A 57,671-nucleotide genomic window follows, 5' to 3' on the forward strand; every position below is an offset into this window, starting at 1 on the left:
TAATCTTAGATAAATATCGGTTTTATTGTAACTATTTTACCATAAGAGAGAACAACTAGTAGTTAATTCCCGGCGATACTGTTTGTCACCCACCACAGAATGAGTTCTGGGGCTTGAGAGCAGATCAGCTTTTTTATCAGATTCCTTTTTTCTTCTCCAATATGTTGATAGATGCATTCCAATCTCGTATATGATGCGTTTTGCATATCGAACAAGTCCATTCACGATCTTTTAGTCCGAGCTTAGGATAGCCGTTTTTACCCATGAGCATCCAGACCTTAAGAAGCAAAAATGCTGGGGCGGTCATTTATGGTCGCCTTCTTACTATTTTGGCAGTGTTGGAAACATGTCAAAAAAAATTGTAGAAAAGTACATTAACGATCAAGTCTACAATGCGATTAAGGACGGCAGGCCCTATCCATCCCCCACATTAAAATGAGGAGATTTCCGGCCACAATTCATTAAACTTTAACACAAACAAAAAGACATAGTCATCCGATAAGGACTTCTATGTCTTTTGCTATCTGTGAATAACACCAAAGTTTCATCCAGATATTTTTTATTGGTAACAAAGCAAAGGAGCTAATTTAGAAAATGATGTTAAAAATTGTAATGTTAAACGTTAGTCATTAGAAGGGACATTCATATACTAAAAATCAAATACTAATGGTCAAAAAAATCAAAAATCAAAAGGAGAATTAAATGCATCAAAAAATTTAAATAGCTCTTTGAATGATAGTAAGCTATTTGCGTTTTGGCAGTTATTTAAAAATTTTAGAATTTTTGTTTTTAGATTTGATTTACATTAGCAAGAAAACATTGCTTTGATACTATGGAAATAATAGCACGCTGACAACAACAGGATGTAATTGTTAAAACTTTAAATATTCCATTGGATCTTACTTCTAGATAAAGGAATCGTTGAATTAAGAGGATGAATAAAATCAGTAAAAATATAGCTATCAGAAGGTTTAAGTACATCCCAAAGAAGCGGATTTTTAATATACCCTAAGGGGATGAAACGTGGCAAATTATACATCCCTTGTGGCCATCTTTTCAAAAGATGTGAGTATAAATCGAACGGGATTTCATCTAATCGCAACTGACTAGCAAAATCCTCAGCATTATCGAAGTCTAAAGCTAACTGATGTAAGACACTATAAGGGCGTGGTAAATCTTCACTAGGAAGTAGTAATTTGAAAATGTGAGAAGAATATTTCACGTTGTTATTGGCAGCGGCTTTGTTGATTGATCCTTTTCTAAAGTAATTAAAGATATCTTTACAGTATTGAATGGTAAGAAGACGCAATTCATACATCAAGGAGATATCTGAATAAGTACGAGGTTGAAAATAATAGGGTAGTACAGGAACAAAAAAATCTAGATATGAATATTTTTTACTATATTCCGGTAATGAAATTGCCGTAAAGTAACTGGTACGGTAGCTAAAGAGATTGAAAAAAGAAAAGTTATTTTTCTCAGAATAAAGACGATAAGTAGCAGCAATACTATCTAAACTGTGCTCCTGACAAAATAAAACCGCTTGAGAGTTAGAAACAGTTCCTTGTTTAAAGGATAAATCCCCAATGTAATTATTATTCGTAATAGAAGAAGGCATGAAGCGATAAATGCCCTTGCTCTCTCTATTAGAAACAGACTTACGGATATCAAGTTCAGAAAGAAACATAAGCTCAGGATCACTCTGGAGAGCCTTAAAAGATTCATTCGGTTTGAACTGTACTTTCCATTCTGTATGAGTATTCAATTGGGAGACTATCGTATTTAAGGAAAGAAGATTAGAAGAGGTAAAGTTGCTACCGAGTAAAGCTTGGGATATATCAAGATAACTTTCTGACACGCCAGATAGATATATCTTTAAGTTAGTAGCTTTATTATGGAGAGACAGCAAATATATCTTTTTATCATTGGCATCCCTTATATAAGAATGGATAAACTTAGAAGCAAGATTGCCTAGTTTACGACCTATATTTGTATAATTTTCAACTCTTTTAGAAGAGAGAGACCCATCCGTTATTGAAATAATCATACTAATATCTTTTTTGGGATGATCTAGTGCATACCAAATATAATTTAATATTTTTTGGATTTGTGTTGAATTACCCTCAGTCCGATTGTCTAATTCTACAAAAATTTCATGTTTCCTTTGGTTTATATTTCCGTAAAACGATAACATCATATCAGCTATAAAAGGTAAACTCTTTACATCCCCGAATGAATACCCAAATTGACGGTTGAAACTGCGTAAGTCTATATCTTTAAAATTGAATCTGGAGTTATATAAGATTTCTTTCGAAAAGATATCAAGCTTATTAATACGTTGATTATCGATAATGTTACTTTCTTGTGGCTGATAGAGGGGAGAGGAATTATCATATACCTTATTAATGCACGCATTGATTAAACCAGCTATTAACAAAATGCACTTTTGATCTACTGACAAAGAAGAGTATGGAGTATCAAGAGAAACACCAAAAAGGGATGTGTTATTAGCAAGCTTAATATCTATAATAAAAGACCAGTGCTGATAACTATATCGCACCCATGTATCTAAATTAACGTTAAATAAGCTTTGTGAAGAAGGTGCATTATTTATCGTATTTGAAGAACTAACTTCATAGTTGCTTAAAGGCTCTTTATTAGAGCCTTTTTCTGTAAGCAAAGAATCAAGATTATCCTGATAGTTGATTAAATCATCGTTCAAAGAGATATCAGAACGATTTAAATAATACTTCAAGTAAATATCAAACATATTTGAAGCATAGTTCCGCCCCCGGCCAGCGGAGCGAATACGGTGCTTCAATATATACGGTGAGCGTGCTTTTAACTTACTTAAAGGGTAGGAAGTAAGAACATTACCTTTAAGTAAATAGATTGATGAAAGTGATTTAAAAGATCTATTGAAAGAATATTGAACTATAGTTGAAAGCATATTGAAATCATTTTGAATCATACATGAAATCATTTTGATAGCTAACGGAGAATATGCAATAAAGGAATTAGGTAGCAAAGTAGAGTGAACCAATAATAGGTGCCAGTAATATGGGTTACTTGAAAGAATATTCTTACCTACGGTATCAGCAACAAGCTTACTAAAAGTATTTCTATGCAAGGAAGATCTGGATAAGCTTTCTTTGTCGTCTTTACCTTTTGTAGTGGAAGAAGAAAAAATAAAAGAATCAATATTCGTTAGTTGTGAAGTGTTGTTAAGATGAATCGAAGTTCCATTTTTAGAGAGCTTTATAGAAAAATAGCCAAGTAAGGTATTAATATCATCTTTGTTTAGTATGCCCTCCACAAGTAAAAGAGGAATGAGGTAGGAATACAATGCAATAGAAGTATTAATAGTTACATTGGAGAGATGGGATATCTCTACGTAAGAATCAATACTAGAAAGAAGATTAGATACGCTTTGTGGCAATACTTTTCGCCCATTATTGGCACCTATTTCTACACTCATCTTTGGCACTTCAGATTTACGCTCAGTAAGTGGCACCTTTGTTCGCCCAATTATTTGGCACCTATTAATAACTGAACTGATGTAATCAAAAGCTATATTAGAATGGTCAACAAAAGATTGATAAATAGCATGGGAAGAACCTAATTCTCTAAACTTAAATGCTGCTGCATACACTCCTTGTACAACTGTTTCTATAGCTTGTTCATTATGAGAATTAATGTGGGGAATATCATCTGAATGGTCTATAAAACCATTAGCAGCAAGCCATTTCTTACCAGAAGGGGTTAAAACATAAACAGACCTTTTGACGCTGGAAAGAGATTTAGCTTTTGATTTGGGGACACATTTAAGTAAACCATCATAAGAAGTCCAAGAAGATAGGGTGGACTTTGAGAAAATAGATGGAGATTTGAGGATAACAGACCAAATCATGTTTAACTGGTTATAATTTAAGAAACCAAGACTATCAATAGATCTTAAAAGAAGAATATGAGATTCAGATAATTTGATTGGTGTCTTGTGTCGCTTAGTAGAATATAAATACACTAAAATCACTCCTATATAAATTTAATATGAGATAAGAGTAATACTTTGCCGAAAAAAATAGCTACATTGCTAAAAAGTGCATTAAACCAACAAAAACAGCTCATAATAACGATGAAAAATGGAGTATATAGAAGTTTGAAAAATAAAAAAGAGAAAGAAAAGATAAATGGATAAAAATAATAGCAAAAAAGCAGCATTTTCTTACTTTATTTACCGGTTGTTACACTATACTAATTACCATTCGTATAAGCAGGCTTTAAAAAGGTTAAGAGCGTATTTAGTCTTGATAATAGTAATCGCATTGTCGACAATTTTAATGCCACTACAGTTAAGTTCAAAAATCGTCAATTTAACTTTTGTTTTGATGATGGGATATTTTATCCTTTACTATGTAGTTACTTCAAAGTCTAACTTGATAAAAAGAGATTCTAAATCAATAATGAAAAAAATAGCTTTGAATGGATATATTTCTAAAGCATGGCATATCTATGACGGAGTTTATAGAATTAACGAAACAGATATGTCATTAGAATTAGTCTTTACAGAAGATAAAGGACTTTTAATAGACCTATGGGAAATATTTGGATCAAAGAAAGAGCCAAATCTACCATTGACAGAAAATGACCTTAAAACACTTAAAAAATATATATCGAATTTAGCGCTAGTAGAAAAACAAATAGATAAACAAATTATTGTATATGCTACACTGGACAATAAGTTATATAGTCAACTTTCAGAATTGGGAATAGATCTTGAATTAATTCCTCAGAAATATAGATCTGTACCCAGCAGATTGGAATATAAGGCAGCTTATAAAAATAAAAAAATATATTCAAAATATAGACGATCTGCATTTAAAGCTTATCGTTTAACAATTAAAAGTGAGCATGAATAATAAAATAATTCAGATATAAAAACTAACGTGAGCAGAAGAAATCTTGCTCACGTTAGTTTGGTTGAATCTTAATCTAATAAGAATAAAAATGTCGGTGCATTTTAGTTTTAGCCTATCAATTTTTGATATTCTTTTCTTAGAAAAGAAAGGAAAAAAATATGATTAAATATTCGACATTAGTAGGAGAATATTATGATATAAACCTACAAAGTAAAGAGGACGCTATAGTAATATTGAATTATCTTGATACAAACGATTATATTGAAGTTGAGAATATATTCGGACAAAAAGAAAACATAGAAGTAGGGAGTATTGTAAAAGTGAGTATGAATAATAAACAAAACGATAAAAAGCAAACTAAGAAAAAAATTCATCGTATTTTGGATGAAATGCCACCTTATGATGGAATGGAAGATAATCATTTACCAAATGAATACACCATTGTGGATAGAGAAGGTAATGTTATAGACACTGGGAAACATCCAGAGCTTTCAGTAATGCCCGATGAATACTCTAGTAATGAGATATCAGAAGAAGATGCTATTAGAATGTTTGAGGAATATCCCTTGAATGATCCTAATGATGTTCCAACTGGGTATATTATCGTTGATTCCAAAGGAAATAAATACGACCCTAAAAAGTTCCCTGAATTAGCAGTGCTTATTGATGATTTGAATGGAACTTCAAGTAAGAAGTCGGAAAATAGTTTAGAAAAGCAAAAAGATGATGATATATTTCGAAGTTTGGATGAGATGAAAAAAGCATTTGAAGATGATTTAAATCCAAAAGATAAATAGTCTACTTGTTTGAAAAATGGTAAAATACTAGTGATAAAACATTTCATTTATCATTTTGATTTTTAAGTAATTCGTCTTACTTATTTGTTTTGAACTCACTTGTTTTGAGTTTTGATAATGTATTGTTTATTTTTTATTGTTATGTTGTATGGTTATTTATGTAGTAAATAACCAGTTATTAGAAAGGGACTTAAATTAATATTTAAGTCTCTTTTTGTGTTTTATAAGGAGAAAAAATAATGAAACAAAATATTAAATATGTAGCTATTAATGCGGATACTAAAGAAGGTAAACAAATTTTAGAGAGTAGTAAAAAGGCTGTTTATGAATTAGACCCAGAACTATTTACTTTTGGTGGTGCAGGTTTTCAAGATTATTTAAAAGCTGATTTTGCAGGTGAACTAGCTGACGATCCTATCTTTTTTTATAACAAGAAAGATGGTAAAAAGCTGACTAAACAAAATGTGGATCCTGTTTTTGATGATGCATGTTACGCACAGATAAATGTAATCTCAACAGTTAAAGCATATTATGATGCTAACGGTGAATTTCATAAAAGAAGTTCTCGATATCGTTTAGTATTAAAAGATGCCGCTTCAAAAAAATCAGTTTCTCGCTTACATAAGGGTGACAGAGTTTCGGGCTCTGGTACTATTATTAGCTTTTCTCAACGAAACCCCAATAATCCTTCAAAAGGAATGGGATTTTGGTACATTGAAGTAGATGCAATTACAGTTAACCCTTACAAGACAATATCTCGTGGAGCACAAGAAGCATTTGCTGAAGCGAGTCAAATTAAACATCAATATAAGGATGCAAATGAAATTATGGCTGATTATACTTTATCTAAAGAAGAAAAATATGAACTACTAAGTCAATTGTATGATTCTAAAAATGAGAACCAATCTGAACAGATAGTTCAACAGTCAAAAAGTACAATTTCTTCTGAACCTATAGAACCGGATTATCCAGCTCCGGAAAATCCTCAAAATCACTTTGTAGGCTTTGAGAATAAAAATCAACCTAAGGAAGAAACTATTGTTTCTAATGATACTTTAAAAAAGGCTTTTAATAGTAGTTTATAGTTTCTTAACAACGAACAATTTTGTTCGTTGTTTTTTTGTGTGAAAAAAATCTATGTTGAGCAAATTATCTATGCTTACCTTTATAACGCTAAGATAAGTACATCATATTAAAGAAGGTAGGCTCTTATGATCGCTGGAAAAAAATTTACTAATTCTGAAATTGCTGAAAAAGAAGCTAAGTTTCTTGAAGATTACTATCACAATAATGATCCTAGACTTTCTGATAGTGTCGAATATTATTCAATTTTATTTCAATCTTTTCTTCGTAATGAAGATAATCAGGATGATTCATTTAAAAAGTTAGAGAACAAACAAAAAGAAGATATTTTTAAATCTGAAGATGATTTATTTAGAAATGCCATGCACTATGCCTTTAATAAAGGTCATCAAACTGCTTTTTTAATTCTTCTAATGAATAGTCGAAATTCACAAACGTTTGATGAGTCTATTTTTGCTGAAAAAAGTGCTAAGGATGTGTTTCTATTTAAGCTAGATAATCTCATTTCTGAGGATGTTTACAATGAAAATCTGAGAAGAAGTCAAGTTGAGCTTTTAATTAATTACACTAGAGATAATTTTGAAAATGGATTATTTAAAATTATGGATCTTGCAAAGATTTTCTTTAAAAAGGGATGCGAGATTGCATATGAACAAATCACTGAACAGATTGTCCAAGTGCAAAAAAAAGATCTTGCTGTTTCAAGAATTACTAGCGTTGATTTAAATGATAGTTTTCAAATTACTCCTGCTTTTTCTGCTACTTTTGTGATGGAAAGTCCTAGGTTCGAAGAGTGGGATATTCATTGGGATAGTACCTATGGACACGACGTTTCTAAAAAATTAATTGGTACTTTTTTGATACATCAATTGACTATCAAAGAAATAAAAAATTATGCAGAAGTAGGTGCTATTGTTTATCAGCAAATGCTGGAAAACTTATCTAGTTTTGAAGATGATGAAATAGTATATTTGGGTGAAATTCGCTTCTCTCTAATTGAACCTCCTCTTGATGGTCTTAGAACTATTGAGAAAAACGAAATCTCGGCTATTCAATATGCTTTAACTCTAACTTTAAAAAGAAAACTCGGAGTTCCAGCTAAAAACATTCTTATTATTACTTAAAGGGTTAATACCAAAAGAGGGGGTGAGAAATAAATATGTTTACATTACTGTTAGGGATGGATGATGTAACAGCAAATTTATATCGACATACACTTATGAGTAATTCTCAGCGATTATCAGTTATGGATAAATCAGTTCCTTTATTTCATAATTTGATACAAGCTTTAGAAAGATACCAACCTGACATATTTTACTTAAATATTCGTGCAACACGATTTGATGGCTCTACTATGAAAGAAAAAGAAAATGAAATAGTAGATATGATTTACAAAATAAAAGAGAATGTACGCCTAAATCAAATACGTATTGCAGTTCAAGCAACAAGTCAAAATTCCTCAGTTTTTTAAATCAACTAGCTGTATTAAATGTTTGGGATATATTTTACTCACCGAATGGAAATACTGATTTGACTCTTGTAGCGAAACAGTTATCCAAACCATCTAGTATTTCTAATGTTGCACCGTATTTATCTACAAAAGAAAATACACGAATTAATATTGCAGAAAAAAATAAAGATGATGAAAAAAAGAAAAACAATGCGTTACAAACTGTTTCTAAAAACCAAGAGAGAAAAAAACTTAATCCTGATCCTGCGAAAGAAAAAGTAATTGCCAAAAAGAAAATAGATTCCGACAAGAAAAAGACTGCTTATAAGAAAGTCAAAAAAAGTCAAAAGCCACCAATAAAGAAAAAAAAGAAACTCAATCTTAAGCCATTTGTTTTGATTGGACTCATAATGCTTTTACTCATAGGAGCATTTCGAACTTTTTATAGTACAAATACAGATAGAGCGGCTACTAATCAATCTACAACTTCTTATCAAGATTTATTATCTAAAAAGCAGTATGTAAAAGCTGTCAAATTATATCCTGATAGGGGAGTAGAGATAGAAAATAAAGTTTTGTCTGATACAGAGATTAAGGATAAAGCAAAAATAGTAAAAAAAATAATGGAATATAATACTTCAGATCCTATTCGATTTGATAATTATTATTTTGAACAAAAATATGATAAAGCAGCTTATATTTATAACACTTCTGACAATTCTAACTTGGTAGAATTGAATACACCACGAAGGATTATGGTTGCTTATTCATTAATGAAAAATGGTCAAGAAGATAAGGCTTTAAAAGTGGCTGAACCATTAAATAATTCAGCTTTGACCAAAAGGATAAAGGTCTATAAGGACTTCTTCGATGCTAATACTATTTTGGAACAAAAAATTAAAAAAGGAGAGTTAAAAGGAGACGATTTAGAAAAAGCAAAAGAACAAATAGCAGAAAATAAACGTCATATGGATAGACTTTAAGGGGGAAAAAAGATGAAACCAGTTAACAAAGAAAAATATTTAAGATCTCAAGGTAAAAATGATTTAGAAAATAAATCTAGCAATATAAAAGTACATAAACCTCAAACAAATAAAACAAAGAAAAATAATAAAAATCCTAAAAAGAATAAATCAAAAAATGATGCTAATACTAAAGTCATTAAAGGAGGAGCTGCAGCTGCGGCTGGCTTAGCATTAATTGGATCAGCAGGATATATAATGACCCATAATGGAACAACAGAACCACTAAATTCAGAAAAAGCAAAAGACTCTTCCGAAAACAATGATTTTGAGTCAAATAACAATTCAAAATCAACTAAGTCACAACATAAGAAAGATAAGAAAAAAAATAAAGAAGACAAAGGGTCTAAAACTTTAAATTCATTATTAACATCCATGAATGATAAAAATAATGAAAGCAACAATAAAAAGTCTCAAAATAATTCGTTGGATGATTTAATTAATGTTTCAAATAAGAATAATGCTAAAAAGGTCTCTGATAATTCATTAGATGACTTATCAAAGTTAGCAGATAAGAGCAAAAACTTCGCTGAAAAAATTGGAAATTCAAAAGATGAAGAGGAACCAAAGATAACAAAAGACGATAATCAACCTAAGCCTATTCCACTGGTTGATAAAACTAATGACAAAAATCCTAATTCCGATAAGCCAACAAATTCCAATCAGCCGGTAACACCTATTACACCAGACAAGCCAGTAAATCCAGACAAGCTAGTAAATCCGGATAACCCAGATAAGCCAGTAAATCCGGATAACCCAGATAAGCCAGTGAATCCGGATAATCCAGACAAGCCAGTAAACCCGGATAACCCAGATAAGCCAGTGAATCCGGATAATCCAGACAAGCCAGTAAACCCGGATAACCCAGACAAGCCAGTAAACCCGGATAACCCAGATAAGCCAGTGAATCCGGATAATCCAGACAAGCCAGTAAGCCCGGATAACCCAGACAAGCCAGTAAATCCAGATAATCCAGACAAGCCAGTAAACCCGGATAACCCAGATAAGCCAGTAAATCCGGATAACCCAACAGAAGTACCAGCAGATAAAATACCTAATGGTTCCAGCAAGACAGTAAATTTAGTTACTAAATACGGTCAAGAAGTAGGAACAGCAACTTTAACTAAAAATAATAATCAAGTAAGCATTAGTAATATCCCTAGCGGCTATGAAGTAAAAGATACGAGTCAACTATTACAATGGCCAGATAAAGTAGTTGTAGAAAGTAATGGCACATCAAATCCAGAAGTGTCAGCAGATAAAATACCTAATGGTTCAAGTAAGACAGTAAACTTAGTTACTAAAGACGGCCAAGAAGTAGGAACAGCAACTTTAACAAAGACTAATAACCAAGTAAATATTAGTAATATCCCTAGTGGCTATGAAGTAAAGGATACGAGCCAACTATTACAATGGCCAGATAAAGTAGTTGTAGAAAGTAATGGTACGTCAAATCCAGAAGTGCCAGCGGATAAAATACCTAATGGTTCAAGTAAGACAGTAAATTTAGTTACTAAAGACGGCCAAGAAGTAGGAACAGCAACTTTAACTAAAAATAATAACCAAGTAAGTATTAGTAATATTCCTAGCGGCTATGAAGTAAAAGATACGAGTCAACTATTACAATGGCCAGATAAAGTAGTAGTAGAAAGTAATGGTACGTCAAATACTGAGGTACCAGTAAATAAAATACCTAATGGTTCAAGTAAGACAGTAAATTTAGTTACTAAAGACGGCCAAGAAGTAGGAACAGCAACTTTAACTAAAAATAATAACCAAGTAAGTATTAGTAATATTCCTAGCGGCTATGAAGTAAAAGATACGAGTCAACTATTACAATGGCCAGATAAAGTAGTAGTAGAAAGTAATGGTACGTCAAATACTGAGGTACCAGTAAATAAAATACCTAATGGTTCAAGTAAGACAGTAAATTTAGTTACTAAAGACGGCCAAGAAGTAGGAACAGCAACTTTAACAAAGACTAATAACCAAGTAAATATTAGTAATATTCCTAGCGACTATGAAGTAGTAGATACGACTCAATTATTACAATGGCCAGAAAGAGTAGTTGTAGTTAAGATTACTCAAGTATGATTTCAAAGATTAAATACGTAATTAAGACAGAAGATAAGTTTAAATCAGTATAATAAAAATTCCTCAGTTGATTATTAATCATTTGAGGAATTTTTAGAAAGGTAAAAAATGACGACACTAATATTAGCGGAAAAACCGGATCAAGCAAGATCATATATGAATGCGTTTGGAATAAAACACTCATCAAAAGATTTCATTGCAAAAGGACAAACTCCTTTAGATTCAAATACCGTTATCGTTGGAGCTAGAGGACACCTATTAGAATTGTGTGAACCGGAAGCTTATGATGAAAAATATAAAGATAGAAGAGATTTAAGTACATTGCCAATTTTTCCAAAACAATACAAATATGAAATTCCGAAAGATAAACAGTATGTATATCACGTTATTAGACAAGAAATAGAAAAAGCTAACAGAATAATTGTCGCTACAGATCCAGATAATGAGGGAGGGGCAATTGCTTTCAACATTCTTAGATTTTGTGGTGCGTTAAATAAACGTGTAGAAAGAGCTTTCCCACTAGCTTTAGATGAAAAGGCTGTCCAAAGACAATTTAAAAATATCCAGTCAATTGATTCTACTTGGAAGCAAGCACAAGCAGCCATTGCAAGAGGTCGATCAGATTGGTTGATAGGTATGAACTTGAGCCGTTTATATAGCGGTAAACTTGCTCAGATGGGTATTTTTGGCAATTATGCAGTTGGACGGGCTTTGAATGCAACTCTAGGTATGATTTGTAAATGGAATGAAAAAATTGAAAATTTTAAGGAAGAACCTATATTTCAATTAAAAGCTAAAGCAAGTATTAATAATAATACTTTTGATTTAACCTCTGACATTAGAGAGGTAGGTATGGATGCTAAAGCTACATACCTAAAAAAAATAAAAGACGCTAATCTAACGCAAAAGAATCAAATTGGTCAAGTAATTGATGTTGGAAAAGATATAAAAGAGCAATATCCTCCTGTTTTGTTAACTAAAGGAGGACTCTATAAGGCTATGCATAAAGCATATGGATGGTCTGAAGCAAAGTCCAAAAAAATAATGCAATTAAACTACGATGAACACTATCAGACATATCCTAGAACCGATGCTGGGCAGATAACAAAATATCAATATATGTACTTAGGAGAAAATATGAATGCGTATTTAAGCGCAATTGGAGAAGAGAAAAAACTAGAATCCTATGATATTCCGAAAAATAAATTAAAGAAATATATTGTTTCAGATGATGCCGATCCAGCGCACCTAGGTATAATTCCAACAGAACAGATAATGGATGAGAATGCCGATGTGACAGAAGACCAGAGAAAAATGTACGAGGTTGTTGTGCGATATGCATTGACTGTAAGAATGCCACCTTATAAATACATATCTAACACAATCAAAGTACAAAGTGGAAAAGCTATATTTAAGTCTTCAAATAGTGGAGTACTGGACTTAGGATGGAAAAATATACTTCCAGTAGATAAAAAAAAGAAGAAAAAAATAGATAAAGAAGAAAAAACAATAGATTTTACTCACTATGTACAAAATGGTGATGAAATAAAATTAGCATTCCATACCGATGTCTCAAAAACTCATCCATTGAAGCCACTAAAAATTATCGATATATATGATGCAGGAGGCTTAATGGAACAAGCCTATAAATTTGTGGAGAATAAAGACTTTATTAAAATACTAAAAGATGTTAAAGGAATTGGGACATCTGCAACTAGAGATACAATCGTTGAAAGCTTGATTAATAAAAAATACATAACAATTAATTCTAACGAAGAAATATCAGTTACAGCCAATGGTTTGTTAATCAACTATCTATTAAGAGATACAGAACTAAGCAGCCCAGTATTGACTGCAAAGTGGGAACAAGAATATGACAAAATAAAACAAGGTGAAGGAAATGCGCAAAAACTGATTTCTAGTACAGAAAGATTGGTAATAAACGATATAAAAAGAGTGGAGAACGAATGGTCAAGTAATGAAATAAAAGATTACTTTAAACGAGTTCAAAGTAATTTTTACTCACAAGAATCACTTGGATTATGTCCACAATGTAATTCGGATGTAGTATTTATTAAAGATAATAAATCTAAGAGAAAATGGGATAGATATAGTTGTGTTAATGAGGATTGTGATTTTGTAATTTGGAAGCATTTTATGAATAAAAAGCTAACTGATAAAGATGTCGAAAATCTATTAGCTGAACAAAGTACTCGTGTTATAAAGGGACTATATGGTAAAGATGCAACAAAAAAATTTAATGCTTCACTTAAATTAAAATATGATGCTGATAAAAAACGAATGATAGTCAAAATAGATGAGATAAAATTTCTAAATGATACTCATCCACGACCTTCTAGACGTTCAAAAAAATAAAGAAAAAACTGTTAACTCAAGGAAAAAGAATCCTGATTTAACAGTTTTTTTGTTTAAATTAATTAATTTGGAAGGTTGAAAGGCTTTAAACTAATATAATTCATCAATTGAGATTTATAATACAGAAGAGAGCGATCATCGATATTTAGAATATCCTTTTGTTCCCTATCGGTTAAATCAGAATTAGATAAATTGGTATATATAAAACTTAGACGTAAATAGGATAAAGATAGCGGCATTTGTAAAAACTGAGAATCGTTACGAATAGCAGTTTGTATACTGGATTCATATTTATAGGGATTATTAAATTTTGAAGTGATAAAAAATGAATCTCTAGAAAAATCAAAAGTTGAGGTATTTTCAAAATAGGATTTAAGTAATCTATTATCTAATTTATCCTCAATATCAGAATTTTTTAGCTTCAAAATATCTTTTGGAAGAAATCCTAAAGAAATAGCCGTCAAAATTCTAACTGTAAGAGGATTAATAGAATCAATTTTTGCTATTTCTTCAAGTGAATCTGTCCAATTGATAATGTATTCTCTTTTTCTACTAGTAAATCTTCCATCAAGAGCAAGTGTTGGAGGATTATCAATGAAATTTTGTAGAGAAAGAAATTTAAAGTAATTTTTTATGTAGCTAAGATACTTATTAATAGTTGAGGATTTTAGATTTTGATTAGTTTCTAAATTCGTCAAAAAATATCTAACATCAGCTTCTTTAATATCTTTAATATCAACAGATTGTTCTGCATTGACTAGATGATAATTCCAAAAGGCATTCACAGCCAATGACATTTGTTCGACAGTTTGGGGTGCAAGGTGTTTCCCATTATATGCCCAAGATTCGAATTGTTTGCTGTAGGGATACATGTTTTAACCTCCTGAAAAACATATTCAAAGAAAGTATAACAAAATATTAAATTCTATAACTAATAAATATGCAGAAGTTACAAAAGAATATTATAAGACAAAAGTGATTATATTTTTGACCATAGATAAAAAGTTAAAGAAGGAATTGAAAATGCAAAGTAGTGTAGACACAAAGGAAATTTCAAAGAAACAACTTATTAATATACAGGAAGAGTTAAAACTAGATCAAAGACAGCTTGAAACTGCATTAAAGAAAATACCTCAATGGCTCCATGCAGTGGGAGTAAATAAGAATCTTGAAAAAATTATGGTAGAAGTCATAAGATTGAATAGACGATATTCTCCATATAATGAAGTATCTCCTCGATTGGAAAAACTACTAAAACAAGAATTTGAAGCTACAAAAGATTTTGTATCAGTAGAAAGTATTAGGGCAGAAAATCATCTTCCTAAGAATAAAATGACAAAATTTATGTTGGAGAATAAAAAAGATTCTATTGCAGACTTTTTAGGTGTTAATATTTTTCTTGATTCTAATCAATCTTATATTCGAAAGAGAAAGATTAAGGCTTTTGTAAATAGATTTTTTGTTTGGCTTTTGTCAAATAATGCTGCAATGGTTGGCATCGTAGTTAATGAAGAATATGGAATTCTCGATAAATTCTATTGCCTTGAAGAGATTAAAGTAGGAAATTCAAAAAAAGGAAGAATTTTAGGATTTTATAAAAATGATGAAGGAGTTAATTGTGCAATTGTAGGTTTTTACAATGGACAAATCAAATTTTTAAAAGCCGTTAGAAGAAGCCAAGAGGGATTGGTTGCACCAAAATTTAAACAATATGATTACAAAACACCTCCAGTAACTTTTAATTTTACGTTAGAAACAGTCTTAGATAAAAATAATAGAACACTCTTCAATCTCTTATTACGTGGAAAAGAAAACGCTGCTACGAAAGTCATATGGGGGGGGGCGCCGGGTACGCTATATAACCGATACTTCAGCTATTCATCTTGAGGAGTTTATGCCTAAAAATGGAATGACAAAAGCAAAATCAAATTTATTGATAAACACATATGGCAATTTAAATAGTGACGATTTAGTTACCTTTTATAATAAAAATTTAACTGAAAAAAGTTTCTGCTATTTGAAAAATAATACATTATATTTCAGTTCAAAAATTGAACCTATAACATTTTGGATTGATCCTAATGTGAAATCTAATTTCGTTAAATTCGGTGTTGCAGCTAATATAGATCCAACTATTCTATTTGAACAAATCTTCTCCCTATACGAAAACGTATTAGGAACAGACGGACCTTCAGATTTTCTAAATAAATTAGATAGTATTTACACTCGCCAAGATACAGAACTTAAAGAAAAGATACCAGTATGGGAAAAAATACTAAACACTGACAATTTTCAAGATACGATTACAAAAATAGATGGGATTCTAAAAGGTAGAATAAAATATGATGAAAATACCCGGTCATTTGATTCGAACTATTTAGAAGATTAAAAAACTGTAGCAATCAAAAATTTCGCAATCAAACTATCTTAGTTTCTAAGTATGTTTGATTGTTTTTTTATCCTAAGAAAAAACAAATGACACAAAATGGAACAAATGGTACAATATAGAAAACGAAAAGGTAAGAAAAGAAATGAAAGCAACGGAAATAATTAAAGAACTATCTATTCCCAGAACTACATTTTATAGGTATGTTGATAAAGGCTTAATAAAAGCCAAAAAATTGCCAAATGGTCGGTATGTTTACGATAATAATAGTGTACAAAAATTAAAAAAGAAATTATTTACTTTTGAAAAAGATCCAAAAAAAATAGTTCTTTACCAGACGGGAGAATATCTGAAAAGTATCCAATCTGGAAGTAAAACAGATCAAAATAAAAGCGATGTAAAAATCGATTTGACATTCACTGACTACTCTTCAAATTTAAAATTTGAAAATAAAACTGATTTGAATAATTTAATCAATTCAATTCTTGAGGATAGAATAGATACAGTATATCTTCCAAACAAGGAAATACTGGGATCGCCAGATATATACGCAATGTTTAGCTTGATTTGTCATAAGAAAAAAGTAAATCTAAAGTTACTGAACAGTGAGGGAAAAAATAGTGGATGAAAACGAGTTAGTACTTGAAAATAACAGATTTTTAAATAAGTGGGTTTTACGTTTAGCAGCAGAATTGCAAAGCAGATATAGTGAGTATATTACCGAAATGATGCTCTATACTCCGTTTGAATTGACCTTAAGCCAATGGAGACAATTGCTTATTTACGATATTCAGACTAAATATGAGGTAAATATGATTCACCAAGTTCTTTTTGATCCAGAATATTATGGAAAAGAAATTTATTTAGATTTTGAAGCCGTAAGTGCAAAAAAAGAAAAAAAAGTTAAATTAGAAACTTTTGAATGGTTTAAAAAGATGCCTTCAGACATATTAATGAAGTATGGAGTACGTCAAGATATAGATGCATTTGGAGACTTATTAAGCGATGATTATGCGCAACAGCAGGCTTTAGATATTCCTCCAATACCTCAAGAATTTATTAAGTCGGCAAAAGAGTATGTGTATAAAGTTTTTTTAAATATGCCATTAGCGTATCTATCAGACAACCAAGTTACAAAAACAGAAGAAGATTTTAAGAAATTATTAGAGATGGATCTTATTAGCTTTGAATTGCTATCTTCATTAAAACTTTCAACAATTAATTGGTAAACTTTACGATCAAAAGCTGCTTCTTTTAGCTAATTTCTCTATGAATTTAACAACTGTAAATCTTTTTAAAAAAATCAGTATTATATATTTAGTAAAAAAAGAAAAGAGAGAATTATGTCAAAATATATAATGCTAAATACAACGAATAAAGACATTCTGTCGCCTGCAACTGATAGTATTATGGCGATTTTAAAAGATGCTAATAATGCACTTCTTGTTGCTAACATTGTGAAGTTCATTCTAGAAGAAATTGCTACAGATAAAACTATAAGAATTCCAGTTTATGAAGAAAAACAAGAAATCATCGTATTTAACCAAGCTATAGAAGTTCCCTATATCAAAGAGAAAGCGCTACTCTGCAGTACTATTGCATATGTTCTTTATTTGAGCAAAAGTATTGAAAAAATTGAGTCTATTAATGGATTAGGATTAGCTATTAAGCAAAAGATAAGACTTAACGAGGTCTAATTGCTACTAGAATGTGATTTTTCACCGATGTTCCTACATAAATAACATAAGAAAAAGTGTTAGTTCTGAAAGTAAGATCTTTCTTTGCTTAGAATTTCAAAACAGATAAAAAACCAACCTGTAAAAAGGTTGGTTTTTTTATTAATTCTATTTGTACGATATTAACGTAATGTTCCAACAAATTGTGGTGTATATGAATAGATACTACCGACTGATACATTTTGTCCAAATGTAGGTGCTTGAACGTATTTACCATCCCCAATATAAATTGCAACATGGTAAGAAGCGCCTTGCCCGCCCCAAAATAGTAAATCACCAGGCTTAGCTGTAGCAGCAATGCTGGAAGCAGAAGGAGTACTAATCCTATTCACATAAGCTTCTTGAGCAACAGTGTTGTGCGGTAAAGAATAACCAAGTTGACCATATACATATTTAACAAGTCCAGAACAATCCATTCCAGAAGTAGATTCGCCACCCCAAACATATGGAATGTTGTGTTGAGTTAGTTGTAATGCGAGATTAGCGGCTTTAGATGAAACATCAGAACCAACTGCACGGATAGGAGCAGAAACAGTATTAGAGGATTGTGCACTTTGTGAACTAGCACTGTTTTGAGTCTGAACCTGAGCAGTTTGTTGTTGACTAGTAGATTGATTTTCTACGTTTTGCTTAGTGTTGGTGTTAGGAGTATCAGTAGGAGTTTCTTTAAGTTTTAGAACCTGGCCAACGTAGATAGTCGAATTTTCCCATGATAAATTATTGAGTTTCAATACATCATCAGTTTTTAAATTCTTATCTCTAGCGATTTCTGAAACAGTATCACCTTGTTTAACAGTATAAGTAGTTTCCTGTGCATCTGGAACTTTAAGCTTTTGATCCGGATGAATCATTGAATTAGGAGTCAATTTGTTATATTCAGCTAAAGTTTTGACATCAATCTTATTATCTTGAGCGATGCTATTTAAAGATTGTCCAGCTTTTACTTGAACAATAGTATCTGCATGAGCAGTAGTAGAAAGCCCGGCTACGGTAGTAGCACCTGCTGTTAAAGCTAGCCCAAGATTAAACACACCTTTAGTTTTTAAATTAGAGGATTTAATTGTTCTCATTCCTTTCAAAAAAATTAACAGTATAAAGACAATAAAATCTAACACAATACATAGCAGTGAAAATATATACGTATCATGTTTAAGGAAAATAGACATAATAGTTAAAAATGAAGACAGAACATCCCTAAACTCAATCATTTGAAAAAGATATTGTTTTGCTATAGGGGGAAGCGTATTGAGATAAGTAGATTACAGAATAATGTAATTAAAAACTCAAAAATAATAATCTTATTTCAAAATCAAGACTAGACGAGAATAGTTTGAAAACATTGAACATATATATCTAAAAAAGAGATAGCGGATAAAGATAGAGGTCTACTTGTGTGAATGACGACGATACAGTTATTTAAAAATCATAAATATAAAAGAGTAGACGTACTCTTCCTATATCCGCTTATATTATCTCTAAACTTAAGCAGAAAAATGTAAATGTAAATTTTGTTCATTTTTTTAAAAATATTAGCTATCAAAAAATAATATCAATATTTAATAAACTTAGGATAGATTTTTGAATTAAGGAGAGTAAATATGAATGAGCAACAAACCCTTTATGCTGATACAAGTATTGAATTAGTAGATGGGTTAATACAATATGGTCAATACTTAAAAAATGATTTTGGAGATAATGTAAGTCCTGCATTAACGATTTATTCAATACTAGACAAAATTGGTAAGAATAGTCTTGATACTCAAGAAATACTAAAGATAAGAAAGCAGATGCAAACACTTCCCTTATATTATCATCATCAATGTTTACGACTGTTTATAGAGCGGTTTAGTAGTGAAGTGAACATAGATATAAAAATAGGCGACCAAACACTAGACAGCCTAAATGAAGTAGATAACTTGGAAAAAATAGCCAAAACATATAACGAATATACAAAACGAATTCCATCAATTTTTGAAGTAATTTACTTATATATTGATGAAGGACTTAAAGATAGTTCATCACAAGAAAGAATTAGTAAATTTATCTCTGATGCTTCATTTCAAAGTAGAGTAGGACTGGACTATTGTTATAAATTTCAAAAGACTTATGGGGAAGATTTAAAGACAGGAGTATTAACTAATGAAAAGTAAAAATCTAAAATTAGTGTTTTTGTTGGCACTAATACTGAGTATTTTTACAGGATGCACTAATACCAAGCTTATATCTAAGGAAAGTTTAAATAGAGAGATAAATGAAACAACAAAAATACTAGTTACAACTCAAGAAGTAATAAGTAAACAAAAAAGCCAAAAAAATAAAGCGTTCAATTTAACAAGCAGTGAGAAGTCCGATTTAAAAGAACAACTAAAGAAACTAAACGAATCTGAAAATAAAATCAAAAAGGTGACTACAAACGCTGCTGCATATCCAAAAGATGCTTATAAGTATAACCAATTAGTAACAGAGTATATTAACGACATTATACAAAGTAAAAAGAGTACAGATGTAAAGCAAAGCTATCATAAGGCAGTTGAAGAAGCCTACAATATCCAGACTAAATACAATGGGAAAGAAAATAAGTACTTAAATGTAGCAATAGCCTTGGATAAAGCTGCTGGCAATAAAGTTGGATCAGAAGATACAACAATAACACCAACTAAAAAGGACAAAAAAACTAATCCTAAAAAGAATAAAAAATATACAAAAGCAGAAAAAGACTTAGGAATTGAAATACAAAAAGCAAAGCCGAAGAAGCAAAAGAGAGCAGTCAATATTTCATGGGGTTGGGTAATTTTATTCACTTTAATTTCTGCCTTCTTAATTACTAGTGTATTTCTTCAACCAAATAAGTCTAATGATTCCATGTCTGCACTAACTACCTCGGGAGGAGCAGAACTATATAATTTACCGAAACCAAGAGGATATCAATTATTCATTAGACGCACAACAGAACTATCAATTGTTCTTCTTATCTTAGCTCTAATCATCTTCAACCATGTAGGAGGTTCTTAAAATATGGAATATCTAAAAAATGTGTATCTCTTGTTAAAAAAATGTACTTGGAGAAAATTGAGTAGTGCAATTAAGGTAACAGGCTTATGTTTATTAACTATGGTAGTGGGAGGATTCTTCTATTGGATCTTTGATATTTTATGGCAATTATTAGTAGGAAAGATGTGATTGGTTGATGAATTTAAGAACTTTAGTTGAAAATAATAAACATAAAATAAAGAGATTAAATAAAAAGGTTCAGGAAATTGAAAGTAAGGCAATGTATTATGCAGGTCTTTCTAATGACGAACTAAGACATACTACTCAAGAATTTAAACAGCGATTAGATAATGGCGAAACTCTTAAAGACATCGAATTAGATGCATTTGCAGCTATTAGAGAAGCTGATAAGCGTGTTCTTGGTTTGTTTCCTTACCCAGTGCAAATTATGGGCGGACTGGTTTTGAATGAAGGTAATTTAGCGGAAATGAGAACTGGCGAAGGAAAAACCTTAACTGAAACAATGCCAGTATATTTAAATGCTCTCTCTGGTAAAGGAGTCCATGTTGTAACCGTTAATGATTACTTGTGTGAAAGAGACCGTTTTGAAATGGGACAAGTATTCGAATGGATGGGATTATCTGTCGGACTCAACTCTCCAAAACTTTCGGTGGGTGAAAAGAAAGAAGCATATGCTTGTGATATTACTTATTCTACTAACAGTGAGTTAGCATTTGACTATCTAAGAGATAACATGACGGTTTACAAAAGTAGTATGGCTCAACGAGGTTTAAATTATTGCATAGTAGATGAAGCAGACTCGATATTAATTGATGAAGCTCGTACTCCATTAATTATTGCTGGGGAAGCCCAGTCTTACTTGAGTTTATATAAACAAGCAGATAAATTTGTTAAGTCGTTGGAAAATGATGAGTTTGAATATGATATTGAAACAAAAACCGTGTCGCTTTTACCGAAGGGTGCAAAAAAAGCTACTAAGTATTTTCCAACAAAAAATATTTACGGACCAGATTCATTCGTTTATGCCCATTATGTAGATGAAGCTCTAAAAGCTAACATTGCTATGGAGAAGAATAAAGATTATGTAGTTAAAAATGATGAGGTCTTAATTGTCGATCAATTTACTGGTCGAATTATGGATGGAAGACGATATTCTGATGGTCTTCATCAAGCTATTGAAGCTAAAGAAAATGTAACAATTCAAAAAGCAAGTAGAACTGAAGCTAATATTACATACCAAAACTTTTTTAGAATGTATAACAAACTTGCTGGAATGAGTGGTACCGCATCTACAGAGTCTGAAGAATTTTATGATACTTATCATATGGAGGTTATTACGATTCCTACTAATAGAGTAGTAGCTAGAAAAGATTTAGAAGATGTTCTATATCCAACAGAAAATGCCAAACTAAAAGCAGTAGTTTCTAAAATAAAGCAGGTTCATAAGACAGGGCAACCAATTTTGGTTGGTACTATTTCAGTAGAGAATTCTGAAAAGATTTCTTCCTATTTAGAAAATGAAGGCATCAAGCATACAGTATTAAATGCTAAAAATAATGCTAGAGAAGCCGATATCATTAAATTAGCCGGTCAAAAGGGAGCAATTACCATTGCCACTAATATGGCTGGGCGAGGTACTGATATTAAACTGGGTCCTGGTGTTAAAGAACTTGGTGGTCTATATGTTATTGGTACTGAAAAACACGAATCTAGACGTATTGATAATCAATTAAGAGGTAGAGCTGGGAGACAAGGTGACCCCGGAGTTTCACGTTTCTATTTATCTTTAGATGATGAGTTAGTACAACGTTTTGGTGCAGATAGAATTCAGCGAATTAAGGACGATATTGTTGCACGTGGTCAAGAATACGAGCCAATCAAAAGTAGGCTAGTTTTACGTGCAGTCTTAGCTGCTCAAAAACGAATTGAGGGTAATAACTTTGATGAACGTAAAAATACTCTAAGATACGATGATGTTTTGCGTGAGGAAAGAAATAAAATCTATGCTGAAAGACAAAAAGTTCTTAACATGTCTGACTCTCTTGAATCCTATTTTATAGCTATGTTTGCTAGAACTATTAATCATTATGTGAATATTTATTGTCAAACAGATAATAAAAGAGATTATGATGGATTATTTAAGTTTATTTCTGGTGTGCTAGGGATGGCACTGAATGAAGAAACAGAAAAAGAAATAGAGACGATGGATAGAAAACAAATAAAAGTCTTTCTATTGGATTTAGCTAAAAAAGAATATAAGAAAAAAGCGGACGAATTATACTACCCTGAGCAACTTTTAGAGTTGGAAAAAGTAATTATACTTCGAGCTGTTAATGAAAATTGGAAGACCAATATCGATAATATTGAACAATTAAGACAATCAATTACCCTGCGTGGGTATGGCCAATACAATCCGTTAGTAGAATATCAGAGTTCAGCATTTGATCTTTATAAGCGGATGTTAAGTGATATTGATTTAAATGTAACAAGATCTTTCATGCGTTCAAAAATATTATTACCGGAAGGAGAGTAGGAAGTGAAAATAAAAAATATCAAAGTAGATGCATTGACAAAAAGAGTCGGCTTTACTGTATTAATTCTGGTTATTTATCACCTATTAACCTTTGTCACAATTCCCGGAGTTGATTCAAAAGAGTTGCTGTCGTTACAAAACAACTCATCCCTAACTATGTTGTCTATGTTTTCCGGAGGTAGTTTTGATAACTTCTCTATTATGTCAATGGGTGTAACAGCCTATATTACTTCTCAAATTATTATTCAACTATTGCAAGCTGATGTTGTACCGAAATTAACCCAGTGGAGTAAAGAAGGAGAAACTGGGAGAAGAAAATTAGATCAAACTATTAGAACACTAACAGTTATTTTGGGTTTCATTCAAGCATTAGGTATTGCGTTGGGGATTAATCAATTAACTAATGGACAATTTGTTATTGGCTCATCATGGCGCAATTATTTTGTGATTGCATTATTAATGACTTCTGGTACATTCATTGCGATGTGGCTAGCAGATCAAATTACAGAAAAAGGGTTAGGGAATGGTATCTCAGTGATAATTGCAACTGGAATTATCGCTAAGTTCCCATCAATGACTGTACAAGTGATACAGAATCTAAATTCCGGCAAAGATTTAAACTATGCGTTACTAACCTATTTGATTTTGGGAATTATTGGAGTAACTTTGCTTATTATTTGGTTTACAACCTCAGAATTAAGAATTCCCGTACAATACTCAAGAAGAGAATCAATGACTGGGAAAGATAGTTATCTTCCACTGAAACTAATAGTACCTGGTGTTGTACCAATAATTTTTGCTAGTTCAATATTAGCTATTCCACAAACGCTTTTACTTATGTTTAAGAGTAAGGAAACTTCTGCTTTATACAAAGTAGTTAATGAATTCTTTACATTACAAAGTTCTGCAGGTGTAGTTCTATATGGAATTTTGATTATCTTTTTCACTTATTTGTATTCCATAGTACAAATTGAACCAGAAAAATTAGCTGATAATTTTCAAAAACAAGAAGCATACATACCAGGATATACACCGGGTGTAGAAACGGCAGCTTATATTAAGAAGATACTTAATGAACTTTCATTGCCGGGATCATTATTTTTAACTTTGGTTTCAATCATCCCTCTATTAGTTGCCAACAATATTTCATCTAGTTTACAAGTTGGTTTGAGTGGTTCTAGTTTACTGATAATTACCGGTGTTTTCATTGAAATTAGTAGACAAATTAGAGGATTAAAAATGAAGACCAATTATGGAACATTTTTAAATAGGGAATACGACTTTGACTAAGAAAATAATCAAAAACGCTTCAATAGTTTTATTAGGAATAGCTGCAATTTTGATTATTTGGCTTTTGTTAGCCATTGGTCGATTTAAATATAATGAAGCTACTACTGACTTTAATGAAGCTCTGAATGATAAAAAAACTTTATTGATAATCTATAAGCCCGGTTGTAAAAGATGTAAAGAAACTCTACCACGACTATACCTCAAGAATGTTTTCGCCTTAAAGAGAGAAAATATTGTAAATCAGGATAAATTATCAAAAAAAGATAAGAATAAAATCGAAAATGGGTTAACGCCAAAATTCTTTTATAATGGTCGAGAATATGAAACAAAAGACAATGCCCAAATTGAAAAAATTTGGCGGTATAGTCATTAACAAATATTCCGATGTTACTAAAGGATTTTAAAAAAACAAATAAGCCAGCCATTTTCATGGCTGGCAAAGAAATAGACAGAAAGAAGAGAAACAAATGACTGTAAATGTTCAGATTGATGAATTAACTGACAAAAAAGCGATTGTCGCAATTTATTTAGATTCTAAGCCAGTATTTTGGCACGCTAGCGTGCAATACCAAGAACTGAAATCAGATCCAACTAAACAGATGAAGATTGTTATCTATCAACCTTTAATTTATCAAGTAATTAATAAGTTTACTGATGTTGAAATATCGGCTCAAAATAATGAAGAACTTGAACATGGATTAATTGAATTAGGACGAAAGTTTGGTTCAGATATAAAGGCACTAATCCGAGTACATTATATGACCGAAGCTATTGCTGAAAGCTTATTAGAAGGTTATTATACAGATAATTCACTTAATGATACTTTAAATAAATTCATGTAAAAAAAAGAGCTTACATCGAGTAAGCTCTTTTTTTATAAATTTGGGTTTTATTAGCAAAAACCATTATGTTTTTTTCATCAGCTATACTCATTTTAAAGAATTAAAAAGAAAGTTGGCTACTGAAATGGAATTAACGAACAATGAAATTATAAACTCTGATAATTTCTTTACTTCGCACAAAAGAAACACTTTTAAAGAAGTATCAACTATTATTAAAAAATATGTTGATGGTTTGTACCATCAACGTGTAGCAGCTAAAGCTAATAGAGAAACTGAAAATATTTATTTTTCACTTCAGGATATTAAGCATGACATCATTCGAGATTTGAAGCTGCAATATAAAAAAAGTGAATTTTCATACGAGGAAGAAGTTATTATAACCAATCTGATTACTGAGCAATTACAAAATAAAGGATTAGCCAAAGTGAATTATTTGGGAGATAAACTTTATGGTAAGAAGAATTGGGTTAAAAAATATAGAAAAATCCAAACTTTATTAATAATCACGCCACTGATTTTAGCAATAATATTAACCTTAGGAGGAGAAGTTTTTCTTTCTTTTAGTAAAATTGTAATACCGAGCTTTTCTTTTATAATGATTCTTGTCTTTCTTATTCTGGAATCAATTGTAATCTTAATAGGTGAAAGTTTATTGTCAAAATTAAGAAAATGAACTACACCGTGACTATAATCCCCCAGACTAAAGTCTAGGGCTTTCATTTTTAGATTAATACAGCAAAACATATTTACTTATATATTTCGAACATGCTAAAATTAAATAGTAAAAATAATTTTTTTATTTTTATTTGTAATTGTTCAGTATATTTGTTTTTGCTGAAGTATTTGAAAGACCATCGTTGGTCTTGAAGTTATTGTATTTGTTTTAATTTATTATTGTTTTATGAAAAGGAACTATTGAATCAATGATTTAATGGTTCCTTTTTTTGTTTGCGGAGGTAAGCATATGAATGAAAGGTTATATGGTATAGATTTAAAAAAGATTGTTTTTTCTGATTGGAGATTTACTATTTTTCTAAATGATGCGATGCAGGATGGTAGTTTTTCGGAATATATAAAAGGTTTACAAGATGATCCTTTTCTTTTTGATTATATTGGAAATCTCTCTGAAGGAGAAAATATAAAAAAAGATTGTTTCAAAAAAATACCCGAAGTAATTATTCGAGATGATTTTATTGCTGTTTTTGACAAAGACATGTTGAAATTTGTGCTTGGTGCTATCCAGAGTATTATCAACTTTGCTTTAGCTTATGCAATGTGGTCTACATATTCTGCTACTCGTTGTGATAAATTTGGCAAAACATTAATTGATGAATATGTTTTTTACCAATATGTTCTAAAAGAATTAGATGTAGATAATTTTCATTTTAGAAATTTTTAGTTTTTTGTAAAAGGAGAAAAGAATGGTTAGTTTAGCGATTATTGCTTTTAGTATTATTATTGTGATTTTAACTGGATATATGCCTTTACTGTTGCTACCAGCAGGGATTTGCATTGGACTTATTGAACATGAACTTGCTGATAGTAGCAGTAAACCAGTTCAAAATAGGGTTGTACAAAAAAGAAAGCAGACTCTTAGGAGAAGATAATCTTGTCTGTATTAAAAGCGACGATACGTTGCTTTTTTTTTGCAAAAAAAATGAATTTCGTTTTTAAAATAAAAAATTTGGTAAGCTAATAATAAAACTACGAAAAGGAGTCATACTAATTTGATTTTTTTGTAATTGAATTTACTATTTTAAAAGCGGTTGAAATGACAAAAAAATTAATGATGTACTGTAAATGAAATGAGCAGAAAAAATAAAATGAAAAATATTATAAAAATAAGTCTGATTGGAATAATTTTCTGCACTATAACTAGCGTAAGTACTTTAAAAGTTAAAGCAGATAGCATTAAAGATATACAAGAGCAAGTACATAGTAAAGACGATAACTTAGATTGTCTGACAATTCAATATTTACGTAAAGAAGGTCGTCCCGATTTTAATAGTGATTTTTATAAGAAGGGCAACGTTTACTATGCTCTTGATAAATATAGTGGTGATATCTATAGAGTTCAATTTATACCAACCGAAGATAAAATAGAAAAAGCTGAACCTGTAAAAAATAAGGAAGGAAAAACAATTAAATATAAATATTTCGAAGAATATAAAGCGCAGAAAGTGAAATCAACGGAATTATTAAAACTTGGAATTGTATTTATGGTATTTATGGTTTTATTATTCTTTGGTATGTTGTTGGCAATCGTGTGGTTTTAATAAAAAAATGGCGATCGTTTTTCACTACCTTAAAGAACGTTGCGGCAAACTTCAATATTTAATTACTAATTATACACAATACGAGTTAAAAATTAATTTATGGGAGATGATTAACTGATAGGGCTAAGATTGTTAATGGCAGGCTTCGCCTTGATCGCCCAAGAAGCATTTCAAAAGACTCTTGGCATGACCTATCAAGCTATGAAGTTTTAAAGATGAGCGAAGTCAAAGTAGTAAGTATCTTCAAAGAAAAAGAGAGCTATTATGCGGCTTTACCTTATGAAGAAAACATTGATCGTAATGGCTATATTCAAACAATTACAGTTAACTGGCAAAGTGCGTAAAAGGGAGAAATCTTAGATGAAAAAACTATTTAGGTGGACAAAAACCTCAATAGGTGAAGTTGATGATAAAGATAAACGTAGACTTTTACTATGGACACATAACTTAGCCTTGATTTGTATCACTTTCTTTGGAGTTGGTTTTTGTCTTATTAGCTCTATACCTGTCACAGCATTTTTTAATAAATCAAACATTTATTTTATCCTTCTTTCGAATTTACAAATAGTTATGGCATTCTTGATTTTAATACTGGTTCCAATGCTAGTGATAAATATGGCAATAGTAGATATACTATCGCATAAAATAAAGAAGAAAAAGCTTGATAATGGAAACAAAAATGACTAAAGAAATAAAATTAGATCTTTTACCGTGTATTAATCATCAAATTGGTGTTTATAGAGCATCTAAAGAGTTTTTTGTATTATAAGGAGCGCAAGATTGAAGCAAATTACTTGTAGGAGAAAAATATGAATTATTAGGAAAGAGTTGTTCAAAGATGAGTAAAGAACAATGTTCCCAAATGGTACAGAGTTATTTACTTATGACCAAAATGAAGCTTCAAGGCGTTTAATTAATAGGAGAGAAAAAAGATGGATTATAAGAAATTTAAAAAATGGATACAAAGTGATAGTTGTATGTATTTAGTCGCACTTATCTGTATATTGCTAATGATTGGGACAATTATATATTTATTTTGTTTTGCACCTAAGTCCAATATAAATGCTGATGACCTTCGAATTGAAAGAATAACAGTCACTAACTTTCAAACTAAGGATAATTTAAAGGAACTAAAGAAAAAGTATGAGGCGGAGCTTGAACCTCAAATTTCAGTTAAGTATAAGGGAAAAGTATATCAAGCAGATTTATTAAAAGGAAAAGAGAATAGTAACGCCAAAGTAGTTTATAAATTTAATGTAATAAAGTACAAGGGTAAAATGTATGATCCAAATACCGCATCTTCCGATTTAAGATGGGCTGCATGGATATCGTATCATTCTTTATTTCCGATAACACGTAATGATGAAGTGATCATAAATACTAGGGGTAATGATAGGTGGAAAGATCCAAATCAATAAATATTAAATAAAGGGGTAAGGTCTAATGCTTGTATGGATAAATAACAGTAATTTTATTCTGATTTATTTCTTACTGATTCCTATATTGGGATTACTACTACTAGTTTTAATCGCGACATTTGAAAGTGATTTCTTAATTAAATTAACAATTTGCTATATTTTCATTTCATTTGGAATACTTTTCTATTTTTTGTGTGGTAGTGGTAGGGTGGCCGATGCATTACGTGGTGAATATGGACAACACCTAGTAGAAACTAAACAGTTTTATGCCAATAAAAATGCTGAAGAATTACAGAAACTTTCTAAAAGTGAAAATAGTAGTACCGTAACTGTGTGGAAAGGTAAGAAAAAATATGATGCTGTGAAGATTAAATGTAGAGAGGGAAAAGAGGGAAAGATCGTATTTGCCTATCCTGAACCAACGGTTAAAGGAATAAAGGTATTAAGCAAACAGCCATATATTTACGTTTATCATAAGAAACCAAAGCAGCCAAAGTACAGATTTGATTAGTAGAAAGCTGAGAATAATAGTATGGAAAAAGAATATTTATATGCTGTAGCCCATCAATCCGAACTCAATGAAACGATAAGAGATATAAGTGATAAGGCTCAACTATCAGACTTTGATGATTGGGATATGAAGATGCGTTGGCTTACTACTCTTATAGAAACTGAATTGAAGAAAGCCGCATATTTTGGGCATCATTATTTAACTATTAAGTCACTAGAAGATTTATTACAGATTGATGTTAATAGCATAACTCATAGAAAAGAAATTTTTACTTTAGCAAAACAAATAGAACTCGACAATATTGTGGCTATGTATGTACAACCAAAATTTAAAAAAGAAGTTATTGATTCATATATTCAATTAAAAGATCTACTAAAAATATTGAATAAGGATGAAGCAATAAACTTGAAAAAATATCTTTGTTTTAAATTTGAATCTATTATATCCTCGTGTGAAATTTACTCAGCAGATAGTTCAAATGAGGAAATAAAGATATCTTTTGCCTGGTAAACATAATGAGAGGTAAGTATGTTAATTTGGATAAATAATAATTATGATGCCAGAGTAACGCTCTGGTCTATTATAGCTGTGTTGGCGACAATTGGTCCCCCTAGTCATTTATTTTTGTGTAGATAATTGTCATACACCTACAATAAAAAAATGTCTTATAGCAGGTTTCATAATAAGTACTGTTCTGGTGTTATCCGGGATAGCATTGGGCAATATTCCAAGTGAATTTGGAAAAGCGCTAAAAGGAGAATATGGTCAAAAATGGGTCACTACCACAAAATTTGAGGCAAATAAATCACCTAAAGAGCTACAAAAAATTCTTAAAAATAATGATGGTGAAAACTATTTTGCTACAGATGATATAAGAGTTTGGCATCGTGGAAAAGAATACAGCGGAATCCATATTAAAGGTAAAGAAGGCCACAATGATAAAGTTGTCTTTTCATATACTCTGCGTGAAAGCCGATATAATTCATTTGGTTATGCTACTGATCCAGAAAACGGAGATTTTATATATTGTTTTGATTTAAAGACACAAGAATTAGTTTCTAATATAATGGAAGTAAGTGATTTAAAGCTATGAAAATAAAAAAAATTCTATATTTGATAATAAATTAAAAGTAATTTGGCAAATTGATTTATATTTTACTTTTTGTGTAGCATTAGTTTTATTTTTGATAAAGGTAGAAATGCCATGGATATTAAAACAAATAGGACTGATTAGTTTTTACAATATATTCATTCAAGTATCTAATAGTGTATTTTGTTTAAGCATATTAGTTTTTGTAATAGCTATAAATGTATGTTTACTGTTATATACGTTTATTAATGTTATACACACAATGCGAGTTAAAAATTAATATATGGGAGACAGACATGCAAGGTGTAATTTTTACTTCACGAAATAAAGATAATAAAGACTTACCAGGCTTTAAACAAAGAACGTTTTCTTTTCTAAGTGAAAAACCACTTTCAGAAATAAATAAATTTAATAATTTTAGTCTAGAGGGAGTTCCAGGAGAACTAAGCAGATTCTATGTTACTGTCAATAAGCGAAAAAATGACACTACTATTCGTAGTTTACAGCATTATTTATTAGACCATCCAGACTATCCTATGACTAAGATCGAAAACAAGGTAACTAGCTTAGCAATGAGTCCAGAAAATGCTGCTGAGCACAAATGGCTTTTTGACTTTGATAAAAAAGACGGTGTAGATGATTTTGTGTCTGATCTAGAAGCTGAAGGGTTTAGAAAAGAAGAAATAGAAGTATATAAAACAGTTAATAATTATGCGGTCGTTGTACCACATGGCTTTGATTCACGAAATATTCTAAAAAAATACGATTGCGTAGAGCTAAAGCGAGACGGATTACTTTGTGTGGCATGGAATAGTATTGAGAAAGAGGATTAAATTGTAGTACTCTTACTGTTCATAGTAATATTGTGTCACTTAATTAATAACCCCATAGTTCGTGCACTCATAATAATGTTTGGTTTTGGTTCTTTATTAGGCACAATTTTATCGAATTCATAAGAATATAAAGATGATGAAGTTATTGGATAATTTTTTTGCAACCAATAAAAAGCCTAAAAGCTTGATAATATCAAACTTCTAGGCTTTTTCTGTTATAATTTAAATAGTGCAGGTCAGAAATAGTACGAAAAATATACCTTTAAAGATCGAGATTAGTTTATTAAATTCTTTAAATTGTATATATTTAAGCAATTTTTTAGTAGAATAGTGTTTAGGTTCTGGATAGCAGGTAGCTCCTGTTAGAACTTAGTAACTTAGCATGGCTACACACCCCTCAAATATTTTTAAGTTACGGAGGTGAAAGCTATGCAAAATTGGGTAGACTGGAGAGTTAGGCTGCCAAGTGATAGTAATTGCTGTTGCCCTAAGCATTTTCTTGGGTGCACTAGGCACTTTTATTATTCGTGTAGCTACTGCTTACGCAATAATAAAAAAAGCTAATCACAAGGATTAGCTCAACTAAACAGTCATATCTAAGTTACGATTGGAGTTAGTGAGTCGGATTCACTAACTCCTTTTCTTTTGTAATTATATAATTGTTTTTAGTAATTGTCCACTTTAGTGTCACTTTTTGACATAAATTGACACTTTAAGTGTCATATGTGGTGAAATTAATAAATAAAAAGCAACAAAAATAAAATTAATTAAAGATCAAGAAAATAATAGTAGATTAAAAAATATGGACGAAAATTCTTTAGAATATGCAATTACTCGGAATAAATTGATTCGACAGCATAAGTTGCCAGAGGATCCAGTTGTAAAATCAAACGATGATTATTGGAAAAAATTTAAGTAGAATACTTGTACACTTGGTGATTTTTGGTACAAAAAGCCACTTGAAAAGTGACTCCTGATTGTTTTGCTCACAAGCATTAATGTCGTTTAAATTCGTGAATCAATTGGGTGACTGATTCAACGAGCCGTGAGGCTTGGTACAATACTAAACCAATAGCAATTAAAGTAAGAAACAACGAGAAAGGAAATTGCAGAAATTGCACTGCAAAAATGATTTAAGGTATGAAAGATAAGAGAAAAGCAACCAGTACTGATTCTTCTATAAAAATTTTGTTGGAATATCCTAGCGAGCAATATAAGGTTATAGATTTTTTAAGAAGACACTCGTGGATTCAGCCTTCAATAGATTTTCTAACACTAGTTGTAGGTGTTTGGGGGATATTTTATGGGTATGAAAAAACACCGAAACTGGCTATTAAATTGATATGTACTTTTATTATCATACTTCTCATTTTATTGCAAAGTAGGAAAATGAATCCACAGGATCAATGGGATATAGAGATACGTCCTTTTGAAAATAAAGAAGATTCAGTTAAATATGCAATTGAGAACAGACAAATAAAAAATATTTGTACCGTAGTTAACTCTATTGCCTTAATTTATGCATTAATTAAAGTGGTGTTATTTGCAAAACAGCATAATTTACTTAGTGCATTTATTAAGTTTTATTTTGATTACGGTGTAGCATATTCACTTTATGTTATTTGGTTACGCGCAGTATTCTGGAAAATAAAATTAATTACACCTGCTTCTACAAAAACTAATTAATTATATCTAGAAGGGAAAGGAAAGGATGGAAAGAACCTACTCAAAAAAACGTGTATTTATAAGTTTCGATAAATCTTTTCTAATTAGCAGAATTGAAAATCGAAATCAAGTTAAAATTCAGATTGTAAATCAAGAAAATCAAGAAAAGTATGAGACTGAATGGAATTCTAATGACGCACCTACTAGTTTAATTAATGATATTATCATGGCTTATCCTAGAATAAAGGAACATTTACCTATAGTAGAAATTACAAGTCAGTATATACAATATAAGAGACGCATAGTATATGGAGCATATTTACTTTCCTCGGGTCATATAGTTAAGCAATACGTTCCGATTATAGACTTAATTAAACAATTATCGTTAATCATGAAAAGAAAAGATAGTTTCGCTATTTCTGATGGAGAACATGTATACAATCCTAGCTATAACGAAATAGTTATGTTGTTTGAAATTTAAAATAAAAGAGCGATGATTTCAAAAGTTAATCATCGCTCTTTTTCTGTATATTTTTTGAAAGTTAATAATTCTTTCTTAAATTAATACCTAACCCCGCTAGTCCTAATTCGATTAATCCTTCACCTAATAAAATATTTGCTGGAGTAGTTTCGTTACCAGTTTGAGGTAGCATTGCTTCCGAAGTATACTTATGTTTTGATGTTTGTAGAGAATTAGAAGATCCCTGATTATTGACTTCGACTTTCTTTTTATCTGAAATTACTGGTGTTTTAACTTTGTTTACAGTAGTTACTGCAGCATTACTTCTAGAATGGGAGTCAAAAAGGTTATTTTTAGCATCTATTGCATATTGTCTTATGTCATCTTTTTCCAAAATAATGTTTAGAGCTGTACTTTTGCATCCCAAAGAAACCGTAGTAGCATCCAAATACTTTTTATCATCTTCTGATTTTAAATGATATCCTTTTGGCACGTTGATGCTTCCCATCTTTTGAATTTCTTTTGAATTGTCAAATTTAGTAGATTTACCTGATTCATCTACTTTTATTCCTTTTCCAAATTCGACAGTTTGCTTAACTTGCTCTCCGATAGGTTTATTATCTAGATCGACAAAATTAACAACACGGCTTATTGTGATTGGATTGTCGAAATGCGTTCCCGGATTATAACCAATAATTTCTGGCATTCCTTTTTTACTGTTATCTGTTTTTTTAACCTGAGAGTAATCAAATTTTTCATCCAGTATTAAATTAATATACCCCGTTAATTCTCCATTTCCTTGTTTCTGTAGTTCTGCTATTTGATCTTTAGTATTTACATCCCATTCAACTATTTTCTGATTAGAATCATTGACTTTGATGTCTTTAATGATATCAGTTGGTTCTGGTAGAGTGCCAGACGACGGTAATGAAATAGCTTGTGCTTTTTTAGAAAAAGAAATACCATCTTGGGCATAATTTTTATCTTCACCGCTATACATGGTCAAGGTACTATTGGAATTAACAATAATTTTCACTGGAATATGTACGTAATCTCTCCATTGCATAATATTTTCTGTCTTTGCTGATGCAATGGTATTTTCGCCTTGTTGAATTATTTTAGTAGTTCCTGGTTTTAAAGAAAGATCTTTACGATACACAGTTTGATAGGGGATTTTTTTATAAAAGCTTTTGGCACCAAGAGATACACTTTTTATCTTTTTAATATCCTCTTTCCAGGTATTTTCTTCAGCAATTTTTTCCTTATTTTGCTTATTATTTTGAACATTATCAGCGAATACAACCATCTTATCATAAGAAAATTGGCTCATAGATATAAGTGTTGAATTCAGACTAAGAGCTGAAAGTAAGATTTTATTTTTTAGTGATACTGAAAATTTCATTTTACATTCCTCTTTTTTCTAGAACAGAATTATTGATACATATATTTATTTTAAATTGAAAGTTATAATATCAGCTAAATTTCTTAAATTACAGTTCTAATTAAAAAATATATTTAAGTCTTACTTTTCTAAATTTTAGTAAAACTTGAGGATTAAAACTAAGAATTTATCTTCTCATGTATATTAAGTAAAACATGTATTTTACACATGTTAAGTTTGATATTTTTAGGAGGGGTTCGTATGAACTTACAAAGAAAATACTTAAAAAGGGTAAAACTAGCATCTGCTTCTGCAATTGCTTTATTAAGTGTGAATTCTTTTTTCGGTATTGAACAAAAAGTAGTACATGCTGATGCCGTTGATTCAGATTATCACGTAGCTAAAGCACATTTGACAACAAAAGATGGTTGGTCCAATGACCTACAGTCAATCGTTTGGAATGAAAAAGGTCAGTATTACGATCTTTATTTTTTACATTCAAAAACAGCGGATGATCCTAATGAAGCGGGAGACCAGGGCTGGTACCATACCACTACAAAAGACTTTATTCATTTTACAACTCAAAATGAAGCAATCAAGGCGGATGGACCTGAAGCTCCTTATACCTGGACATCTGCTTGGACCGGTACTGTCTTAACTAATAATGGTCAGATTAAAGGAGTGCCACGTGGAGCCAAAGTTGCGTACTTTAGCGGTTTGGAAAAACATGATGGCGGTTCACAAAATATCTGGGCAGCTTGGTCAAGCGATGACGGTAAAACCTTTAGCCATGTACTAAATGGAGCATCCCCTGTAATCGATCATTCATGGAATTGGACTAGCAAAAATAAAGTGGATGAGAGAGATCCAGCTGTCGTCTACTGGAAGGGAAAAATGTTGATGTACGTTGCTGAAGGTGATGAAATTGGTGTTTACCAGTCTTATGACGGAATTAAATGGGCAAAAGCTGATCCTAATGGTGCTTCAAAGGTTGGATTAGGTACATATTTCAAAGGCTTAAATGGTCGTGATTCAACTCCAGTAGAATGTCCAGTTTTAAGAACTATGACTACTCCTGATGGTCGGCAAAAAACTGTCCTATTTTTTGGTGCTAAAGCTCCACATAATGGGCAAACTACAGGAACATACTACATTGTCGGTCATTTAGACAATAATGGTTTATTTACCCCTGAAACTAATGCTAAAAGACTAGATCAAGGTTCAGACTATTATGGTGCCAATTTCTCAGGAAGTTCTGATCTGTCCCAATCTGCTAAAACAATTAAGTCAATGGGTTGGATTGGAAATTGGAATTACACTGCTAATGGAATTCATAATGATGAACATGCAACTAGCGCGTTCACTAAACATTTAGGCTCGTACTCATTAGCTCGAGATATTAGTTTAAAAAATGATCTAACTATGACCTCAAACTTAATTACTGGTCGAGAGAACAATATTAAACGATATAATAATGTATCTAAGGATAGACCAGTAAATGGTATAAATGCAACATCGAATAAGCCATATACTAGAGGAAAAGACACTAACGGTCCAGTATATAATTTGTTTGATGTACCAAATTTAAGTGTAAGCAAAAAATATGATTTAAATTTCTATAATATTAAGGGAACTTATAAAGGGAGAATTTATTTTGATATTTGGCAAGGGAATGACTATGTTAAATTCAATTATGATCCATCTAATGGAATGTATCGAGTAGCTACAAGAGCAGGAGAATTAGATCGTGGTCGTAATGGACAAATTTCATCATCTTATTACTATGATGGTTTATTAGGGCGAGGACTAGGATATGAAAATCAGTCAGGGGTTGCTGGTTGGAAAAATGCTACTATTAAAGTCGTAACTGATAAGAATTCAGTAGAAATTTTATTCCCTAATGGTCAAAGTTACACAGCAGCAAGATTTAATTCCTCGGATAAACAAGACTTTAAGATCTATACGGAAGATCCAACTAATGGTAATCGAGTTAATATTACCCAAAGTGATCTGAGTTAATTAAGAGATACGAAAACAGTTTGCACAATTAATGCAGACTGTTTTTTTGATGAAAAAACTATAATTAAACAAAAAGAGTCTGGGAAAAAACTCTAAAATAAAGAAAATACTGATAATTAGCATTTAAACAAATGCTGATATATCAGTATTTTTACTTTCTAAGAAATTATATTTTAAGTCAAAATAAGACTTATTTCCCAGACTCTTTTTATCTCTATAAAATTTCTCTACCACGTTTTAAAAGTAAACAGAGAGACAGGACTAATGTACTATTCTTTAATATAAGTAAGGAGAATTTTTATTTTTCTCTAGCTTGGTATCATGTTAATTAATACGAAAAATAAGTTCCTTTACATATCGCTGGACTTAAAGAATCGAGGATTTACGGAGTTACAGCATTTAGCCAAAGCAACCCTTACTCTAAATATAAAAGAATTAATCATTTTTTAGCTATAATTGAAGAATTCTATGAACGAGGTCAATGGATCAAATCTTACTAACTCCTGTAAAACTTTTTTATTGTTGCTGTATTTAAATAATTATTAATATAAATTAATTAAAAATTTAGTAAGAACTAGGAAAACAATTATTTTCATTGCGCATAGTTTAACGCCAGAAATTAGACAGCTATTTGATCGAGAAATAAACTTAGATAATAAACAATAACTCTACTTTTAAAATAAATAGAATGGTATTAATTGAACAACTTCCAGAAAATGACAAAATATGGCGGTTTATGTGTTATTTATATAAATAAGGCATGCAGTTATTTCGAAAAGAAATAATTGCATGCCTCTTTTTTTATTTAACATTAATGAAGCACCATAACTTGTCTTTTAGAAACGATTTTAGTTTCAATATGGTATTGTGCTATTTGTTGCCAATCACCAGCTACAATAATTAATTTATCGGAATTTTCGTAAATTCTATTTTTCATAAAATCGTACAAATCAAAATCATTAAATTTTAGAGTAATATTATAAGGATTAAGTTCTAGATATATTTCTTGCTCAGTAGGGTTATAACAATATCGAGGCACATTTGCTTCAATTAAACGTTTTCCATAAATACCTGCATTATAGATGTTAATACTCCTAGTATCGACAAGCATCTCATGTATTTTAATCGAGTTATACGTACTATGAATATCTAACGATTTACACATACAATAGATTTGGCCAATAGTTCTAATTGGGTGGATGCCAGTTGGATTATTAATATAAGCAGTCGAATTATTAGGATGCTGTTGCACAGTAACAGTAGATGCAGTTATAAGATGGTCAAGTGCTGAATCATAATTAAAAGCTTGTTCATCATATTTATCTTCATCAAAATTTATGTTATGACCATACGGACAGTTGGGAATATGGCGATGATCAGCATGGGTCGCAGCAAAATAAGCATTTGTACTTCCATGTTGAGAACACACATAAAGATAAGCAGAACAGTTAGCATTAGGACAGTAATAAGAGCAACTAATATTATTAGTTTGAGCTTGATTAGCAGATATAGGATTCATTAATTGACCCTTGCAATTTTTATTTCTAAAAGCGTAATTACTCATATGTAAAACCTCTTTTTTCTTTAATTTTCTCTATAATATAAAATTACTTTCAAAAAACAAAATACAGTTGTCGTAGATTATTGTGCTAATTTAATGATTGTTTAACTACTAGCGTTTCTAAAGTGAAATTTCGTTTAGCACATTATTCTTTGTATCAAACATTAAATTTAATTTAATATTTTTTTAGTAGTATACTAATGATAAAGTAAAATTAAATAAAATAGAGTGGGGGCAAAATATTAGCATGTCTATGTATAACCATTTACAAGATTCATATTCAACTAATTCTTGTATTGTTATTTGTTCTAAGTGCAGAGCAAAATATGAAGTTGAAGAAGATGATGGCACTCCGGGGTGTCGTGATGTAGAAAGAGCATATTGCAAATTTTGTAATACACTATTAGCAAAACATCATGGCGACTGTTATGCCAGATTAATTGATGATTCCGAGGTTGATTCAATTTATAAAAAAGCTTAAGGAGTATACCCAGAGAAGCGAAAAAGACGTGTCTGGGAAAAAGTAATTTTCTAGACTAAAAAAGAACGCTGAAGTTCATTTCGATTTTCAGCGTCTTCCTTGATATTATTGAATCACCACAAAACAAAAAACGCAGGAATTCACTAAAAATAATGAATTTCTGCGTTTTTATATCTGGACTAAAAATCTAGTTTTTTCCCAGACACTCAAAACATTTCAAAAATGTAAATAGCAAAATAATTAAAATAATATCTATAATACCATCTCTTTGTCGGTGGATCAATTAAAATAAGATAAATAATTAGAATACACATACTTTAAACATTTTCAAGAAGTACTATAATCTTAAGTAAGAAGTAAGACGTTTTGCATAAGACGAAGGAAATATAAATATGGATAATTTGTATACTGGAAAAGTATCTCAAAAAGGGCAATTAGTAATTCCTGCTGCAATTCGAAAAGTATTAGACTTAGAAAAGGGAACTAAAGTTTCTTTTGAATTAAAGAACGACGAAATTATTATTAAAAAGCTGCCTACAGCATTAGATTGGGCAAACTTAATTTTTGAGCTGCCAGAAGAAAAAGTAGAAATTGATAAAAATGGAAATTATGATCCTAAAGAATCTCCTAATTTTCATGATTGGATGGTCAATGGATAATGAGACCGAATGCTTTAAAAGCTATAAAAAAAGAAAAAATGAGACGTGGATAAAAACTAATTTGTACTGACCTCGAATTAGTGCTTATGTCTTAATTAAAAAGTAAATTTCATCTTATATTTGATGATAAAAATAAAAAGTCTTGGTGTTCATAAGGAATCCCAAGACTTTTTTAGAATGACAAAATAAGTTATTTTGTTTTTATAAGCAAGTCACGTAATTACTTGTAATTACTAAAATGGAATGAGATAATACATATATGAGGTGATTAGTATGGAAATTTTAAAAGCAAGAAAACAAGGGAATTCCTTAATGGTTGCTATTCCTAAATCTTTCGACATAGCATCAGGTACGAAGCTTAGACCCAAGCTTACACGAAATGGGATCTATTACGAATTTGTAGATGATGATTTTTTCGATTTTGATGAAGATATTTTAAGGGATTTAGTTTCTCAAGGATACGAAGGTACTGAACTTATTAACAAATTTAGTAAAATAAAAAGGGCAATTCCAAGTGCTTTAGATAGATTGGTTGAAGAAGCAAAGGAATCTAAGCCATTATCTAAGGAAGAGGCTGCAAGAGAATTTGGTATATGAGGTCTACATTAACCATAGAGTTAGTAAATATGTAAGGAAGTTAAAAGATAGAAATTTAAAAATCGCTATTAACAATGCAATTTATGATGAAATTGCGCCAAATCCTTATGAAGTAGGGAATTCTAAAGTAGGAGATTTAACTGGATTTTATGCCTATAAATTGTATTATAAAGGAATACAATATCGCATTGCATACACAATTGATGATGAAGATAATCTTGTAATAATTGCTTTAGCGGGGACTAGAGAAAGATTTTATGAACAATTAAAGCGAATAATTAATTCATAATTTACTAGATTAAAATGCTAAAATTTATTAAAAAAAGTACAAAAAATAAGTAGATATCTTTTGTAATGAACATACTAAAGAATAAAGGTAGATAGAACTCATGAGGAGATTTTATCTACCTTTTTCTTATACTAGGCTTATCAAATTGACAATTTAATTATCAAACAAATATAAACTTAATTCATTTTTAGACTTTATAAGAATATTAAAAACGAAAATTTACTTACGCCTATTGTCAAAAAATCAATTTTCACAATTTTTTAGGCTTTCACAAAGTAAATCAAATTGAAGTTATAATGAAACAAAATAAAAAATAGAACAATAAAGCTACTATATTAGCTTTTAGGAAAGAGAATAAAGAATGACTAAAACAATTACGGCTAGTCAATTTTGCCAAGAAATGTTATGTGCTACTAAGAAGCAATTAATAAATAATCATAAAACGGAGCTAAAATGTGATAATTTCTTTTATTATTCACCGTCTATTTTTAGCTTTGTAACGTTAAACGGTATAGATGTTGAAAAGGGGCTTGTTAAAATATATAACTATTTTCAATCGCATCCCAATGCAATTAAAATGCCTGCTAAATTATATGAACCTATTAACTGGCAAATCAAGGTTGATCCTAATTCAAATGTACCTAAAGCATGGTCTTTAAACATTGATACACATCTTTTTGATGAAAATGCACACGTTATAGCAGACTATTCAATTAATAATTTTGTATTTGGTACTCCGTTACCTAACCATTCTTATATAATCCCATATATTTCTAACGGAAATAAGCGTTATTATGGGATTATGATTCCCTATCCAAATCTTGACGCTCAACATAGTTATAGTTTAGAAATTATCGAGCATTATACGTTACGAACGGCAGATGGAGATGCACATTTTACTAGAAAAATTATACTTCCAATTAATGTTGGCAAAACCGATAATAAGCATTTTGCACGTTTATCAAATTCTCATAATCCAAATTTTGAATTTTATAACCGCAAAAAAGAAGATTGGAAATTAGTTTTTTCAGATTTAAATGCTAAAATTGATTGGCGTAAAGATTATGGTAGTAGCATTAATCCTCAAGAAATTATAGGATTACAATCAATTTTAATAGGACGAGATTTAACTCCTAGACTGCTAATGAATAATGGATATATTATGCCTCCGCTTATACTTACTGATTATTATGGAACTAAGCGTGAATTGTATAATTCTTTTATGAATTATGCACATGAAACTCATGGAATGAGCAAACCTAAAGCAGAAGCTCTGGCTAAATTATTCATTGGAAAACTATCGTCACCTTCAGATCCGCTATCTAATGCATTCATTGCATCATTAATTAACGGAAAAACTAATAAGGATCCTGAATTGAACCATAATAATTTGGGATGTTCTAATTTTAATCTTACAAGTCCTTTTTTTGCTGACGAACCAAAGCATCATGCTCTATGGAATGAACGACCGTATCACATTAATAGTTCTTACGAGTTTGAAGAACTATTACCAGCAGTTACTGTAAATGAAATTAAGGAGGCGTTATGATGTCAGTTCTTATGCCTTTAATGTACATGCTACTAATTTTCTTAGTTTCTTTTGCAGTTGTAGGCATTCTATTTTCTTTATATGAAATATATAAAATTTTAATTTCAATGTCATATTCTGAGAGATTTATGCTGCTTTTTTTCTTGATTATGGCGACAATTATAATGCTTAAACTGCCCGAAATAATCGCTATGGTGCATGGCATAATGTGATTTTTACAAAAATTATCAGCTCCGAAGACTTTGATTATTAACAAAATAGGTTTTAGAGGTAAGTCATTTCAAGTAAGCAGAACAAAATTATATGCTCTGCTAAATTTATTCTTCCATTGAAACAATAAATTTCTATATTATAAAAGCGATCAATTTTCTAATATTGGTTCTCGATTCTTAGCATTATAAGAAACTTTTTAAGGGAGCTGCATCCTTAAAAAATGAGATTGTAGCTCATCAACAAAAAAAGAATTATACAGTCTTGGAATCGATACAGTCGAAACCGTTCAAGGAAATAAAGTAAAGGCATATTCTTTAGATCGTACAATGGCGGAAATACTAAGATAACCTAATCATAGTGATCCAGAAATAGTAAATAAGGCATTTAAACAATATTTTTAAAAAAACAATAAAAGTATTGCTAAATTATTTAAAACTACTGAGAAAGTACAAAAATATATAGAGGTCTTACTATAATCATGTCAGATGAGGATATTGATACCGATATCAAAGGAAAGAATTTAACGTCTAATGAAGTTACAAAAATGGTTGATGATATTTGTGAAATTATCCCAATAAAAGATGATCCAATTAGTATTAGGCGTACTGGAAAGGTTGAAAAATTATATGAAGGGGCTCAATATGTTGGATATAGAATACACTTAGTTGGAATCTTATATAAAAAATCAAAAGCAAATATTAAGATTGATATTTCTACTGGCGATGTAATAACACCTAAAGAAATTACCTATACCTATAAATCTTTAATCGATGGAACACCAATAGAAATAGCAGCTTACAACAATGAAACTATTATTGCCAAAAAAATAGTAAAGGTGATCAATTACTTAATTCCGTGATGATTAGTATATTAGTAACAAATATAATTTTGCTGCCCATTATCAATTACATTACTTCAAATAATAAAAAATAGAAAGAGAATAAGATGAGTTTAAAAAAAGATACAATTGATTTAGTTCACAAGACAATTAATAGAAAAAAAGCTACAGATGAAGAATTGTACTCGGCATTATTCCCAATAAGAAAAGATTTGATTTCTCCAATTCAAGGACCAATTTTAGACTTGAAAAAGAAATCAGATAAGTAAAATTCTTCTCTAAAGAAGTGACTATAGTTAACAGCTACAAGCAAATTTATCAGAAAAAAGATTAACAAGAATGCAATGTCATTGAGTTATGATATTGAGACTAATAGTATATTTCCTTTTACTTTAAGGAAACTAATCTAAGTTGAAAGCTTTTTGCACATAGTAATTCATTTTTTCTTCGAAAGCTTTGTCGTATTTTTTCACAACGGCCATCATTAATTTGATTATTTTTTGAGAATACACATTTTCAATATCGAGCAATAAATATTTATTTACATATTGTTTCATATACCTTCTTCTTCAGCTATATGAAGGATTACTTTCCCAGACACTTTTTTCTTTGAAATACGTTTTAAAAGGTAAATGTTGAGAGAGCGATTCTATGGCTTTTAAATTATTAAAGTGAGAAAGCTCATAATTAAATTTCTTAGAATGCTAAACTGTAAATTTGTATTAATATTCTTATTTTGTATGCGTTATTTGTATGAAATAACGCATACTTTGATGGCTAAAAATTGCATAATATCAAGGACTTATAAGAGCATTGATATTAATATGCGTTATAATATAGATATTAAAATTAATAACGCATAATCAAAATGGAGTAAATAATGAAACAAATAGTAAAACCTATAAAAGATTCTTGGGTTTTAAGTGAAGTTCAAAAAAGTCTATTAGAAAAAGAAACAACTGGACGTAGAAATTACACAATATTTCAAGTAGGAAAATCTACCTTACTTAGAGTTAGTGACGTTCTTTCTTTAAAGAAGTCTGATGTGTTTGACGAAAATGGTCGAGTAAAAAGAAATGCTTATATAATTGATAAAAAGACTAAAAAACATAATGTTTTATATTTAAAACCAGTAGAAAGAGATCTAAACGATTACTTTGACTGGCTAAAAGAGCAGCAACTACATAATAGGAAGAAAAAAATATATAGAAGTTCAAATTTTAATGGTAATGTACTTACTAGTCCGTGGCTTTTTCCTTCTATTAGACATGCTGAACGTCATATCGACGGTAAGGCATATTGGAAAATAATGAACGAAGTAGGCAAAGAACTGAATATTGATTATTTAGGTACTCATACGATGAGAAAAACGGGAGCATATCGTGTATATCAACAAACTAATCATAATATTGGGTTAGTGATGAAATTGTTAAATCATTCTTCTGAGGAGATGACTTTAGCTTATTTAGGATTAGACCAGGATACTAGAGAGCAAATTTTAGATACTATAGATTTTGGATAGTAAAATGTATAAATTGCAAATGTTGAGAGGACGATTCTAAGGCCGTTAAATTGTTTTTATTGATAAGTTGTTGATAAAGTTATCCTTTAAGTGATATAAATTCAATCCTTGATTTTAACTCTATATTTCTTTTAAATAAATTAATAATTTGAAAGAATAGTTATTTACTACTAATTAGTAGCATCATTTTCTACCATATGGTAAAATAAGGTACAAAATAATAAACTCGGAGGAGTGTAATGGAAGTTTCTGAGGCCTTAGCTAGATTAAAATTTCTTGTTCGACATAATCAATTTCACATGGTTCAAAGAAGAGATAGGATGGCAATGCCAGTTTCAGAAACCTTAGCTCGCGAGATAGTCAAACAACTAGAAATCAAAGACTTTGTTAAACATGAACCTAATCGAAATAATCCTTTGCAATATGTTTGGGTATTCAAGACAAGTGATGGCCAAACATACTACATTAAGTTTATTTTTATCGAAAATAATCAAAAGGTCGTATTCATTAGTTTTCATCTTGACTATTAAAAGGAGGAATTTAAATGGCTTACCAAAAAGACTTTACAACAACTTACACCATTAATGGTCATGAGTATTCTGTCACTGCACCTGCTCTTTTTGATAGTAATACCAATAAAATTATTCCCAATAAAGAGCTAGATGATCAAGCAGCTGAAATTGCACGTCAACAATATCGTAATGACATGGGTTTACTGTCACCTAAAGATCTTAAAGATTATAGAGCTAAGATTGGTCTCTCGCAGCGTAATTTAGCAGAACTAACTGGACTAAGTCCAAACACAATTGCACTTTACGAAGCAGGTGCATTTCCAACTAAGGCAAATAACAGATTGTTAAAATCATTGCTCTCTAATGACGATGTACTTAAACAATATATTTCTGATAGTAAAAATAATTACTCTAAGGAATTAATTTCAAAAGTAAATTCCTATCTCAATCATAGTAATACGCTATTTGAATTAGAAAGTAGTCAACCAAGATTTAAGGCTGTTCAATTAGCAAATTGGTTACGAGTAGAAAACTACTTGTCACGAAGTATTGATTTAAATATTGATCCTTTAACTCAGATGAAGGTCATAAAACTACTTTATTTTGCCTATGGGAGATTTTTAGTATCCCATCATAGTAAATTGTTTTCTTCTCCGATTACACATTTTCAGTACGATCCTCTAATTACTGAAGTTCATAAAGAATTTTCTGGACGTGTGGTCCTGGATGTTAATAAACCAGATGATAAGGCTTTCCATGATTACAATTTAGTGTCTCAGGACGAAGAAATAGTAGAATTACTAGCTAAGGTAAATGATGATTACATTAATTACAATGCTTCAAGACTAAGCAGACAAACACATTCTCCTGGATCTCCGTGGAATTTAACACCTGATCGAGAAATAATTAAAGACCAATTGATTTTTGACACCTTTAAACGAGGTAAGGAAGAATAATATTTAATGAATGGCGGTCGTTCTATACCAGGATGGGCGCCTTTATTTTGCAATCGCAAAACAACATAACTATTAAACATGATATAATGAAAAAGTAAAAATATTTATTATTTTTATTTTGATTATTTTCAGCATTTTGTTTTGCTGATTTGTTTGTAAGTTCAATGTTGAACTTGTAGTTATTGTATTAATTTTTATTTTATATTGTTTCGAAAAGGAATTATTGAATCGCAAGATTTAGTAATTCCTTTTTTTTGTAGAAAGCGAGTAAGATGATGGGAGAAAGAACTCAATTATTGGTTAACGTTATGGATGAAAAAGGTAATCAACTTTGTGGCACAATGATTCATTATCAATGGGGATGCGGAAGAGTGATGCCAATGGATGCACTGAATCTCGCAATAAATTTGCCATGGAGTTATCAACTACAGGATAGTTTGAAGGAAAAAAATGTTTTTTACAAATTTGATAAAGTTCTAAAAAAAGATATTGGACTAACAAATCCATTATTTGCAAGAAATTTTCGTAATTATCTTGCAAATTTAACTAGTGGTTCATTATATGAACCTTACCAAAATCTTGATCTTTTGCGAGAATACAATTCTATAGGAGATACAGATCAACTAGATAAATTCTTAGAAAAACTAGATAGTATTTATAATCTAAATATTAACGATTTAGAAATGATGAGCTTCGATAATAACTGTGGCTATATGATTATGGATATTCTTTATCAAAAAGGAAGTCCTGATCGAACTAGTTTTAAGTTTAAGGCAGGTTATGAGCTTGGTTATAGCGATAAAGAAAATTTAACATTTGAACAATACTGTAAAGCTCAGGATCCCTATACAAATAATCGTATCTCTAAATATAATTTTATAGAATCTTATCGAGCAATTTGTAAAGGCTATAATATTTATCTTCATTAATACTAGTTTTTAATTTGTTTTGTTTTAATATGGCTAGGGATTCCTTAAATCAATAGATTTAAGGAATCCTTTTTGAAAGGATTGTAAATTATGAGAAGTAAAAACTATAATTGGCAAGTTGTTGATGATCTAACTATACCAAATGTTAAGCATGAGGAACTTTTAATAATCGATATTCCTAGATTCAAGGAAGAATTAAAGCAAGAAATAGACTCAAATGGAATAATACGAAATACAACACATCTTTGGGGTGATCCATATACTTTAAAAAACGTTAATACCACGTTAGATTTAATTAATGATAATTGGCCACTAGAAATAAAATATGGATTAATTATCATTGAAGAAGGAATGGATACACTTTGTTATCTACATCCCTTAAGTACAAATGATCTGAGTATACTTATCGGACTCCCATGGTGTGAAAATGATAGTAAAGTTTTAGATGCTTGGTTAAAGGACTTGGTAACGCAGCTTCCAACTATTGTAAATTATGCTGACGAGCTGCTACCGATCGATGTAAAACGCTGTGTACCTAAATTAGGTGCCAAAAGTGTAGTCAAATGTGGTGGCATTCAACTTAGAAGAGACAGATAAATTTTTAAGTATAAACCGGCACGAAAGATAAGCATTATTACCACTTCATTATTTAATTTTTTCTATACTTACGTGATATTTTGCAAAATGATATAATTTAAAGGTAAAAATATTTATTATTTTTATTTTGATTATTTTCAGCAATTGTCCGGCTGATTTTGTTGAAAGTTCAATGTTGGACTTGTAGTAATTGTATTGTTTTTTATTTTATATTGTTTAGAAAAGGGAACTATTGAATCGTTGATTTAATAGCTCCCTTTTTTGTTGTAAAAAAGGAGTTTAATATGAATGACAATTTAATTTATTTAAACGAACAAGGTTTTCACTTTGTATTTTCTGATAGAGATGGACTTACAGATCTACGTGACTTTGTACTAACTCAATTAAATATCAGACAACGATTAGAACTTGTTAATCAGCTATTAAATTCTTGGAATTTAGAGCCTATTTCAGTTCAGAATTCATTTGATGAGTATTTTTCTTGGCATACTAATGAGAATTACGGTCAAGAAGACTTTCTTCATGAGTTTCTAACAGGTGATGAATGTATTCTAGATGGAATAGATAGAATTCTGCGTAAAGATACTTGTCATAAAGACGTCAAGTTAATTCTAGAATATCTTGATGAGGTATTAGAGACTACTGGCTTTTGTTCCTGGAAACTATTTGGATATTATCAGGGCGATATAGAATGGGCTTGGCATTATTCAAATGATAAGCAAGATAACAGTATAACAGAATCTAAGTTAACTGCTTTATTAGAAGCAGCTGTTTTTGATTAGAAAGGTAAAAATTGTAATAAAAGTATCTAATACAGAGGCATTAGATACTTTTGTTTGTTTTAAGAGGTATAATTAATGTATAAGGATAATATTCTTTTAGTTTTGAATACTATCCTTCCAACCTTGCATATTAAAAATATAAAGTATGCAACTACCCAAAAACAAATTAATTCAGTAGATTTCCATAGCAAAGATGTTAGACTAGATCTTCAAGTAGAAGATGAAAAAGGCAAAATTTATGATGTAGAAATGCAGACTAGTAAAAATGGATACCTACCTCAACGTGTTAGATATTATCAATCGAAAATCGATTCAAAGCTTACGTTAGATAAGAATGAATCGTATGATAAGTTACGTGATAGTATTATTATTTTTATTTGCACTTTTGATCCATTTGGTTATGGAGATTTGCAATACGAAAGGCAAATATATCTAAAAGGACATTTAAAAGAAGAAGAACGTATTATAGATGGATCTGATGTCTATTTTATAAATGCTACTGCAAATACAAATAATGCAAGCTCTATGATGAAAGATCTAATTAAACTTGTAAATAATAAGCAAGTTGATAAAAATTCAAAGTATTATTCAATGCAGGAAAGAGTTAGAGAAATAAATGCAGATCCAGAAAGAAGGGCAAAGATCATGTCATTAGAAGAAAAGATTAGAGATAGAGAAGTTACTGCACGCTTAGAAGGTAAGGTAGAAGGTAAAGCAGAAGGTAAAATTGAGGATATATACTCTTTAATAAAAAGATTAAAGAAATTAAACATAGATTCTGAAACTATTGCTTCTTCTGTACATGAAGACTATGACTCAGAATTACCTTTATCTACAATTAATAAGATTTTAGATAAAGAGCTATAACAAAGAGATATCATAACTAACATTGGTAAATATTGTAACTAAAGTATCTAATAACTAAATATTAGATACTTTTTTTGTTTTTTAAAGGTAAAATATGAAGAAAAGATTCGAAATAGGTTACTATTTCAATTCTCAGAAATAGAGGATAATAATTTACGAATTTCTAAAAAGAAGGGCAAAGATCATGTCACTAGAGGAAAAGATTAGAGATAGAGAAGTTACTGCACGCTTAGAAGGTAAAATTGAGGATATATATTCTTTAATAAAGAGATTAAAGAAATTAAACATAGATTCTGAAACTATTGTTTCTTCTGTACATGAAGACTATGACTCAGAATTACCTTTATCTACAATTAATAAGATTTTAGATAAAGAGCTATAACAAAGAGATATCATAACTAACATTGGTAAATATTGTAACTAAAGTATCTAATAACTAAATATTAGATACTTTTTTGTTTTTTAAAGGTAAAATATGAAGAAAAGATTCGAAATAGGTTACTATTTCAATTCTCAGAAATAGAGGATAATAATTTACGAATTTCTAAAAAGGATGGCAAAGATCATGTCACTAGAAGAAAAGATTAGAGATAGAGAAGTTACTGCACGCTTAGAAGGCAAGGCAGAAAGTAAAATTGAGGATATATACTCTTTAATAAAAAGATTAAAGAAATTAAACATAGATTCTGAAACTATTGCTTCTTCTGTACATGAAGACTATGACTCAGAGTTACCCTTATCTATAATTAATCAGATTTTAGATAAAGAGCTATAACAAAGAGTCACTCATAATTAATACTATTAAAAATCGTAGCTAAAGCATCTAATAAAGATATATTAGATGTTTTTTTGCTTAAGAGAGACACACATTTACATGAAGATTTTTAACATGATATAATGAAAGTGTAAAAATATTTATTATTTTTATTTTGATTGTTTTCAGCATTTTGTTTTGCTGAATTTGTTGAAAGTCTATTGTTGGACTAGTTTTAATGTTATCGTTTTATTTTTATTGATTTGTAAAGGAATCTATTGAATCGCAGATTTAATAGATTCCTTTTTTCGTTGTTAAAGGAGATTTGATTGTTATGGAAATTAAAGTATTTGTTTCAAATTTAGGGTTGTATAATGATGGAATTATTAATGGCGAGTGGAAAAGCTTACCGGTCAAAGATGTTCATCGTGATATTTTGGATAAGATTATTCAAAAAGATGAAAAAGGATTGTATATCAATGATTTTATTATTAGTGACTATGAAGCACCGTTCGAAATAGATCAATATGAAAATTTAGAAGCTCTAAATAACTTGGCTAAGGCCCTGGAAAATTATGAAACTATCAAAAATGTGTATGATGAGTTAGATGATCGAGATAGATTTGCTTTTAGTGAAGTTTATAGCTTTGAAGATCCAGAAGAATTTATAAATAATAGTTTTTCATCAGCATATGAAGCAGCGATGGCTGTAGGAAGAGGACATGTTAATCTAAATGATGATTATGTTTATTTTAATGGATATGGTAATTTAGAGACAATTTCTGAAGCAGAATATTTAAAGAAAATAAATGAAAATGCTACAGAAATTATTGAAGAATTTAGACTTGAAAATCAGATTTAAATAAGTTTATTAATTAGAGAGGAAATATTGAAATGACAAAAGAAATAATTAGCACTTTAGTAGATTACAAGACGGGAAACATTGAAACACGTGTAGACGGAATAGGAGACTCATTTGCTGTTTTTAAAAATGGTGAATGGAGAATATACGGTGCTCAAGGCTTAGCTAATGATCAGTATGAGAATGAGTATATTTATACCATAAATGCACCAGCTGGTAGCTTAAAATATTTGCCGAGTGATATTCCCATTAGATCATCTGTTATGGATTTTGAAGATACTTTAATTGAAACGAAAGCACATAATATAACGAATCTATTTGAAACAGTAAAGGATTTATACGATTGTGCAGAAGATATCTTACATAATCTAGATCAGAGTGATTTTAGTAATGGAGAGATCCTTAAAAAAAATCTCTGGAAAAACCAGGAAGCATTAGATTACATAGCACAAACTATTTTTTATGGAATTACTTGGGAGCACTTTTCAACAGAAGCTGAGTGGATTGCTGAAGACATTATTGAATCACCATATGGATATCAATGCCTGTTTGAAAATGAAGTTAAATAAATGATTTGAAAAAATACAGTTTAAGTATCTAACTTAGTTCTAATAGTTAGATACTTTTTTAGTAAATAATAGACGTATTGATTTCCATACGCTTATAATTTATTAGAAGCAAGGGATTAGAAAGGTAAAATTTTATGGTATTAAAAGATAAATATTGTATGTCTTCTGAACAAAATAGGAGATTTGCTAAGCAAAATTTAACTAAGCTTGTCTATACTAATTCGCGCTTTGAGGGTTTAAGTACAACCTTACCACAAACACAAACTATTATTGATGGCTTGGGCGTCGATGGGGTCTCAATTGATGATATTAATACAATTGTGCAATTAAAACGAGGATGGCAATACATCATTAACGACAAGGAAGCTTTAACGTTTGATAAGATGAAAAATATTAATAAAATTGTCGCTCTCTTTGATTCTTTTGAACCAGGTTCAATTAGATCAGGAAACTCCCAGGTGATTCTTGATTCAAAAGATACATATATTCCGGTCAACCCAGACGAAGAGAATGAAAAAAGCTTCTTTACTTCTTTAATGGCAAAGAATATAAGTACTACCGACAAAGCATTAACATTAATGTATCACAATATGAGAGCCCAAATATTTTGGGACGGTAATAAAAGATCAGCAACACTCGCTGCCAACAAAATTATGATTGATGGTGGTGCTGGATTGATTAATGTCCCTTTAGACAAGTGGGGTACATGGAATGAACTAATTAGTGATTACTATAGAAGTGGTGAAGATACACAGATTAAACAATGGACCTATGAAAATGGAATACAAGGATTAAATCTTTAATAAGATATGATTATATTTGTAGAACATGGTATCGATGATATCATGTTTTTTGTTAGAAGGAATAACAAGTATTTTAAATAATAATTTTACATAATTAAAATTATGGTAACTATAGATAAAGTGATTATTTTATCCAAAGTTGAAAAGTGATAATTAGTATTTTAAGGGGGGCACTATTGTTTTAAGCGCCAGAGCATATTTAATGTTAGATTCTCATCAATCATAAATTGAACAAGATATAACCCAAAATTATACAAAAAAATCTAGCAGCCACTAACAGCTATCTCAGGAGAGGTTAATCATCCAACATAATAAAAAAGTTAACCTCCAGGTTATTGATTTAACTCCAGAAGGTTAACTTAATAAATATATCGAAAAGGTATAGTTTACTGCGAATGTCAGACTCGAACTGACGACAAATGGATTAACAGTCCACTGCTCTACCAACTGAGCTAATTCGCAATTGTCAATAATTTAATTAATAACTGACGAGGTGCAATTACATCACTAAAACAGACATTAGTAATTGGTGTAATTACGATAAAATGATATTCCAAACGAACTTAACTGAATATCAGTGATTAGTGATTTGCATCTGTTACCCTTAGGGTGCGCCACGTTCGATCAATCTAATCATTTCATAACTAAACTATTGATACATTAATTATATCAGCTTCTTTCTTGGAGAACAATTAACTCCATAGTTTAATTTCAACTTTGAATAAAATAGAGCAGTTCTTTTTAGGATTGATTCCTATGATAAAATTTTAATGTATTTTAAAGGAGGAAATTAATATGATAGATTACCGAGACGACATTGTTAAATTAATGAATGCTACTTCTGATACAACCCAATCTTTAAAACAATCAATGATAGCTTTAAGTTTAATAACTAAAATCTATAATGATGCTTATGGAGAGAATACGCCGGTAGACGAACCGCATAAGAATAAAAAGCAAGTTGAATCGCCAGACAATATTTCATCTAACGCTTCTAAAAAAATTGATGAAAATACCTCATCAGATACGCACAATGACGAAGAAAATAAGAGTGAAAATATTGAAAAAACACCTAGTTCTGACGATTTTGATAATTTTTTGAATATTTCAGATCCAAATAATCTAGCGAATAATTCTAATAAAGAAGAACTTACCCAACAACCGAAAAATATTGATACTGCGGCTATGAAGCAATTAGCCGATTCTACTAAATTAAGTAAAGTTGTCCTGAATAATAGAAACAAACAATATTTATCAAAATCAATTCCACCTATTCCTTGTATAAAACACATTCAATCAGTTGAAAAAAAGAGTGATGATTATATTGTTCAAAGACGGCTTAATGGTTCCGAAGCGATTGATTCTAAAGGAAATAATATCCAATTTTTTAATGAATATCTAACACGGAGTGCAAATTTAGAAGAAGGATCTATAGTGAGCTTAGACAGACGCATTGATGATAAGGGTTTACGAAAGATTGTTAAAGTCATTGCTCCTAAAAAAGACCATAGACCTAAAGAGAATATTGTGGAATTTGGACCATCTGTAGTACAAAGAGATGGTTTTGGTTTATATGTTGACAAAGACACGAATAAACGCCATCTTAGCCAATTTAATTCAGCTAAAACAAGACTATATTTTGACGAGCGTGTCATAGCTAATTTTAAGCTTAAAGAAAGCGACCTTGTTACTCTAGCTTGGTATGAGAATACCCCTGAAAATATCAAATTACGTTGGAAGTATGCAGAAAACACTCATTCTACGCTTGATGTTAAAGTTACTAAAAACACTTCTAATAATCAGAAAAAACTGACTAAACAACAACGAAAGCTGCTAAAACTACGAAAAAAGAAAGAAAAGAAATCTTCATCTGGTCAAGAATATATTCCTAAATTGAACTTTGACTTACAAAAAAAGCGAGCCATTATTGTTGTTGCCGATAAAAGCTTAACTGCTAACTTAGAGAAAGTTATCGAAGCCCATAACGGTATCGCAAAAATAATTGAAACAAAGCAACCATCCCAAGCTTTTCGAGCAGCTAAAGAATCTAGTTACGTAATTTTAATTCAATCATATATTAAACATAGTATCAGTCAATTTCTAATCGCTAATCAAAATAGATGCTATACAGTTTCGATGGCAAAAACCAGCGGTCAACTTGCTGTTGAAAAAGCATTATATCGTGCAAAGTATAAACTGAACGTAACTGATAACGATCAGATTAATTATCCATATTTTGACTAATTCATTATTTGAGAGATCCTCTCTCAAATTTATAATTTAACATTACCTAAAACTGTACTTTTAAGAATAGTTGAAAAAGTGATATAATTGATATGAATTCTATCCCCTTTAAAGGAGTGTCTGTTTAAAATGAGAGCTGAAAAATATGCAAAATTAGTAGACAAACAGCTACAGAGTTTACCAAAGTATGTTTATTATTATGCTCAGCAACCGAATTTAGCTATTTCAACTGTGTATCAATATTTATCTGAATATGCCAGATTTTTTACTTGGTTACGAGAAACACCTGAAGATTTTGAAAATCCATCTGGAGCTACAATAAGCTCTGCAAAATCCAATAAAGAAATGTCCCTTTCAGTTTTAGAACATCTAAAAGTAACTCAGGTTCAACAGTATTTGCAAGAACGCCGAATGTCTGAAAATCGTCAAAGTACTGGTGATAGTAAAGTTACTTTAAATAGAACTATTAATGCTTTACGTTCTTTATTTCACTATCTAACTGTTGTAGCAGATTTAAATGATGGAGAACCATACTTCTATCGTAATGTAATGTTGAAAATCCCTTTATATAAAGGAGTAAAAGAATCCATTGCCTATCGAAATGCAAAATATGGGCCACAATTATATATGAACAATAAAAAATTTGAGTGGATAGACTTTATTAATAATGATTATGTCAATACATTAAGCGCCCACGCTGTTCCCTATTTCAACAAAAACAAGGAACGAGATTTAGCCATAATTGCCTTGTTATTAGCCACTGGAGTTCGAGTATCAGAATTAGTCAATCTAAATTTGAAAGACTTGAATTTGCGAGAAAAATCGATAATTGTTGTACGTAAAGGTGATAAAAAAGATGCAGCTCTAATTGCTGATTGGGCAATTCCCTATATCAATGGATATTTAAATATTCGAGAATCTAGGTATAACCCACAAAAGCAGCAAAAAGCCCTCTTCTTAACTTTACAACGAGGTATTGGCCAAAGAATTACATCAAAGACAATAGAGGTTTTTGTTAACAAATATTCAATAGCATTTCCAAACGGTTCTAGAACCACACCTCATAAACTTCGACACTCATTAGGAACTGAAATTTATGACAAGTCAAAAGATGTTGTTGCTGTCGCAACCCAATTAGGCCATACTGGACTATCAGCAACCGATCAATACATTCAACAATCAAGTGAAGATAAGCAACGTAAAATACTCAATCAGACTACTGAATCACATTCAGGAAAACCAAATTAACTCAACAAAAAAGCAGAATGACTATGATTAGTCATTCTGCTTTTATTATTATGTCGACCTATAATTCCTTCTCTAAAATCCGATTTATTGTAGATAATGGTAACTCAGAATCATAGTCTTCATGTACGGAAGAAGTAATGGTTTTAGAATCGATGTTTAATTTCTTTAATCTTTTTATTAAAGAAGATACATCCTCAATCTTACTTTTCGTTTTTCCCTCAGCTCTACCTTCTTTTTTACCTTCTAAACGTGCAGTAACTTCTCGGTCCATAATCTTTTCTTCTAGTGACATAATTTTTGCCCTTCTTTCTGGATCTGCATTTATTTCTTCAATTCTTTCCTGCATTGAATAATATTTTGAATTTTTATCCACTTGTTTATTATTTACAAGTTTTATTAAATCTTTCATCATAGAACTTGCTCTATTTGTATTTGCAGTTGCATTTATAAAGAACACATCAGAACCATCTATAATACGTTCTTCTTCTTTTAAATGTCCTTTTAGATATATTTGCCTTTCGTATTGCAAATCTCCGTAACCAAATGGATCAAAAGTGCAAATGAAAATAATAATACTATCACGCAATTTATCATATGACTCATTCTTCTCTAACGTAAGCTTTGAGTCAATTTTTGATTGATAATATCTAACCCGTTGAGGCAGGTATCCATTTTTACTTGTCTGCATTTCTACATCATATATTTTACCTGTATCATCTTCTACTTGAAGATCTAGTCTAACATCCTTGCTATAATCTACAGAATTTATTTGTTTTTGGGTAGTTGCATATTTTATATTTTTAATTTTCAAGTTCGGAAGAATTGTATTTAAAATTAAAAGAATATTATCTTTATCTTCCATAACATCCCCAAAAACATAATCATTAGAAAATCCAAAAAATTTAAACTTATCTTTTTTCATTAATTATACCCTTTCACTAAACATATAAGTATTCAAAACGTTTAATATTAGATACTTTTAACAATATTATTGAAATAAAAAAGCGATAAGATTCATTAAAGTGAAAATCATCGCTTATTTCATTTACTTTAGTCTAGAATAAAGACATTTGTCTTATATTTTCAGACTTATTATTCAACTTTGAAGTAGTTGGATCACCGTTATCAGCACTCAACTTATTTACTATCAAAGTGTTTTTTTCCGACATATTTACCTCAGTATTAATAGGATTTGTCTTCTTTTCTTTTTCAAAATTGTACTCAAGAATTTTGTCTTTCAGATTAGGTAAAAGATTATCAAAATAATTGATAAGATCACTTTTTACATTTGAAAAACAACTAAAAGCTAAATTTTGCGAGTTTTGGTATTGTTCAGTATCTTTAATGAAATCATTATCCAAGTTACAGTTAGATACATAGAATTCAAAAGCCCGAGCAAAAACCTCTGTAGGTGTAGCAAAATAATTTTGTTTAGAAGAAGATAAAAATCCTTCACCCTTTGAAAAAATATAATTTTGGGCACTCTGTAAAATTAATTCAAAGTCTGTTTTCAAACTTAGTTGTTCATCTGCAAAATTATAATCAATAAAATGTCCATATTCATGGATGAAACTTTGAAGACCAACATTGATTGCACCAATACCGTTTTTTTCTTTTCCAGCATTTGCAGACCGAAAATCTACGGC

62 protein-coding genes, 1 tRNA gene and 3 pseudogenes (1 of these 66 only partly in view) are annotated in these 57,671 nt (G+C 30.4%); 56 read left to right on the plus strand and 10 right to left on the minus strand.

The window, feature by feature from the left end; genetic code table 11:
• Positions 1 to 136 precede the first annotated feature (136 nt).
• Positions 137 to 268 (minus strand): annotated as a pseudogene (locus tag H1A07_RS09490) (zinc ribbon domain-containing protein); the annotation flags it as partial.
• Between the two features lie 21 nt (positions 269 to 289).
• Here H1A07_RS09490 and H1A07_RS09495 point away from each other — a divergent pair.
• Positions 290 to 439: pseudogene (locus tag H1A07_RS09495) on the plus strand (transposase); the annotation flags it as partial.
• Positions 440 to 880: 441 nt separating this feature from the next.
• On the opposite strand, the gene H1A07_RS09500 reads toward H1A07_RS09495, so the two are convergent.
• The gene (locus H1A07_RS09500; RefSeq protein ID WP_210145722.1) at positions 881 to 4,024 is read right to left on the minus strand and encodes a hypothetical protein; all 3,144 of its coding nucleotides are present in this window, start codon (positions 4,022 to 4,024) and stop codon (positions 881 to 883) included.
• A gap of 166 nt (positions 4,025 to 4,190) precedes the next feature.
• Here H1A07_RS09500 and H1A07_RS09505 point away from each other — a divergent pair, with 166 nt between their 5' ends.
• From H1A07_RS09505 to H1A07_RS09550, 8 genes are all read left to right on the plus strand, one after another.
• Entirely contained in the window at positions 4,191 to 4,919 is a 729-nt protein-coding gene (locus H1A07_RS09505) for a hypothetical protein (RefSeq protein ID WP_210145725.1), read from the plus strand.
• Positions 4,920 to 5,077: 158 nt separating this feature from the next.
• Entirely contained in the window at positions 5,078 to 5,716 is a 639-nt protein-coding gene (locus H1A07_RS09510) for a hypothetical protein (RefSeq protein WP_210145728.1), read from the plus strand.
• Between the two features lie 239 nt (positions 5,717 to 5,955).
• Entirely contained in the window at positions 5,956 to 6,801 is an 846-nt protein-coding gene (locus tag H1A07_RS09515; RefSeq protein WP_210145731.1) for a hypothetical protein, read from the plus strand.
• A gap of 126 nt (positions 6,802 to 6,927) precedes the next feature.
• The gene (locus H1A07_RS09520) at positions 6,928 to 7,923 is read left to right on the plus strand and encodes a hypothetical protein (protein WP_210145733.1); all 996 of its coding nucleotides are present in this window, start codon (positions 6,928 to 6,930) and stop codon (positions 7,921 to 7,923) included.
• A gap of 56 nt (positions 7,924 to 7,979) precedes the next feature.
• The gene (locus H1A07_RS09525) at positions 7,980 to 8,270 is read left to right on the plus strand and encodes a hypothetical protein (protein ID WP_210145736.1); all 291 of its coding nucleotides are present in this window, start codon (positions 7,980 to 7,982) and stop codon (positions 8,268 to 8,270) included.
• A gap of 59 nt (positions 8,271 to 8,329) precedes the next feature.
• Entirely contained in the window at positions 8,330 to 9,232 is a 903-nt protein-coding gene (locus H1A07_RS09530; RefSeq protein WP_210145739.1) for a hypothetical protein, read from the plus strand.
• Between the two features lie 12 nt (positions 9,233 to 9,244).
• The gene (locus tag H1A07_RS10360; protein WP_244974200.1) at positions 9,245 to 11,365 is read left to right on the plus strand and encodes a hypothetical protein; all 2,121 of its coding nucleotides are present in this window, start codon (positions 9,245 to 9,247) and stop codon (positions 11,363 to 11,365) included.
• 108 nt (positions 11,366 to 11,473) lie between these two features.
• The gene (locus H1A07_RS09550) at positions 11,474 to 13,741 is read left to right on the plus strand and encodes a type IA DNA topoisomerase (RefSeq protein WP_210145515.1); all 2,268 of its coding nucleotides are present in this window, start codon (positions 11,474 to 11,476) and stop codon (positions 13,739 to 13,741) included.
• A 62-nt stretch (positions 13,742 to 13,803) separates the two neighbouring features.
• Here H1A07_RS09550 and H1A07_RS09555 read toward each other — a convergent pair whose 3' ends face one another.
• Complete coding sequence (locus tag H1A07_RS09555) at positions 13,804 to 14,613, minus strand: site-specific integrase (RefSeq protein ID WP_210145516.1); 810 nt, start codon at positions 14,611 to 14,613, stop codon at positions 13,804 to 13,806.
• Positions 14,614 to 14,764: 151 nt separating this feature from the next.
• Between H1A07_RS09555 and H1A07_RS09560 the strand changes: the two genes are divergently transcribed.
• The 5 genes from H1A07_RS09560 to H1A07_RS09580 all read left to right on the plus strand — a co-directional run bounded on the left by H1A07_RS09560 (position 14,765) and on the right by H1A07_RS09580 (position 17,824).
• Positions 14,765 to 15,628, plus strand: coding sequence for a hypothetical protein (locus H1A07_RS09560; protein WP_210145517.1), 864 nt, complete (start codon positions 14,765 to 14,767; stop codon positions 15,626 to 15,628).
• A 7-nt stretch (positions 15,629 to 15,635) separates the two neighbouring features.
• Positions 15,636 to 16,130, plus strand: coding sequence for a hypothetical protein (locus H1A07_RS09565; protein WP_210145518.1), 495 nt, complete (start codon positions 15,636 to 15,638; stop codon positions 16,128 to 16,130).
• A 142-nt stretch (positions 16,131 to 16,272) separates the two neighbouring features.
• Complete coding sequence (locus H1A07_RS09570) at positions 16,273 to 16,755, plus strand: MerR family transcriptional regulator (protein ID WP_210145519.1); 483 nt, start codon at positions 16,273 to 16,275, stop codon at positions 16,753 to 16,755.
• Positions 16,748 to 17,356 (plus strand): hypothetical protein, encoded by a 609-nt coding sequence (locus H1A07_RS09575; RefSeq protein ID WP_210145520.1) that lies wholly within the window; start codon positions 16,748 to 16,750, stop codon positions 17,354 to 17,356. Before H1A07_RS09570 ends, H1A07_RS09575 begins: the two co-directional genes overlap by 8 nt.
• Positions 17,357 to 17,470: 114 nt before the next feature.
• Complete coding sequence (locus H1A07_RS09580) at positions 17,471 to 17,824, plus strand: hypothetical protein (protein WP_210145521.1); 354 nt, start codon at positions 17,471 to 17,473, stop codon at positions 17,822 to 17,824.
• Between the two features lie 161 nt (positions 17,825 to 17,985).
• Here H1A07_RS09580 and H1A07_RS09585 read toward each other — a convergent pair whose 3' ends face one another.
• On the minus strand, positions 17,986 to 18,933 hold the full coding sequence (locus H1A07_RS09585) for a C40 family peptidase (protein ID WP_210145522.1): 948 nt from the start codon (positions 18,931 to 18,933) through the stop codon (positions 17,986 to 17,988).
• Between the two features lie 528 nt (positions 18,934 to 19,461).
• Between H1A07_RS09585 and H1A07_RS09590 the strand changes: the two genes are divergently transcribed.
• The 21 genes and pseudogenes from H1A07_RS09590 to H1A07_RS09690 all read left to right on the plus strand — a co-directional run bounded on the left by H1A07_RS09590 (position 19,462) and on the right by H1A07_RS09690 (position 33,814).
• A complete protein-coding gene (locus H1A07_RS09590; RefSeq protein ID WP_210145523.1) occupies positions 19,462 to 20,013 on the plus strand; it encodes a hypothetical protein in 552 nt (183 codons plus the stop codon).
• The gene (gene secG / locus H1A07_RS09595; RefSeq protein ID WP_210145524.1) at positions 20,003 to 20,875 is read left to right on the plus strand and encodes a preprotein translocase subunit SecG; all 873 of its coding nucleotides are present in this window, start codon (positions 20,003 to 20,005) and stop codon (positions 20,873 to 20,875) included. The genes H1A07_RS09590 and secG overlap by 11 nt, the downstream gene beginning before the upstream one ends.
• A gap of 3 nt (positions 20,876 to 20,878) precedes the next feature.
• Positions 20,879 to 21,043, plus strand: a complete 165-nt coding sequence (locus H1A07_RS09600) for a preprotein translocase subunit SecE (RefSeq protein WP_210145525.1) — start codon at positions 20,879 to 20,881, stop codon at positions 21,041 to 21,043.
• Positions 21,044 to 21,050: 7 nt separating this feature from the next.
• Entirely contained in the window at positions 21,051 to 23,408 is a 2,358-nt protein-coding gene (gene secA, locus H1A07_RS09605) for a preprotein translocase subunit SecA (protein ID WP_420889515.1), read from the plus strand.
• A gap of 3 nt (positions 23,409 to 23,411) precedes the next feature.
• Complete coding sequence (gene secY / locus H1A07_RS09610; RefSeq protein WP_244974197.1) at positions 23,412 to 24,698, plus strand: preprotein translocase subunit SecY; 1,287 nt, start codon at positions 23,412 to 23,414, stop codon at positions 24,696 to 24,698.
• The gene (locus H1A07_RS09615) at positions 24,691 to 25,071 is read left to right on the plus strand and encodes a hypothetical protein (RefSeq protein ID WP_210145527.1); all 381 of its coding nucleotides are present in this window, start codon (positions 24,691 to 24,693) and stop codon (positions 25,069 to 25,071) included. The genes secY and H1A07_RS09615 overlap by 8 nt, the downstream gene beginning before the upstream one ends.
• A 94-nt stretch (positions 25,072 to 25,165) precedes the next feature.
• Positions 25,166 to 25,540, plus strand: a complete 375-nt coding sequence (locus tag H1A07_RS09620) for a hypothetical protein (protein ID WP_210145528.1) — start codon at positions 25,166 to 25,168, stop codon at positions 25,538 to 25,540.
• A gap of 112 nt (positions 25,541 to 25,652) precedes the next feature.
• Entirely contained in the window at positions 25,653 to 26,213 is a 561-nt protein-coding gene (locus tag H1A07_RS09625) for a hypothetical protein (RefSeq protein WP_210145529.1), read from the plus strand.
• Between the two features lie 291 nt (positions 26,214 to 26,504).
• A complete protein-coding gene (locus tag H1A07_RS09630) occupies positions 26,505 to 26,939 on the plus strand; it encodes a hypothetical protein (RefSeq protein ID WP_210145530.1) in 435 nt (144 codons plus the stop codon).
• A gap of 22 nt (positions 26,940 to 26,961) precedes the next feature.
• Entirely contained in the window at positions 26,962 to 27,147 is a 186-nt protein-coding gene (locus H1A07_RS09635) for a hypothetical protein (protein ID WP_210145531.1), read from the plus strand.
• Between the two features lie 216 nt (positions 27,148 to 27,363).
• On the plus strand, positions 27,364 to 27,816 hold the full coding sequence (locus H1A07_RS09640) for a hypothetical protein (protein WP_210145532.1): 453 nt from the start codon (positions 27,364 to 27,366) through the stop codon (positions 27,814 to 27,816).
• A gap of 113 nt (positions 27,817 to 27,929) precedes the next feature.
• A pseudogene (locus tag H1A07_RS09645) lies at positions 27,930 to 28,109 on the plus strand (RNA-guided endonuclease InsQ/TnpB family protein); the annotation flags it as partial.
• Between the two features lie 67 nt (positions 28,110 to 28,176).
• Entirely contained in the window at positions 28,177 to 28,503 is a 327-nt protein-coding gene (locus H1A07_RS09650; RefSeq protein WP_210145533.1) for a hypothetical protein, read from the plus strand.
• 245 nt (positions 28,504 to 28,748) lie between these two features.
• Positions 28,749 to 29,234: a hypothetical protein gene (locus H1A07_RS09655; protein WP_210145534.1), complete on the plus strand. Its 486-nt coding sequence runs from the start codon at positions 28,749 to 28,751 to the stop codon at positions 29,232 to 29,234.
• 208 nt (positions 29,235 to 29,442) lie between these two features.
• Positions 29,443 to 29,745, plus strand: coding sequence for a hypothetical protein (locus H1A07_RS09660; protein WP_210145535.1), 303 nt, complete (start codon positions 29,443 to 29,445; stop codon positions 29,743 to 29,745).
• Between the two features lie 21 nt (positions 29,746 to 29,766).
• Positions 29,767 to 30,255, plus strand: a complete 489-nt coding sequence (locus H1A07_RS09665; protein WP_210145536.1) for a hypothetical protein — start codon at positions 29,767 to 29,769, stop codon at positions 30,253 to 30,255.
• A gap of 205 nt (positions 30,256 to 30,460) precedes the next feature.
• Complete coding sequence (locus H1A07_RS09670; protein ID WP_210145537.1) at positions 30,461 to 30,838, plus strand: hypothetical protein; 378 nt, start codon at positions 30,461 to 30,463, stop codon at positions 30,836 to 30,838.
• A 293-nt stretch (positions 30,839 to 31,131) separates the two neighbouring features.
• A complete protein-coding gene (locus tag H1A07_RS09675) occupies positions 31,132 to 31,668 on the plus strand; it encodes a hypothetical protein (protein ID WP_210145538.1) in 537 nt (178 codons plus the stop codon).
• Positions 31,669 to 32,470: 802 nt separating this feature from the next.
• Entirely contained in the window at positions 32,471 to 32,587 is a 117-nt protein-coding gene (locus H1A07_RS09680; RefSeq protein ID WP_210145540.1) for a prevent-host-death family antitoxin, read from the plus strand.
• A 221-nt stretch (positions 32,588 to 32,808) separates the two neighbouring features.
• The gene (locus H1A07_RS09685; protein WP_210145541.1) at positions 32,809 to 33,354 is read left to right on the plus strand and encodes a hypothetical protein; all 546 of its coding nucleotides are present in this window, start codon (positions 32,809 to 32,811) and stop codon (positions 33,352 to 33,354) included.
• Between the two features lie 25 nt (positions 33,355 to 33,379).
• Positions 33,380 to 33,814 carry a hypothetical protein gene (locus H1A07_RS09690; protein ID WP_210145543.1) on the plus strand — a complete coding sequence of 145 codons (435 nt, stop codon included), beginning with the start codon at positions 33,380 to 33,382 and terminating at the stop codon, positions 33,812 to 33,814.
• A gap of 61 nt (positions 33,815 to 33,875) precedes the next feature.
• Here the strand turns inward: H1A07_RS09690 and H1A07_RS09695 are convergent, their stop codons facing one another.
• Positions 33,876 to 35,195, minus strand: coding sequence for a G5 domain-containing protein (locus H1A07_RS09695; RefSeq protein WP_210145544.1), 1,320 nt, complete (start codon positions 35,193 to 35,195; stop codon positions 33,876 to 33,878).
• Between the two features lie 240 nt (positions 35,196 to 35,435).
• Here H1A07_RS09695 and H1A07_RS09700 point away from each other — a divergent pair, with 240 nt between their 5' ends.
• Complete coding sequence (locus tag H1A07_RS09700) at positions 35,436 to 37,193, plus strand: glycoside hydrolase family protein (protein WP_210145546.1); 1,758 nt, start codon at positions 35,436 to 35,438, stop codon at positions 37,191 to 37,193.
• 811 nt (positions 37,194 to 38,004) lie between these two features.
• Here the strand turns inward: H1A07_RS09700 and H1A07_RS09705 are convergent.
• Complete coding sequence (locus tag H1A07_RS09705) at positions 38,005 to 38,757, minus strand: hypothetical protein (protein ID WP_210145548.1); 753 nt, start codon at positions 38,755 to 38,757, stop codon at positions 38,005 to 38,007.
• Between the two features lie 870 nt (positions 38,758 to 39,627).
• Here H1A07_RS09705 and H1A07_RS09710 point away from each other — a divergent pair.
• The 6 genes from H1A07_RS09710 (at position 39,628) to H1A07_RS09735 (ending at position 43,649) form a co-directional block, all read left to right on the plus strand.
• Positions 39,628 to 39,894 (plus strand): AbrB/MazE/SpoVT family DNA-binding domain-containing protein, encoded by a 267-nt coding sequence (locus tag H1A07_RS09710; RefSeq protein WP_210145549.1) that lies wholly within the window; start codon positions 39,628 to 39,630, stop codon positions 39,892 to 39,894.
• A gap of 273 nt (positions 39,895 to 40,167) precedes the next feature.
• Positions 40,168 to 40,491, plus strand: coding sequence for a toxin-antitoxin system (locus H1A07_RS09715; RefSeq protein WP_210145551.1), 324 nt, complete (start codon positions 40,168 to 40,170; stop codon positions 40,489 to 40,491).
• Entirely contained in the window at positions 40,481 to 40,780 is a 300-nt protein-coding gene (locus H1A07_RS09720) for a type II toxin-antitoxin system RelE/ParE family toxin (RefSeq protein WP_210145553.1), read from the plus strand. Before H1A07_RS09715 ends, H1A07_RS09720 begins: the two co-directional genes overlap by 11 nt.
• 361 nt (positions 40,781 to 41,141) lie before the next feature.
• Positions 41,142 to 42,329 carry a hypothetical protein gene (locus tag H1A07_RS09725; RefSeq protein ID WP_210145555.1) on the plus strand — a complete coding sequence of 396 codons (1,188 nt, stop codon included), beginning with the start codon at positions 41,142 to 41,144 and terminating at the stop codon, positions 42,327 to 42,329.
• A 691-nt stretch (positions 42,330 to 43,020) separates the two neighbouring features.
• On the plus strand, positions 43,021 to 43,401 hold the full coding sequence (locus tag H1A07_RS09730) for a nucleotidyl transferase AbiEii/AbiGii toxin family protein (protein WP_210145556.1): 381 nt from the start codon (positions 43,021 to 43,023) through the stop codon (positions 43,399 to 43,401).
• A gap of 86 nt (positions 43,402 to 43,487) precedes the next feature.
• A complete protein-coding gene (locus tag H1A07_RS09735; RefSeq protein ID WP_210145558.1) occupies positions 43,488 to 43,649 on the plus strand; it encodes a hypothetical protein in 162 nt (53 codons plus the stop codon).
• A gap of 132 nt (positions 43,650 to 43,781) precedes the next feature.
• Here the strand turns inward: H1A07_RS09735 and H1A07_RS09740 are convergent, their stop codons facing one another.
• Positions 43,782 to 43,937, minus strand: a complete 156-nt coding sequence (locus tag H1A07_RS09740; RefSeq protein WP_210145560.1) for a hypothetical protein — start codon at positions 43,935 to 43,937, stop codon at positions 43,782 to 43,784.
• Positions 43,938 to 44,260: 323 nt separating this feature from the next.
• Here H1A07_RS09740 and H1A07_RS09745 point away from each other — a divergent pair, with 323 nt between their 5' ends.
• The 12 genes from H1A07_RS09745 to H1A07_RS09800 all read left to right on the plus strand — a co-directional run bounded on the left by H1A07_RS09745 (position 44,261) and on the right by H1A07_RS09800 (position 52,533).
• Positions 44,261 to 44,902 (plus strand): tyrosine-type recombinase/integrase, encoded by a 642-nt coding sequence (locus tag H1A07_RS09745; protein WP_210145562.1) that lies wholly within the window; start codon positions 44,261 to 44,263, stop codon positions 44,900 to 44,902.
• Positions 44,903 to 45,141: 239 nt separating this feature from the next.
• Positions 45,142 to 45,432, plus strand: a complete 291-nt coding sequence (locus H1A07_RS09750; protein ID WP_210145563.1) for a type II toxin-antitoxin system MqsR family toxin — start codon at positions 45,142 to 45,144, stop codon at positions 45,430 to 45,432.
• A gap of 14 nt (positions 45,433 to 45,446) precedes the next feature.
• Entirely contained in the window at positions 45,447 to 46,370 is a 924-nt protein-coding gene (locus H1A07_RS09755) for a helix-turn-helix domain-containing protein (RefSeq protein WP_210145565.1), read from the plus strand.
• A 272-nt stretch (positions 46,371 to 46,642) separates the two neighbouring features.
• Positions 46,643 to 47,299: a hypothetical protein gene (locus tag H1A07_RS09760; RefSeq protein ID WP_210145567.1), complete on the plus strand. Its 657-nt coding sequence runs from the start codon at positions 46,643 to 46,645 to the stop codon at positions 47,297 to 47,299.
• A gap of 90 nt (positions 47,300 to 47,389) precedes the next feature.
• Positions 47,390 to 47,896 carry a hypothetical protein gene (locus H1A07_RS09765; RefSeq protein ID WP_210145569.1) on the plus strand — a complete coding sequence of 169 codons (507 nt, stop codon included), beginning with the start codon at positions 47,390 to 47,392 and terminating at the stop codon, positions 47,894 to 47,896.
• Between the two features lie 284 nt (positions 47,897 to 48,180).
• On the plus strand, positions 48,181 to 48,678 hold the full coding sequence (locus tag H1A07_RS09770) for a hypothetical protein (RefSeq protein ID WP_210145570.1): 498 nt from the start codon (positions 48,181 to 48,183) through the stop codon (positions 48,676 to 48,678).
• Between the two features lie 75 nt (positions 48,679 to 48,753).
• Positions 48,754 to 49,545, plus strand: coding sequence for an Rpn family recombination-promoting nuclease/putative transposase (locus H1A07_RS09775; RefSeq protein ID WP_210145572.1), 792 nt, complete (start codon positions 48,754 to 48,756; stop codon positions 49,543 to 49,545).
• A gap of 184 nt (positions 49,546 to 49,729) precedes the next feature.
• Positions 49,730 to 49,927: a hypothetical protein gene (locus tag H1A07_RS09780; RefSeq protein ID WP_210145573.1), complete on the plus strand. Its 198-nt coding sequence runs from the start codon at positions 49,730 to 49,732 to the stop codon at positions 49,925 to 49,927.
• A gap of 183 nt (positions 49,928 to 50,110) precedes the next feature.
• Complete coding sequence (locus H1A07_RS09785; RefSeq protein ID WP_210145574.1) at positions 50,111 to 50,320, plus strand: hypothetical protein; 210 nt, start codon at positions 50,111 to 50,113, stop codon at positions 50,318 to 50,320.
• Positions 50,321 to 50,633: 313 nt separating this feature from the next.
• Positions 50,634 to 51,161, plus strand: coding sequence for an antirestriction protein ArdA (locus H1A07_RS09790; protein ID WP_210145576.1), 528 nt, complete (start codon positions 50,634 to 50,636; stop codon positions 51,159 to 51,161).
• A 32-nt stretch (positions 51,162 to 51,193) separates the two neighbouring features.
• Positions 51,194 to 51,730, plus strand: a complete 537-nt coding sequence (locus tag H1A07_RS09795) for a hypothetical protein (RefSeq protein WP_210145577.1) — start codon at positions 51,194 to 51,196, stop codon at positions 51,728 to 51,730.
• Positions 51,731 to 51,864: 134 nt separating this feature from the next.
• Positions 51,865 to 52,533 carry a Fic family protein gene (locus H1A07_RS09800; RefSeq protein WP_210145578.1) on the plus strand — a complete coding sequence of 223 codons (669 nt, stop codon included), beginning with the start codon at positions 51,865 to 51,867 and terminating at the stop codon, positions 52,531 to 52,533.
• A gap of 389 nt (positions 52,534 to 52,922) precedes the next feature.
• On the opposite strand, the gene H1A07_RS09805 is transcribed toward H1A07_RS09800, so the two are convergent.
• Positions 52,923 to 52,995: transfer RNA gene (locus H1A07_RS09805), tRNA-Asn, on the minus strand.
• Between the two features lie 333 nt (positions 52,996 to 53,328).
• Between H1A07_RS09805 and H1A07_RS09810 the strand changes: the two genes are divergently transcribed.
• Both H1A07_RS09810 and xerS read left to right on the plus strand, forming a co-directional pair.
• A complete protein-coding gene (locus H1A07_RS09810; RefSeq protein ID WP_210145579.1) occupies positions 53,329 to 54,777 on the plus strand; it encodes a hypothetical protein in 1,449 nt (482 codons plus the stop codon).
• Between the two features lie 129 nt (positions 54,778 to 54,906).
• On the plus strand, positions 54,907 to 56,025 hold the full coding sequence (gene xerS, locus H1A07_RS09815) for a tyrosine recombinase XerS (RefSeq protein WP_210145580.1): 1,119 nt from the start codon (positions 54,907 to 54,909) through the stop codon (positions 56,023 to 56,025).
• A 58-nt stretch (positions 56,026 to 56,083) separates the two neighbouring features.
• Here xerS and H1A07_RS09820 read toward each other — a convergent pair whose 3' ends face one another.
• Positions 56,084 to 56,947: an Rpn family recombination-promoting nuclease/putative transposase gene (locus H1A07_RS09820; RefSeq protein ID WP_210145581.1), complete on the minus strand. Its 864-nt coding sequence runs from the start codon at positions 56,945 to 56,947 to the stop codon at positions 56,084 to 56,086.
• Between the two features lie 133 nt (positions 56,948 to 57,080).
• Positions 57,081 to 57,671 carry the 3' portion of an LPD1 domain-containing protein gene (locus H1A07_RS09825; protein ID WP_210145583.1) on the minus strand. 1,272 nt of this gene lie beyond the right edge of the window, so only the last 591 of its 1,863 coding nucleotides appear in the window; its start codon lies off the right edge, out of view — the gene reads right to left on this strand; its stop codon occupies positions 57,081 to 57,083.

It is taken from the genome of Lactobacillus taiwanensis, assembly GCF_017894345.1.
In the GTDB taxonomy this organism is placed as follows: Bacteria; Bacillota; Bacilli; order Lactobacillales; family Lactobacillaceae; genus Lactobacillus; species Lactobacillus taiwanensis.

What these genes read in the sequence shown, in the direction of transcription:
- secA (WP_420889515.1), top strand. Translation starts at nt 21,051, where the DNA reads ATGAATTTAAGAACTTTAGTTGAAAATAATAAACATAAAATAAAGAGA.
- H1A07_RS09790 (WP_210145576.1), top strand. Translation starts at nt 50,634, where the DNA reads ATGGAAATTAAAGTATTTGTTTCAAATTTAGGGTTGTATAATGATGGA.
- H1A07_RS09800 (WP_210145578.1), top strand. Translation starts at nt 51,865, where the DNA reads ATGGTATTAAAAGATAAATATTGTATGTCTTCTGAACAAAATAGGAGA.
- H1A07_RS09770 (WP_210145570.1), top strand. Translation starts at nt 48,181, where the DNA reads ATGAATGACAATTTAATTTATTTAAACGAACAAGGTTTTCACTTTGTA.
- H1A07_RS09705 (WP_210145548.1), bottom strand. Translation starts at nt 38,757, where the DNA reads ATGAGTAATTACGCTTTTAGAAATAAAAATTGCAAGGGTCAATTAATG.
- H1A07_RS09795 (WP_210145577.1), top strand. Translation starts at nt 51,194, where the DNA reads ATGACAAAAGAAATAATTAGCACTTTAGTAGATTACAAGACGGGAAAC.
- H1A07_RS09520 (WP_210145733.1), top strand. Translation starts at nt 6,928, where the DNA reads ATGATCGCTGGAAAAAAATTTACTAATTCTGAAATTGCTGAAAAAGAA.
- H1A07_RS09505 (WP_210145725.1), top strand. Translation starts at nt 4,191, where the DNA reads ATGGATAAAAATAATAGCAAAAAAGCAGCATTTTCTTACTTTATTTAC.
- H1A07_RS09640 (WP_210145532.1), top strand. Translation starts at nt 27,364, where the DNA reads ATGAAAAATATTATAAAAATAAGTCTGATTGGAATAATTTTCTGCACT.
- H1A07_RS09510 (WP_210145728.1), top strand. Translation starts at nt 5,078, where the DNA reads ATGATTAAATATTCGACATTAGTAGGAGAATATTATGATATAAACCTA.
- H1A07_RS09525 (WP_210145736.1), top strand. Translation starts at nt 7,980, where the DNA reads ATGGATGATGTAACAGCAAATTTATATCGACATACACTTATGAGTAAT.
- H1A07_RS09715 (WP_210145551.1), top strand. Translation starts at nt 40,168, where the DNA reads ATGGAAATTTTAAAAGCAAGAAAACAAGGGAATTCCTTAATGGTTGCT.
- secG (WP_210145524.1), top strand. Translation starts at nt 20,003, where the DNA reads ATGAAAAGTAAAAATCTAAAATTAGTGTTTTTGTTGGCACTAATACTG.
- H1A07_RS09600 (WP_210145525.1), top strand. Translation starts at nt 20,879, where the DNA reads ATGGAATATCTAAAAAATGTGTATCTCTTGTTAAAAAAATGTACTTGG.
- H1A07_RS10360 (WP_244974200.1), top strand. Translation starts at nt 9,245, where the DNA reads ATGAAACCAGTTAACAAAGAAAAATATTTAAGATCTCAAGGTAAAAAT.
- H1A07_RS09775 (WP_210145572.1), top strand. Translation starts at nt 48,754, where the DNA reads ATGTATAAGGATAATATTCTTTTAGTTTTGAATACTATCCTTCCAACC.
- H1A07_RS09515 (WP_210145731.1), top strand. Translation starts at nt 5,956, where the DNA reads ATGAAACAAAATATTAAATATGTAGCTATTAATGCGGATACTAAAGAA.
- H1A07_RS09745 (WP_210145562.1), top strand. Translation starts at nt 44,261, where the DNA reads ATGAAACAAATAGTAAAACCTATAAAAGATTCTTGGGTTTTAAGTGAA.
- H1A07_RS09555 (WP_210145516.1), bottom strand. Translation starts at nt 14,613, where the DNA reads ATGTATCCCTACAGCAAACAATTCGAATCTTGGGCATATAATGGGAAA.
- H1A07_RS09580 (WP_210145521.1), top strand. Translation starts at nt 17,471, where the DNA reads ATGTCAAAATATATAATGCTAAATACAACGAATAAAGACATTCTGTCG.
- H1A07_RS09635 (WP_210145531.1), top strand. Translation starts at nt 26,962, where the DNA reads ATGGTTAGTTTAGCGATTATTGCTTTTAGTATTATTATTGTGATTTTA.
- H1A07_RS09750 (WP_210145563.1), top strand. Translation starts at nt 45,142, where the DNA reads ATGGAAGTTTCTGAGGCCTTAGCTAGATTAAAATTTCTTGTTCGACAT.
- H1A07_RS09735 (WP_210145558.1), top strand. Translation starts at nt 43,488, where the DNA reads ATGAGTTTAAAAAAAGATACAATTGATTTAGTTCACAAGACAATTAAT.
- H1A07_RS09780 (WP_210145573.1), top strand. Translation starts at nt 49,730, where the DNA reads ATGTCACTAGAGGAAAAGATTAGAGATAGAGAAGTTACTGCACGCTTA.
- H1A07_RS09725 (WP_210145555.1), top strand. Translation starts at nt 41,142, where the DNA reads ATGACTAAAACAATTACGGCTAGTCAATTTTGCCAAGAAATGTTATGT.
- H1A07_RS09760 (WP_210145567.1), top strand. Translation starts at nt 46,643, where the DNA reads ATGATGGGAGAAAGAACTCAATTATTGGTTAACGTTATGGATGAAAAA.
- H1A07_RS09665 (WP_210145536.1), top strand. Translation starts at nt 29,767, where the DNA reads ATGGAAAAAGAATATTTATATGCTGTAGCCCATCAATCCGAACTCAAT.
- H1A07_RS09810 (WP_210145579.1), top strand. Translation starts at nt 53,329, where the DNA reads ATGATAGATTACCGAGACGACATTGTTAAATTAATGAATGCTACTTCT.
- H1A07_RS09680 (WP_210145540.1), top strand. Translation starts at nt 32,471, where the DNA reads ATGGACGAAAATTCTTTAGAATATGCAATTACTCGGAATAAATTGATT.
- H1A07_RS09675 (WP_210145538.1), top strand. Translation starts at nt 31,132, where the DNA reads ATGCAAGGTGTAATTTTTACTTCACGAAATAAAGATAATAAAGACTTA.
- H1A07_RS09785 (WP_210145574.1), top strand. Translation starts at nt 50,111, where the DNA reads ATGTCACTAGAAGAAAAGATTAGAGATAGAGAAGTTACTGCACGCTTA.
- H1A07_RS09585 (WP_210145522.1), bottom strand. Translation starts at nt 18,933, where the DNA reads ATGAGAACAATTAAATCCTCTAATTTAAAAACTAAAGGTGTGTTTAAT.
- H1A07_RS09590 (WP_210145523.1), top strand. Translation starts at nt 19,462, where the DNA reads ATGAATGAGCAACAAACCCTTTATGCTGATACAAGTATTGAATTAGTA.
- H1A07_RS09755 (WP_210145565.1), top strand. Translation starts at nt 45,447, where the DNA reads ATGGCTTACCAAAAAGACTTTACAACAACTTACACCATTAATGGTCAT.
- H1A07_RS09565 (WP_210145518.1), top strand. Translation starts at nt 15,636, where the DNA reads ATGCCTAAAAATGGAATGACAAAAGCAAAATCAAATTTATTGATAAAC.
- H1A07_RS09820 (WP_210145581.1), bottom strand. Translation starts at nt 56,947, where the DNA reads ATGAAAAAAGATAAGTTTAAATTTTTTGGATTTTCTAATGATTATGTT.
- H1A07_RS09550 (WP_210145515.1), top strand. Translation starts at nt 11,474, where the DNA reads ATGACGACACTAATATTAGCGGAAAAACCGGATCAAGCAAGATCATAT.
- H1A07_RS09655 (WP_210145534.1), top strand. Translation starts at nt 28,749, where the DNA reads ATGGATTATAAGAAATTTAAAAAATGGATACAAAGTGATAGTTGTATG.
- H1A07_RS09650 (WP_210145533.1), top strand. Translation starts at nt 28,177, where the DNA reads ATGAAAAAACTATTTAGGTGGACAAAAACCTCAATAGGTGAAGTTGAT.
- H1A07_RS09620 (WP_210145528.1), top strand. Translation starts at nt 25,166, where the DNA reads ATGACTGTAAATGTTCAGATTGATGAATTAACTGACAAAAAAGCGATT.
- H1A07_RS09560 (WP_210145517.1), top strand. Translation starts at nt 14,765, where the DNA reads ATGCAAAGTAGTGTAGACACAAAGGAAATTTCAAAGAAACAACTTATT.
- xerS (WP_210145580.1), top strand. Translation starts at nt 54,907, where the DNA reads ATGAGAGCTGAAAAATATGCAAAATTAGTAGACAAACAGCTACAGAGT.
- H1A07_RS09730 (WP_210145556.1), top strand. Translation starts at nt 43,021, where the DNA reads ATGTCAGATGAGGATATTGATACCGATATCAAAGGAAAGAATTTAACG.
- H1A07_RS09710 (WP_210145549.1), top strand. Translation starts at nt 39,628, where the DNA reads ATGGATAATTTGTATACTGGAAAAGTATCTCAAAAAGGGCAATTAGTA.
- H1A07_RS09700 (WP_210145546.1), top strand. Translation starts at nt 35,436, where the DNA reads ATGAACTTACAAAGAAAATACTTAAAAAGGGTAAAACTAGCATCTGCT.
- H1A07_RS09690 (WP_210145543.1), top strand. Translation starts at nt 33,380, where the DNA reads ATGGAAAGAACCTACTCAAAAAAACGTGTATTTATAAGTTTCGATAAA.
- H1A07_RS09685 (WP_210145541.1), top strand. Translation starts at nt 32,809, where the DNA reads ATGAAAGATAAGAGAAAAGCAACCAGTACTGATTCTTCTATAAAAATT.
- H1A07_RS09695 (WP_210145544.1), bottom strand. Translation starts at nt 35,195, where the DNA reads ATGAAATTTTCAGTATCACTAAAAAATAAAATCTTACTTTCAGCTCTT.
- H1A07_RS09570 (WP_210145519.1), top strand. Translation starts at nt 16,273, where the DNA reads ATGAAAGCAACGGAAATAATTAAAGAACTATCTATTCCCAGAACTACA.
- H1A07_RS09740 (WP_210145560.1), bottom strand. Translation starts at nt 43,937, where the DNA reads ATGAAACAATATGTAAATAAATATTTATTGCTCGATATTGAAAATGTG.
- H1A07_RS09630 (WP_210145530.1), top strand. Translation starts at nt 26,505, where the DNA reads ATGAATGAAAGGTTATATGGTATAGATTTAAAAAAGATTGTTTTTTCT.
- H1A07_RS09765 (WP_210145569.1), top strand. Translation starts at nt 47,390, where the DNA reads ATGAGAAGTAAAAACTATAATTGGCAAGTTGTTGATGATCTAACTATA.